Origin of the sequence: Salinivibrio costicola subsp. alcaliphilus (genome assembly GCF_001996185.1) — a bacterium.
Classification (GTDB): Bacteria; Pseudomonadota; Gammaproteobacteria; order Enterobacterales; family Vibrionaceae; genus Salinivibrio; species Salinivibrio costicola.
In genome coordinates, this window is record NZ_MUFR01000021.1 from 1 (window position 1) to 57,671 (window position 57,671).

Below are 57,671 nucleotides of genomic sequence, written 5' to 3' on the forward strand. Positions count from 1 at the left end.
CGTTACCTGGAGAAGTATGTCGAAGACGGCGGCTACCCGATAGACAACAATCAGGTCGAACGGGAAATCCGTCCGGTGGCGACCGGGCGGAAGGCTTGGCTGTTCGCGGACACCCAAAGCGGGGCGAATGCCAGCGCCGTATGGTTCAGTATCATGCTGACCTGTCGTGCCAACGGTGTGGAGCCCTATGCCTACCTGCGTCATGTACTGACAGAGCTACCTCAGCGAGAAGAGGGCTGTGATGTCAGCGATCTATTGCCCTATAACAAAGCGCCCATTCAATCACCAGGCGGGTAGAAATACCCGCTTACTTTAAATATACAGTTGCAGCTTAGCTGCCACTGTATCGGCTCCAGATGTGGTGGGTTACATGCCCATCTTCTTTGTTTTTGTCGAAGATGTACGAACGATGAGTTCACCTTCAACTTTGCGCTTGCGTGATAGCAAAGGTTGACTTTCAATCAGTGCTATCAATGATTCAACAGCGAGCTTACCCATGAGAGAGTAGGGCAGTTCAACCGAAGTCAGTGCTGGGAAGCTCTCCGACGCGATTTGTTGGTTATCGTAACCGACTACGGCAACGTCTTGAGGAATCTTCAAACCCAATTCAGCTAACGCTTGGTAGCAGCCCATTGCCATATAGTCGCTGCTACAGAAAATAGCTTCCGGCGGTTGCACCATTTTCAGCAGTTCCAGTGTCTGGTGGTACGCCTCTTTTAGCGACCAGTCTGCGTTGACTAGATAATCTGAGTTAGGAATGATGTCAGCATCGATGAGCGCCTGACGATAACCATCGGCACGTTGCTGACTGGCTAGCATCCAACTTTCACCAGACAGCATAGCAATGCGACGATAGCCTTGTGTCGTGAGGTGTGAAACCGCCTTGTACGCCCCGATCATATCGGCCGGTAAAATGGTTGGTAGATCTGTATGTTCTTCGTTAATACAGTTAAGTAATACGGTAGGTAAGGTCGTGATTACACGTTGTTGTTCTAACTGTCTTGTCATACTGGATGCGTAAATCAAACCGGTATAATTACCACTGTTTATCTCAGACTCAATCTTATTTGCCAGTACTTCATCGTGACTGTAATTAAACGTCACCAAAATGTAGTCGTTAGACCACGCTTCTTCTCTTGCGGCGTTGATTGCATCGATAAAGGGGTCGTAACTGGTTAAGCCGTTGATCACCAGCGCAATCTTTTTCGCCTGTCCTAAAGCATGAGCAACTTTTTTGTTTTTGTAGCCTAGAGACTCAGCAGTTTCGAGAACCTTAAGTTTTGTTTTTTCTGCGATTTTAATGGTTGTTGAGTTATTCAGTACTAGCGATACAGTAGACTGAGACACGCTCGCTGCCGCAGCAATGTCACTCATAGTGATTTTCTTAGCCATTCTGATCCTTTACCTAAATGTCGTTAGCTAAAGATATTAGCGAAATAATAACGTTAGATCACTACCAACAGATTTAGATCACAAAACCAAGTAAGAATATCTTAAAAGCTGTGATGACAGCCACGTTTGTTATGACACCATCTATCTATTAATGTATTAGCTAATATATTAGCTAATACATTAATATGTACTGCAATGTATAGGTAAAGATGATGAAAAGATGGACAGAAGATAAAGCATGGCAATGGCAAAAAGATCATGGCTGGTTGCGTGGCTTTAACTATTTGCCGCGAACTGCCGTCAACTGGAATGAGATGTGGCAAGCTGAATCTTTTGCACCTAAGGTGATTGAGCAAGAGTTAGCATGGGCACATAGCGTGGGTTACAACACCTTGCGTACCAACCTCGCATTTATTGTTTGGCAAGCGGATCGCGACGGTTTACATGCGCGAATTGAGCGTTTTCTGGATATTTGCGAACGCAATCAAATCAAAGTGATGCTCACGCCGATGGACGACTGTGGTTTCTCGGGCGACCATCCTTACCTTGGTGAACAAAAAGCGCCGGTACCGGATTTGCACAACAGTCAAGCGGCCGCAAGTCCTGGTCGCAATGTGGTGATGGATAAATCCATGTGGAGTGATGTCGAAGTGTATATTCGCGACATCATTTCTACCTACAAAAATGACTCTCGAATCGTTATTTGGGATCTTTATAACGAGCCAACCAACCGCATGATTTTCACCACCACGGGTGAGATCGCTTATGACGAAGAAATGGAAACCTTTAGCCATGAGCTGATGGAAAAAGCGTTTGAGTGGGCGCGTGAAGAAAATCCGGTTCAGCCACTCACCGTCGGTGCTTGGCATGCACCAAGTATTCTTGACCGAAGCCTACCAATTTATGAACACCCAACCGATCGCAAAGCGATGGAGCTATCGGACATCATTACTTTTCACGCTTACTTACCACTCGATCTGCTCCATAAAGCCGTTGAAATTGTAGAAAGCTACAATCGACCAATGATGTGTACTGAGTGGCTTGCTCGCCATGCGCAATCGTTTATGCACGAACAGCTTCCCGTCTTTAAACAGAAAAACATTGGCTGCTATCAGTGGGGATTGGTGAAAGGAAAAACGCAAACGCATCTACCTTGGCCAGAGATCAAACGCAACGACTCAAATTATGCGAGTCAATGGTTCCACGACCTACTTGATGAGCAAGGAAACCCATACGATCCAAGCGAAGTACAATTGATAAAAATGGTAGCAGGAATAGATTAATTACTGGTATGTCAATTCATATATGAATCGGCTGCTCATTTATAATAAAACCAATTGAGACGTGAACAATGACTACTCTACAAAAAAAACTCAACAACAAGGAGCTGATGTCTTACTTCGGCTATGGACTAGGCCAGTGCTTTAGTTTTGGTCTAGTCGGCTCCTTTATTCTATATTTCTATACAGATATTCTGGGTATTTCGCCTATTGCGGCGAGTACGATTTTCTTGGTCGCTCGTGTTTGGGATGCGGTAAACGATCCTCTCATTGCTGGATACATGGACACGTTAGACTCTCGCTTCGGAAAATTTCGCCCTTATATGTTGTTTACTCCGATTCTAATTGTTTTGGTCACAATTGCAGCGTTTTATAACATCGATGCAGATACTTCAACAAAAGTGATGTACGCCGGTATAACGTATATTCTTTGGGGAACGCTTTACACCATTTCTGATGTGCCATTTTGGTCTATGTCTTCTGTTATGACAGATGAGCCGCAAGAGCGAGCAAAAGCAGCAACCTGTGCCATGTTAGGAGTAAATGCGGGTATTGGTGCCACTTTGGTTATATTCCCGAAACTGAGCGCTTACTTTGCTGATGGCCGCGCAGATCAGGGTTACTTGCCAGCTGTAATTGTGCTGATGATCGTGGGTTTATTTTTCATGTTTAACGGTTTTTACAACACGAAAGAACGTATATCGACGAAAAGCTGCGAAAAAGTCACTCTAACACAAACCTTCCAGGCTGTTCGTAAAAACAAGCCGCTATTCTTTATTCTGGCTGCATTTTTTATGAATGTATTTTTTAACCTAGTCAACGGTCTATACATTTTCTTTTTCACATACAACATGGGCGATGCTGGCTTAGTATCTCTGATTGGTACCATCACTTTGGTGAGTGCGATTGCGTGTTTGGCAACACCTATATTAACGAAGCGTTTCAAAAAACGTGATATTTTTATTGCGCTGTGTATTTTAGAGATCATCGCGCGCATTGGATTCTACTTTACTGGCTATGATAATCCAACGGTTGTGATGGTGTGGTTAGCAGTAATTACGGGCATATTTATGATGACCAATCCTCTAATCTCGGCCATGATTGCAGATACAGTAGAATACTCGTACTATCACAGTGGAAAACGTACCGCCGCGATCACGTTCTCGGGGCAAACCTTTACAGGCAAGCTCTCTGTCGCGGTAGCGGGTGGCTTAACTGGTATTATCTTGACTATGATTGGGTATGTACCAAATGCGGTGCAAACCGATACCGCGCTTAGTGGGATGTTCTTTTGCATTGCGGTGTTACCAGGACTTGGGGCGTTGGTACGTATTTTTATTATGTCTCGTTATACGTTTACCGAAGATCAACACGCCATCTTGAGGGAAAAATTACGGCGTGGCGAGTTTGCTGAAGGTGTCGATGTTGAGTCTGTACAAACACATCAAGCATTGAGCTAGGCTAGATTTTATCTTGACAAATTCATAATAAAGCTCGCTCCATAATATGATCGAGCTTTTAGTTTTCGACTCATTGATAATCAACAACGCTCAACAGAGTTTCTTTGTACCAGTGTTGGACTGAACATAAGAGTTTTATCTTCAATCTTTTCATCACGTGATAGTGCCAATGCCAAACGAGCAGCGTGCTCTGCCATCATCTCGATAGGGTAATGAATAGTGGTGAGACTAGGATGCACAAAGCGAGCGATTAAGCCATCATCGAACCCCACCATAGAAAGCTTACTTGGTACGTCAATGCCGTTCTGATCCAAAGTTGCCAGTGCGCCTGCAGCCATGTAGTCGTTGTAAGCTACCACGCCAGTAATCTCCAAAGATTTGGTTAACAGGTTGGTCATAGCGACTTCGCCACCATCGCTGTTAGGCTCATCATATTCGATATAGCTTTTGGGAAGTTCAATACCATGCTCTTTCAGCGCGGCTTGATAACCTTGTAGTCGTTCATCGGTATCTTCGATATCGTGAGACGAGGCAATACAAGCGATTTTACGATGCCCCTGACGAATTAAATATTCCGTCGCGAGGAATGATCCTTGGCGGTTATTAAGCGAAATACAGCGCTCGGCTAGCTCTGGTATATGTCGATTGATGAACACCACACCTTTTGTTTCGTTAGCATAATCAATGAGTTCTTCATTTGATAACGCCTTTGAGTGGATAACCATAGCCTCACAACGACTATTGATAAGTAGTTCTAGTGCTTGACGCTCTTCATTACAATTATGATATCCATTACTTATCAAAATATTTTTGTCATTTTGGCGTGCAACTCGATCAATAGATTTTGCCATTGTACCAAAAAAGGGATCAGAAACATCTCCGACCAAGACTCCCATTGTCGTCGTCTTTTGGCTAACCAGTGCTCTTGCTGCAGCATTAGGGCGATAGCCAAGTTTTTCCATTGCTTTAGTAACGGATCGAATGGAAGTTCGACTTGCCTTTGGTGACTTATTAATCACTCTCGAAACAGTTGCAATAGACACGCCAGCTTCTATTGCGACATCTTTTATCGTTATCATTAGGCCTTTTCACTTCGATGTTGTTGTTTAACTAAGCATTAAACAACCATTATCTCATCAATACAAATTAATAGATGAAAGTAATCGTTTGGATTCACGAAAATTGTGAATTTCCCGAGTGGGATTCACACGAGTTTCGGTCCTAGGACTGCGCAATAAAAAGTGAGGCAGAAACGCCTCACTTGCTGCTCGGTGTATCTAAACTTCCTCAGATGCTATTTAGGTTGCCACTGCCCGCTGGTGACCAGTTTATCCATTACCTTATCGACCGCCACTTTGGCTTTTGCGACGATATCGTCCACTTCATTGGGCGTCACCACCAGTGGGGGCGCAAAGCCGAGAATATCGCCATGTGGCATCGCACGCGCAATTAGCCCTTGCTCTAAACACGCAGCCGCCACTTGTGGCCCCACTTTTAGGCTGGGATCAAAGTGACTGCGATGGGCGCGGTCAGGCGAGAACTCCAGCGCATGCAGTAACCCCACTCCGCGGCTATCGCCAATTAATGGGTGATCGGCAAAGGCGGCTTTCATTTTCATTTGCAGATATTCGCCCGTGGTTGCGGCGTTCTGAGTCAGATTCTCGCGCTCAATGATATCAAGATTACACAGTGCTGCCGCGGCGCCCAATGGATGCCCAGAGTAGGTATAGCCATGACCAATGGCGCCCCACGTATCGGTACCATCTTCAAGCACCTCCCAGACGCGATGCCCAACCATTACCCCAGACAGTGGCTGATACGCAGACGTTAACCCTTTGGCGACTGTGATAAGATCGGGTTTCATGTCGTAATAAATCGAGCCAAAATCACTGCCAATTCGGCCAAAGCCACACACTACTTCATCGGCGATCAGCAGTACGTCATATTTATCCAGCACTTTACGAATGGCCGCCCAGTAGCCCTCGGGGGGCGGTACGATACCACCGGTGCCGAGTACAGGTTCGGCAATCATGGCGGCGACGGTATCGGGGCCTTCAGCCAAGATCATTTTTTCCAGTTCATCCGCGCAGTGTTGTGCGAACTCTGGCTCTGTCATACCACTGTCTTCACGGCGATAGTAGTAGGGCGCCATCGTGTGTTTGATGCGTTCAATCGGTAAATCAAAGTGCGCATGGAACAAAGGCAGGCCGGTTAGTGAGCCGGACGCCACACTAGAGCCATGGTAGCCCCGGTCGCGTGAGATAATTTTCTTTTTCTCGGGTTTACCGCGGGCGTTATTGTAATACCAAACAATTTTAAGCTGGGTTTCATTGGCATCACTCCCCGACATACCGTAGTACACCTTACTCATGCCAGGCGCCATGTTGATTAAGCGGTCTGATAAGGTCACCAAAGCCTCATTGGTGTGGCCAACATAGGTATGATAGTAGGCGAGCTTTTTCGCTTGCTCGTAGATGGCTTCTGCCATTTCTTCACGGCCATAGCCGATATTCACGCAATACAAGCCCGCGAAGCCGTCAATCAGCTCAATGCCTTCAGAATCGGTGATCCGGATCCCTTTACCTGACGCGATCACTCGGCCAGGCATTTCGCCATGCGCATACTGCTTGAGGTGCGTAGAGGGATGGAACACGGTATTTCTGTCTTTTTCTAGCAACGCTTTTGTTTCTGGACGCATGATCAGTCTCCTTATCCGTCAGCAAACCTGAATTAACTGCCGCTTACCGTGGGCAGGCCACCTAAACAGTAGTATTTGATTTCACTAAATTCGTCGATGCCGTAACGGCTTCCTTCTCGGCCTAAGCCCGACTGCTTGACGCCACCAAATGGAATCGGGTGGCCGGTCATTTTCACTGAATTGACACTGACCATCCCGACTTCTAAGCCGCGCAGACAGCGCCAAATATCTCGAATATCATGGCCATACACATACGCTGATAAGCCATATTCGGTATCGTTGCCCATGGCGATGGCTTCGTCTAAGTCATCGTAGGCAATCACAGCAGCGACGGGACAGAAAGTTTCTTCTTGATAGACCAACATCTCCGACGTCACCTTGGTGATAAGCGTAGGCGCAAAGAAGTTCTCACCCAGGTTGGGATTTAATTTTCCGCCCATCACAGTTGCCCCTTTGGCAATGGCATCATCGACGAGCGATTGCGCTTTCTCGACCGCACGGCGTGAAATTAATGGGCCAATGTCTGTGCTTGGCAATAGACCATTGCCTACTTCAAGTTCATCCATCAGTGCGGCAAAGGCATCGACGAACGCTTGATGTTTGTCACGTGGCACTAAAATTTTATTCGCCGCCAGGCAATCTTGGCCTGACGTTTGGAATTTTGCATCGATAGCGGCGCGCGCGGCTTGTTGAATATCCATATCAGGCAGCACAATAAAGGGCGCATTTCCCCCAAGCTCCATGGCGCATTTTTTTACGGTTTGGGCGCTTTGTTCTAGCAGTAGCCGGCCAACACGGGTAGAGCCGGTAAAGCTGAGCGCTTTGACTTTTTCACTTTGACACAATTGTGCTGAGACCATGGGAGGATCGCCTAAAATGACATTAAACACGCCGGCAGGGATCCCCGCACGCTCTGCAAGCTCGGCCAATGCGAGTGCAGAGAAGGGCGTTTCTTCTGCGGGTTTAACTATCACGCTGCAGCCAATGGCGAGTGCGGCAGCGGCTTTGCGCGTGATCATGGCATTGGGAAAGTTCCATGGCGTGATCAACGCCGCAACACCGATGGGCTCACGCAATGTGGCTAGATGTGCGTTGGGGATATGGCTAGGCATGGTGTCGCCATATACCCGCTTAGCCTCTTCAGCAAACCAGTGAATGAATGAGGCCCCGTACTCCACCTCGCCCTCGGCATCGCGCAAGGTTTTGCCTTGTTCGAGCACCATGAGGTGAGCAAGATCGTGTTGATTTTCCATGATCAAATCGTGCCACCGCATTAGCCGTTTTGCCCGCGTTTCAGCTGACTCGGCGCGCCACAGGTGAAACGCCGCTTCGGCATCATCAATGGTTTGGTTCACTTGTGCGGCACTCAAGGCAGCGGTATAGCCCAACACTTCGCCGGTTGCGGGGTTTAAAACTGGCGTATCGGACTCGCCATTGACCCATTTGCCATTGCAATACGCCAGTTGCCGAAATAGGCGCTGATCGTCAAGATACGCGAGCACATCGGCGCTTGCTTTACCGGTCGCATCGTGACGTAGTGTATTGGCCGCTGATCCTGTGTAGTGAAGATCACGTGATTGGAATACGGTCATACTCCCTCCTCTGACAAAATCGCCACGCTGCCTATCAGCGTTTGCTTACTCTTACTGTATGCAACTTATCGAAAAGAGGTTTTTTGTTAGATGACGATAAAACGGTGTTTTTTTCTGAACCCTACCTTTTACCGAATAAAATTTTCTGCAGGCTTATCCATTCGCGGCGGTGTCAGGAGCCTCGAGCGGGAGCGTGAGGGCGGGACGTTTCACTTGTTTGGTGACGATATAGGTGTAGTACTGTTTGATACCAAGATCATCAGTAAGCCACCGGTCAATCAAGCGTTGATAGTAGTCGATATCGGTGACGCCAAGGCGGACGATATAGTCAATCCCGCCGCCTGTGGCCCAGCATTCTTTGACATCGTCACAAGCTTGCATGGCGCGTTCAAAGCGTTGGAAGCTCTGCACATCATGTTGGCCGAGGGTGATTTCAACTAATACGGTATTGAGCTTGATCACGGCATCAGGGTTAATACGCGCGCCGTAGCCTTCAATGACGCCCGCTTGCTCGAGCCGTTTTACTCTTTCCCAACAAGGGCTTACGGATAGGTTGATGGCGTGCGCGAGGTTCGACTTGGTGATGCGCCCATCTTGCTGCAAAATGTGTAGGATTTTGATATCAAATTTATCGAGCTTCATCTCACCTCCGTCATACAGGTTCGGCAATGACTGCAAAGGTATCACCGATATAAATCCGCCCGAGATGGCGTTTGGCCAGTAAAATGCCATCGCGTTCGGCATAGTAGGGAACGGGTTCGGTGCCAGTACGCTCGATATTATGCACTTTACCAATCAAATCCCCTTGCTTGATGGTATCGCCCAAGTGTACACAGAACTCAATAATGCCGGCATGCTCACTTTGTACATAGCAGTGTTTATCGGGTAGTTCGAGCTTGACGGGCGTAGCCGGTGGATGGCGATAGTCGTCTTGTAAAATACCTGAAAACACTAAAAAATTATGAATGCCGCGTTGGGTAATCGCGATCGATTCAGGGGTACTGGTGCCGCCGCCACCCAGCTCGGTGGTAACAAACACTTTGCCTTGTTGCTCGACGGCAGTGTCGTACATGCTGGTGGCGTCCATTTCGGTGGTTTGCACTTGATACGGCGCTCCAAACAGGCGAGCCCCCTCGGCACAGGCATCGGCTTGTTGCAGGTTTTCTAACCGATGTGAGGCAGCATAGGGAATAAGATCTAAGGTTTTACCGCCTGAGTGAATATCTAAGGCGGTATCACATTGCGGGATCAAATAACGGGTAAAATAGTCCGCAATTTGCTCGGTGACACTGCCGGTCGGGGAGCCTGGGAAGGCACGGTTCATGTTGCCTTGGTTCCAAGGTGAGGTGCGTGTGCCTGCTGTTACCGCAGGGGCATTCATCATGGGTAAAATAATCACCCGACCTTTAATGTTGCTTGGTATAAGCTGATGGCATGTATTGAGTAATGCTGTAATACCTTCATACTCATCCCCGTGGTTGCCGCCAGTGAGCAACGCGGTTTTACCTTCACCATTTTTAATCACGGTAATGGGAATCGTCACACAGCCCCAAGCGGATTGATCGTGGGAATGGGGCAGTTTGAGAAATCCATGTTGTACACCGTCTGCGTGAAAATCGACTGTGGCTTCAATGGCTGTTGGCTCCATAACTGCTCCTTGCTATAACCGTTCTCACTCTCGCTGTAGTCTTGGACGTGGCGACCGCTTTTGGTATGTATTGACGTTTTTCACCGTTGGCGGCCTAGGTGCCAAGTCTATAAGAGTGATTTAAATCATGATGTTATGAGTGTAGCACCTATCCACGAAACGCCAGTGTTTTACAACTAATGTTTTACAAATAGCTGCCGTGGCAAGTCACACAAGGTTTGTGCCCCTTCTTGAGTGATAATGATGCTCTCGGTCGTTTCTATCCCCCAATCTTTCATCCAAAGCCCAGGCATGAAGTGGAAGGTCATGCCTTCGCGCAGGATCGTTTGATCGCTCGGGCGCAAGCTCATGGTGCGCTCGCCCCAGTCGGGGGGATAACTTAGCCCGATAGGGTAGCCACAGCGCGCCCCTTCACGATCGAACCCGTACCGCAATAGCGCGTCGTTAAGGGCATTGGCAATGTCGCCACAGGTATTACCCGGTTTGGCAACCGCGAGACCAGCTTCAAGTCCTGCTTGTAGCGCTTCATCGGCGCGTTTGAACTCATCGCCAGGTTCACCCAAAAAGATGGTGCGTGACAACGGGCAGTGATAGCGACGATGCACGCCAGCGATTTCAAAAAATGTTCCCTCACCACGCTTAAATGGGCGGTCATCCCAGGTTAAGTGAGGCGCTGCCGCATCGCCGCCAGATGGCAACATAGGCACAATGGCAGCGTAATCGCCAAAGTGACCATCATGACCGACGACCGCGTGTTTATTTATTTCGGCTACCAATAAATGTTTGGGCAGACCGGGTTCTATCATCTCAAAGGCCACGCGGTGCATATTCTCCACAATACGTGCAGCGGTGTGCATATACGTGAGTTCTTGATTAGATTTGACCGCGCGACACCAGTTAACTAGCCCAGTGGTGTCCACCAGGGTTGCCATTGGCAGATTTTCTTTGAGGGATTCGAACGCGGTGGCACTGAAGTAATAATTATCTTTTTCTACCCCAATCCGGCCGCGATCCCAGTAGTTTTCTGCCAGAACATAATTGCAAAGGTACTCCATAGGATGGAGCGGTGGATTCATGACATAGTGGTCAGGGTAATAGGTGATGCATTCAGCGCTCATGTAAACAGTCCGCAGCGCACCATTGGCGTCTTGGATACGACCAAACCATAACGGATCGCCGGTCGAACCAATCACGACACACTGGGGCACATAAAAAGACCAGCCATCATAGCCTGTCAGCCACGCCATATTCGATGGATCGTGTACCAGCAAGGTATCGATATCGTTCTCTTCCATGGCATAGCGGACCTTGGCTAAACGGGCGCTGTATTCTTCGTATGAAAACTTCAATACAACGTCGCTCATACGCTGACTCCTGTTCAATCCCACGACGGTGGTGCTTATAAAACGTACTACTGACCGGTAATCGAACTTGGATCAAGCACGATTACCGGTGCAGAAAGGTGCCGTTTTTCGGTCACGTTATCGAACAAACGGAGAAGGCTTTCGTTTGGTGCGCAGTCCTAATCTAGGTAGTGTCAGGTTGCCGCGTCCAGCTCTCTTATATGAGCTTTTACCACCAACCGGATAAGATTTTGTTTCGCCTCTAGTTAAGTGTTAAACCATAGAGTGAAATATCGTCAAGTTTTATTGGCAACAAATTTGTCACTTAACGTGACAAATTGTGCGAACAGTGGGGGAGAAAAGAGAGTGAATCGCGGCATTAAGATAGAAAAAACAGCGAGAGCGCGTCATTCTAGGGCTAAAGGAGAAAAAATACGCCCTACCGCTTGTTGTGAGCGATAAGGCGCTCGATGCATTACTGCTTTTTCAATTTGTACATGTCAGCGAGATCGCCGTTGATGGTCTCGCCATTCATGTCTTGCATGATCACCTGGTTTTCCGCCACAAAGAAGTGGTTAGGGCTGTCAGTCAGGCCTTCAAGGATCACGACACTGCCTGTTTGATCCCAGGAAAAAGATCCTTCTTCCTTGAATGCTTCTCCCTGTTTACCCAAGTAAGTTTTGCTAAGAATGTAGGTATTGTCTTGGTTAAGCGTCAGTGTGGTATCAATACCTTCACAGTCGGCGCAAGGGATCACGCCTTGATACGTACCGTTCCAGTCTAGTGAGGTTTTAGCGTTGTGGTGATCGGTCATTTCATAAACCGTATCCTCAGCGTTGTCGATAGCCGTTTCCGCACTGTCTAATGCTTGTTCGGTGCCTTCTTTTACTGCAGTTTGGGCGTTTTCTACGCTAGATTCGATTTGCGACTTTCCCTCTTGAGGGTCGTTTGTTTGTTGTTCACAGCCAACTAAAACGGCGACGAGTGCGAGAGGGGCGAGTAGGTATGTTTTTTTCATAGTGACCTCATTGTATCGATGTTAAGTCTGAAACGATGCGGGCGATGGCCTGCAATGGATGAGACTATTGTAGGCAATGCGCAGGTTAGGCTGTCATTCCTGAGCTAGTATTAGGTCAGCGTTAGACGAGGAAAGTAAATAAACCGTCAATTGATTGTATTGATCTAAGCGGGCACCCATTACGTTTACCTCTTTGGCCTGTTAGTCTAGCTAATGACAATACAGAGTAAATGAATGAAATATCATCCAAACGCGTGACAAGAAGGAGCGATGATGCAACAACATAAAATTTTGATGGTGCTAACATCCCACGATGCCATGGGCGATACGGGTCACCAGACAGGCTTTTGGCTTGAAGAGTTCACGACCCCTTATTACGCGTTTAAAGATGCCGGCGCAAGCATTGTTGTCGCCAGTCCCAAAGGCGGCAAGGCACCGATTGATCCGAATAGCGAGGCGGAAGATGCGCAGGCTGATTCAACACGTCGTTTTGACGAAGACGCTGAGCTACAAGACATGGTTAATAATACCGTCAAGCTAAGTGATATTAATGCTTACGAATATGACGCCATTTTCTATCCCGGCGGTCATGGTCCATTGTGGGACTTGGCGGAAGATCCAACCTCGCGTCAATTGATCGAAACCTTCTATTACCAGGGCAAACCTGTCGGTGCGGTGTGTCATGGCCCGGCTGTGTTCCGCCATACTCGTTCAGATCGCGACGAGCCGTTAGTAAAGGGCAAGCGAGTCACCGGCTTTACCAACGGTGAAGAGGCCGCGGTTGGCTTAACCGAGGTCGTTCCTTTCTTAGTGGAAGATATGCTCAAAGAAAACGGTGGTATGTACGAAAAAGCGGATGATTTTACCTCATTTGTGGTCACCGATGGCAACCTAGTCACTGGGCAAAACCCAGTATCGTCTGAAGCGTGCGTCAATGCGGTATTGGCGTTGTTAAAGTAAGTCATATGATAGTCTTTCGATGAAAGCGCCTGCGGGCGCTTTTTTTTGTATCGGGAGACATTAAGAGGGGTGTTTTTTATCCAATGGATTCGTGTAGATTAAAAACGACACGGAGAGAAGAGCACGCCGCATGAAAATACTCATCATTGAAGATGACCACGATCTTAGCCTCGCGATTTCAGAATATTTAGAGCTGCATCATATCGACTGTGATTTTGCCTATAACGGCGAAACCGGTGTTCAGCTTGCCAGCCAGCAGACGTTTGATTGTGTGATACTCGATAATATGCTGCCCAAAACACAGGGTATGGCGGTTTGTCGTGAGCTGCGCGAACAGGGCATTGATACCCCGGTGTTAATGCTGACTGCGTGTGATGCGGAAACCGACCAGCTTGAGGGCTTTCGTGCCGGCGTGGATGATTATGTAGTTAAACCTTGCACCATGCCTTTGTTGCTCGCACGTTTACAGGCCTTGCATCGGCGTCATCACCCGGTGCGAGAATGTATTACCATTGCCGATCTGACGATTTATCCCAAAGAGCATATCGCGTCGCGCGGTGACACGCCGCTTAAACTGACCCCTATCGGTTGGAACATTCTGTTGCTACTCGCGCGCCGCTCACCCACTGTGGTGTCCAGAAGCGATATTGAAGAGGCGATTTGGGCCAGCGAGGATGTGCGGCAAGGGACCATTAACGTGCATCTTCACCATTTGCGCAAAGTAGTTGATAAGCCCTTTACAAAAACGCTGATCCACACCCATGTCGGCATTGGTTTGTCCCTTTCCGAGGCTCCGCCTGTATGAGCCAACGTCCTGTTCGAAGCCTCGCGGCACAATCGCGCCGCCAGCTTGTGTTGATGGCGGTGGCGATCTTTATCGGGTTATTGGCGCTTGTCACCGTGTTTAGTTTTTATCAAATCAGTCAGGCAGGCAAAAACTACATGCGGCTCGATGCTATCAAACTAGAGCAAAAGCTGACCGCCGATCCTAACTATCTATTACCCCAAAGCGACACTGTCAGTGCGTATCGAGATTGGCAGTCTATCCCAAAATCGGTGCGTGATTTGTTTTCCTCAGAGCCGATACAACCCGATGATCCGATTGAAATTCAGCGCATTAATTCTAGTGGAGCGCGTGAGTATGGTTATTTGTTGTACTCCGACCAGCATCTATCGCAAGGATTATACCTAGTCGAATTTGAAGCGGCAGAAAAAATCGAAGCATTAGCCGCCATGATTGTCGAGCGCTCTTTGGCCGATGCCAGCGTGTTAATTGCCGCTTTTATGCTGGTGCTTGTCACCGTGATTGGGCTGTTGTTCAACAACGCATTAAAGCCACTGAAAGAGTTGGTGGCATGGTCAGCGCGGGTAAAAACACACCCGGATCAAGATATCGATGTGCGCTTTTCGGTACGTGAAGTTAACCAAATCGCCGACCACTTGATGGCCTCGTTGCAACAGGTGCGTGAGTATAACCAACGGGAGCAGCAGTTTTTAAAGCATGCCAGCCATGAACTGCGCACGCCCTTGGCGATCATGCAGGCATCCTTGGATACTTTGTCGCTGCGTATCGATAACAAGGATGCCAGTTATCCGGCATTGCAGCGTGCCTCGCGTGCCAACGTTAATATGATGGCGCTGTCTGAATCACTGCTTTGGCTGGCAAGGCAACATCCAGACAAAATTCGCCAATCAAAGGTCGACCTTGGCTCGCTGTGCGCAACCTTGGTAGATGAGCTAGCGTATCTTGCGGCACATAAGCAGGTGACCGTTCATATCGATAATCAAAGCGACTACATCTCTATCGAGAGGGAGTTATGGCGTATTGCGAGCGCCAACCTGATTCGCAATGCGCTCACCTACAGCGCATCCGGCGTGATTGAGATTAAGATCACCAATGGGCAGTTTTCGATTGCCAACCCTATTGATTCAGGCGTGGACGAGAATCAGATCGGATTTGGCCTAGGTCTACAGCTTGTTGAACGCATTGCCAGTCAGCTTAACTGGCATTTTGAATTTCAGTGCGACGCTCAGGTGGCGAGGGCGCTGATCAATTGGGAAGCGGCGCACAAAATGACGGGAGTGTCTTAAGGTTTTCTTAATACCGGTTGTTTCAAGATAAGGGCGAACTCTCAGTTACTATTTCGCCATTATGGAGAACAGCCGGTGAACCCATTTGTCACGCTTATCTGTTTACTTTTAACCTTGATCCCTTGGGTTGGACACGCGCAAACCGACAGCGTGTCTGGGGATAATTATCTGACCGTCGGTCTGGTCGGCTATACCGAGCCGTCGATTTATAAAGATGGTGAAGATGACCAAGACATTGAGTTGGTAGTTGAGGCGCAATGGGAGGGAATTTTTTATCGCAGCGACACCCTAGGTGTGTATCTCGCCGAGGGCGACAGCTGGTATGTGTCGGCGGGTGTGGGCGACGATGTGTTTGGCGACCATACCCGCGGTGACAGTAAAACCCTCAAGGATATGAAAAGCCTCGATAAGGTGTATACCGCTAATCTAACCACGGGATGGGTAACATCGGTGGGCTATTTTGAGCTGGGCTACCATCATGATATCTCAAACAACCATAATAGCGGCGCAGTAGTGGCCCGCTATGGCGCTCCCATAGAGCAAGGCCAGTGGGTGGTGGACCCACAATTGTCACTGACTTGTGTGGGTCGCGCGGTGAGTCGTTATTATGTCGGCGTGTCAGCGCAAGATACCAAAGCTGGCCGACCTACTTACCAACCTGCTCAAACCTGCAAATTCCAATCCGACCTCAATCTCTATTACACGCTTGGCCGTGCGCATCATCTGTTGTTGGGGGTGAGCTATCGCCACTATGGCGATGAAGTATCAGACAGCCCGATTGTTGATAGAGATGATCTTTGGTCGTTCAATACCGGCTATTTATACACCTTTTAGCGGCAATTGGGTGGAGGGAGAAAGGGGATGAAGTGGCTAAAGCGAGGTTTAATAGCATTGATGCTGATAGGCGTTTTTGTGGTGATAGCCATGGATGATCCAAACGCGGGGCTGTATCGTCAAGCCATTCAGTTTAACGCAGGCGATAATCAGCTCACGGGTGAGTTAATTTTACCTGAAAGTACTGAAACACCGCATCAGTGTGTGGTGTTTGTGCATGGCTCAGGTGATGTGCCGACCGATGCGTTTGGTTATTACCTCCCACTTTGGCGAGTGTTAGCGGCGAATGGGTGGTGTGCAATGTCTTGGGATAAACCGGGCGTGGGGGATTCCAGCAGGGATTGGCGGTCGCAATCGATGCAAGATCGCGCCGATGAAGTCGCCGTGGCGATTCGCTATTTGCGCCAAGCTTTGGGGCTAAAGGATGGCAAGCTGGGGTTGATGGGCTTTAGCCAAGCCGGTTGGGTGATCCCTAAGGTGGCGCACCAAGTGGAAGATATCGACTTTTTAATCAGTGTAGGCGGTGCAGTCAACTGGATGGCCCAATCCCAGTATTCTGGACGTCAACGACGATTAGCCACCGGATACAGTGAGTCAGAGAGTGCGACAGAGCAAGCTGCCGAGGCGAAAGTGGATGCTTTGATCCAATCCGGCGCGTCGTATCAACAGTACCTAGACCACGTAAATCAGAATGAGAAAGCGCCCATGAGCGAGGCCTTTTGGCAATTTGTACAACGTAATTGGGCCTCGGATGTGACCAATGATTTAATCGATCTCGACGTGCCCATGTTAGCGTTATTTGGTGCGCGGGATGCTTATGTCGACTCGGATAAGACCGCTTCAACCTATCATCAACGGCTTGCTAACGCGCCGCTGCCTTTTTATCACGTGCGTGTGTTTGAACATGCCGATCACAGCCTACTGCGCACCGACAATATCGCCAACGCGCACAGTGAGCATCACCGCTGGTTAACACTGGCCCGTATTTGGTGGCAAGGCGATGCAGCGTTTGCAGATGGCGTGATGCCATGCTTAACGTCTTGGTTAGCGCAGTTTGAGAGCGGACGGCCAAGGCAGACTAATATCTGCGCGCCTGAGTAGTCAAGCGATGTAAAGCCCGTATTAAACGCCGTCACGACGCAGGGCTAACGTTTCATTTTGTAGCGAATTGGGGTTTAATGCAGGCATTGACGCAAAAGCTAAGAGAGCCAGCATGCAAATATGGGTAGATGCGGACGCTTGTCCGGTCGCGATGCGCGAGATGATTGTTCGTGCGGCACACCGAACACAGATTCAAGCCACCTTTGTAGCCAACCAATTTATTCGTTTGCCGCCGTCGCCCTATGCCAGCGCACGTCAGGTAGAAAAGGGCTTTGATGTGGCGGATAACCAAATTGTTGCCGATGCCGTCGCCGGGGATTTGGTGATCACCCAAGATATTCCCTTAGCGGATGAAGTGATTGAAAAAGGCGTCACGGTAATTAACACCCGCGGTGAATTGCTCACCAAAGAAAACATCCGTGCCCGACTCAATATCCGTGATTTTATGGAAACCATGCGTAGTAGCGGCGTGCACACAGGCGGGCCCGCACCGCTTGGCCCGCAGCAAAAACAAGCCTTTGCCAATCAACTTGATAAATGGCTGGTTAAAGCTCAGCGTTATCATGCTGCGCAAGCAAAATCGTCTGATTAAGCCGGCGCGCTTATCCTAGCATCACTCAATTTTTTCTGCTGACTAAATAGCAACCGGTGCCCACTCGCGATTGGCGAAGTGGGCAATCAGCGCATCCAGCAGCGCACGCACCGCTGGTGGCTGGTTGCGACGTGACGGATACAAGGCGTAGATATCCATTGCCTTGGGTTGCCAATCGGGGAGCACGACCTCCAACTGACCTCGCGCAATGGCACTATGAGCCAGATACACCGGCTGCATGCTTACGCCCATGCCCTGAATGGCAGCACTGAGCAAGGTGGTCGCCTCGTTAGCTGAGAGCTTACCTTGCACTTCAACCGCGGCGTGTTCCTCGCCTTTGTCTAAATGCCAAATCGGTCGATCAAACTGCTTGTAACTGAGACAGCTATGCGCGGTGAGATCGTCCGGTGAGCGGATCGGTGCATGGGCCGCCAAATAATCCGGTGCCGCTACCAAAACGGAATCACACGCGGCGATCGGACGACCAATTAGGGAAGGATCCGGGTTGGATGCAATGCGGATGGCTATATCAATCCGTTCCGCAATCAAATCGACGGCCTTGTCTTGCACTTCAATATCTACATCGACCCCGGGGTGAGCGGCCATAAAGGGCTTTACCGCGGGGATCAGTTGCGCAAAACCAAACGACATACTGGTGGCCACCCGCACTTTTCCGGTCAAGCCCGCGTCTTGTTGCCATTGCTGTGTCAGGGCATTGGCTTGCTCAACCCATTGCTCCAGTTGCGGCAAGCTTTGCTCGCCGGCGGAAGTTAATGAAACCTTACGCGTGGTGCGTTGTAATAAGCGCACGCCCAACCAGTCTTCCAGCGCTTCGACATGGCGAGTCACCATCGGGCGCGACATCTCGAGACGCTCGGCAGTGGCGGTAAAACTTTGCGTTAGGGCGACATCCACCATGACTCTTGCCGCAGTAAGTTTATCCATGAGTGTGCTCCGAGGTTGGCTATAAACAATATCGATCGTGTAATGCATGGCGACGACGCATCAATATGATCGAAATATGAAACAATGATGCAAATTATTAGCTATATATCCGAACAAGTCGAGCCCGTAAACTGCACAGCATCTCAACACCGAATGCAAACAACGGAGCACGACGATGAAATTGATAAAAACCCTAGCCGCCTCTTTATTACTGACTGGCAGCGCAATGGCAGCAAATAATGCTGAACCCTTGAACTTGGACGTATATAACGCGGATGGTAATAGCTTCCACGTAAACTCAACCTTGGTGTATGGCGAAACCGAAGCCATGGTGGTTGATACGGGCTTTACTAAAGCAGACGCGCTACGTATTGCTGCTAAAGTGCTGGACTCTGGGAAAGAGCTAACCACTATCTTTATTAGCCAAGCAGACCCAGATTACTATTTTGGTGCGGAAGTGCTGCACGGTATGTTCCCTGACGCAAAAGTGATCACCACCCCGGCAGTGCGCGCCACCATTGTAGAAAAACTGGATGGAAAAATGGCATTTTGGGCTCCAAAAATGGGTGATAATGCCCCGCAAAATCCTGTGGTGCCTGCGGCTTATACCCGTTCATCATTGACACTGGACGGTCGTAAAATTGAAATTCGCGGCGCGAAAGGCGAGTTGGCACATCGTCCGTATCTTTGGATCCCAGCCAACAAGGCGATCCTCGGTAACGTCGCTGTGTATGGCAATGTTCACCTTTGGATGGCAGACGCGCAATCTGACCAAGCGCGTGAAGGTTGGGCCGCACAACTAGAAGAAATGGCAGCACTGAAGCCTAACGTCGTGATCCCAGGACACATGACCGCGGGCACGGCACTAAACGCTGACACCATTACTTTTGCCCAGCAGTATTTGCAAGACTTTGCCGAGGCGAAAGCAAACAGCAAAGACAGTGCTGAGCTGATTAAAACCATGCAAGCGAAATATCCGAAAGCGGGTTTGCCGATGGCTTTGGAAATTGGTGCCAAAGTACATATGGGAGAGATGGAATGGTAAACGTCCACTATATTTTTGACCCAATGTGTGGCTGGTGCTTTGGCGCCGCCACCTTGATTGAAAGCCTGAGCAACACCCCTGAGATTAACTTGCAGCTTCATCCAGGTGGCATGCGTGAGCGTGCGCCGATTGAAGACAGCTTTCGTCAACACATCTTGGCGGCAGATCAGACCATTGCCGATCAAACCGGACAGGCATTTGGTCAAGCCTATCTTGACCGCGTGGCAAGCGACCAGCCGGTAATTTTGGACTCCTTTATTACCGCGCAAGCCATCCTCGCTGCCCAGCAGCTTGATGGTCAGGGTGCAGAGATGCTGAAACGCATCCAGCGTGGCCATTATCAGCAAGGTCGCTCCGTCTATGAAGCTGACACGCTCTCAGAGCTTGCCAGTGAGGTGGGGATAGAGGCAGGGGCTTGGCAACAGGCGATGAATCGCGCCGAAAATGATGTGATGCCTGCGGTGAATCAAACCCGTCAATTGATGGCAGCGCATGGCTTACGCGGTTTTCCATCCATGCTGGTGGAGCAAAACGGTCAATGGCAAGCCATCACAGTGAGCCAATACTATCGCCGCCCAGACGCATGGCAGGCGCTGTGGCAAACACTGACTCAGGCATAAAGCAAACAAAAACGGCGAGCACCAGGCTCGCCGTTTTTTGTCGCGATCATTGTTTGTACATTATCACTTGGGTGCAGTCAGCGGCACCGGCTTTTTAGGCTCAAAGCCTTCGATGATGCGACGCTCAAGTGGGTGCCCGAGACGTGCTTCAATCATGCGCAAGTTTTTGGTGTTATCTTTTGAGACCAATGAAATCGCTTCGCCTTGAGCACTGGCGCGACCGGTACGGCCAATTCGGTGGACGTACTCGTCGGCCGGGAAGGGCAAATCGTAATTGACCACGCGCTCAAGCGACTCAATATCAATGCCACGCGCGGCGACACCGGTGGCAATTAAAAATTGGATGTCACCGTTTTTAAAGTTTTCCAGCAGTTGGGTCCGCACGGCTTGGCTGCGTCCACTGTGAAACGCTTCGGCGGCAATGCCCCGTTTTTCCAACTGAGTGGCGAGCTTGGCGGCACCGTGCTTGGTTTCGATAAAAATTAATGCCTGCGTCCAGCCATTTTCTTTAATCAAATGGCTAAGCAGTGCGGATTTTTTATCTTTATCGACTGGAATACACCACTGAGTAATGTTGTCTTTCGAGGCATCTCGTGCGGCAATGCTGATTTCTTTGCCTTCATCGCCAATGGTCGCTTTGGCTAGATCGCGCACTTTATTAGACAAGGTGGCAGAAAACAGCAGGCATTGCGTGCTTGCCGGTAAGCGGTCGAGAATGTTTTGAATTGCATCAATAAAGCCCATATCGAGCATACGATCGGCTTCATCCAGCACCAGCACTTCTACTTCATCTAGATAGACGGCTCGTTGGCTGAGTAAATCGCGTAGGCGCCCTGGCGTGGCGACCAAAATGTCGACGCCCTCGATCAAGGCTTGCTTTTGTGCCTGCTCGTCCATGCCGCCAACCATCGCTAAGGTTTTAAGCGCGGTAAACTGCGTATCTTGGCGGGCGCTTTCGGCGACTTGCAAGGCCAACTCTCTTGTTGGAGCAATCACCAATGCGCGAGCGCGCTTTTTGCGTCCCGCTTCACCGGCACACAACTTATCGATAATGGGCCAGATAAAACTTGAGGTTTTCCCGGTACCTGTTTGCGCAGCGGCAATCAGATCATGGCCTTGTTGGATGATCGGAATGGCTTTGGCTTGAATTGGCGTGGGGATGGTATAGCCGCGTTGGGCTATGGCTTGGCAAAGCGGGGCGCTTAACCCCAGTTTTTTAAATGGCATGGCAAACTCAACAAACAATGAACGCGCGCCCACCCACCCATAAAAAGGGTGGAGACACTGAATGGCGTGGAGTCTAGCACGAACCCCACATCCACACGACGTAAAATCTGCTGGTGTCCTGAGTGCAGTCTGTTTTAAGCCGCGTACTTTCTCAGCTCATGCGGGTAAATACGCATGCCGTTTAATGTATTCTCATACACAGCTTGCTCTCGGAGATAAGACCAAGCATGGGCTTCTGTCCCTGTTTGCGCCGCTAACCGGTCGATAACAGCATCAATGTGTCGACCTGCATAGTCTTTGTGAGGGGTAAACAGTTCCTTAATGGCTGATAACATAACACGCTCCTTGTGTGTAACTAAATTACATATCAGTATGTAAAAAGCATAGTTTGTGTTTGAACTGTGATCAAGTTTAAACTTTATATCTGTACTAAATAACATTTTTGTAATTAGTTTTCATCTATGCGCTCTGCTTCGGCTGTTTTGGTCTTTTCTTCTATTTCTATCCCGCGATAGGGCTCGCCCTCATCATCATGCAGTTGGTGGTCATACGCCGCTTGTAGACCGGTGTCCTCGATCACTTCTTCATCCCATTCCTGTTCGAGCTGGCGAGGATAGAGTGGGGAGATAATGGCAACCACAATACTGATTGACGCAAATAATGAAAAAGCATTCGCGTAACCTGTTTGCTCTATTAATAAGCCTAAAACGGGTGATCCAACCGCCTGGCCCAGTGATACGGCTAAAAACGGCAATACTGGCCCCAGAGACAGACGACCAGGAAGAAGGCGGATCCCTGTCATCAAGTACAATCCGGTTAGACTCATGTAGGCTAGGCCAAAGACTAATGCCGAAAATACGGTTAACAATAGGTTATTAGGGCTCGCTGCAATCAGTGCCATACTCGCGGCCAGCATCATTAACATTAACGAGTGGGTAATAGGTGGATTGTTGCGATCGGCTAGATCAGCGGCTATCGCGCCGCCGAGACCGGCAAGACCTACGGCAAACCATAACCACCCGGTCGCATCGGCAGGAAGCTCTCCCAGTGTGATGACCAAATCCGGTGCGAAAATCCAATACGCAGCAGAGACAAATCCCATTGCAAATGCAAAGAGTGATAAGCGAAGAAGTCGGGCCCATTGCAATCGGCTGATCGGGGGCGCAGGGGCAGCATCGGTTGGCGTCACAGGTGAGACAGAAGGGAGCATTCGCCACGCCGCTAAAACGCCGATTCCCGCAATGACTGCAAAAGATAAATAGGCCATACGCCAGGCCGACTCAAACATCAAAACCACAGGTACAGCAACGACGACACCAATACTGGTACCCGCATTCATGACTGAGCTTACGCGACCATGAAGAGCACGGTTTACAATTGCCTGCATGGCTGCGGTGAGGGCTGGCATCATTAAGCCCGTACAAATACCGCAAAAAACGACCCCAATACCGAGTGAAAACGCGCCCGACGCTTGACTAATTACTCCTAACCCGACGGTGCCAAAAAGGCCGGAGATAATCGCCGTAATTCTTGCACCCATCCTATCGGCGATGAGAGAGGCAATGACAGTGGCAAAAATAAAGCTGATAAGCGGTAAGGCACTAATCATACCTATCTGCGCTGGGCGAAGCCCTAAGTCATCGCGAATGGGTGGCACGAAGAGGCCAAACGCAAAACGAGCTAGGCCATAGCTTATGGCGATAAGCGCGGCACCGAGAACCGCAAACTTTGTGCTAGATGGGTTGGTCATGGGCCTCCTTAAGCTGTATCTGTACCGCTTAAATATTGCGCGGGTAGGTGATGAGCAAATTGTTGTGGTTATCACCGGTGACGTCCAGCCCTTTGGTTTACTTATGTGTAGCTTGGTCGATAAACCATCAAAATAACCCTACTTTTTGTAGCACATTAAATTGTTTTAGACTTGTTTGACATCAATTGAGAAGCATTCTTTTGTGCTAGGGTGAGAAACTGATTGACTCACGGAGTGCTTGGTTATGTTGTTAAACGTTACGGATAAACAAAAAGAGGATCGGATCCCACCCCTATTTCGACTTGGTTTTCGGCCGTTTTTTCTCTTTGGAGCGCTCTATTCGTGCATTGTCATTACCGTTTGGGCAGGGCTTTATACTGATCCTAACCTTTTTTCGCTGAGCGTACCCTCCCTGTGGTGGCACGCTCATGAGATGCTGTTTGGCTTTTCGATGGCAATTGTCGGTGGGTTCTTAATGACGGCGGTGCAAAACTGGACGGGTGTGCCCGGAACCCGAGGACTGAAGCTTTTCGCCATTTTTTCATTATGGCTGTTGGCGCGGTTGAGCTTCTGGGTGGATGTCCCGATTTGGGCGAGCCTTGTACTTGATACCCTGTTTATGGCCTGCGTGGCATGGTCGTTGGGTTATCGCGTGGTAGTGACTAAACGTCAGCGCAATTACCTATTTATTCCTATTTTAGCGGTGGCGGCCTTACTTAACGCATTGTCTTACGGCGTACAGCTAGGGGAAGTCTCACTACCTATTAATCAAGTTTGGCACAGTACCTTGTTGTGGTTCATGCTGCTTATTAGCGTAATGGGTGGCCGTGTGATCCCGTTTTTTACGGAGAAGAAGTTGGGTATACAGGTGTCCAGCACACCTGTGTGGCTAGAGCGAGCGATTATCGCTCTGTTTGTGCTATTGATTGGCGTCACTTTGGTGTCCGGCACTGATAACATAGTCGCGCGTGGGTTGCTGCTCACAGCGGGTATTGCTCAATGTGTTCGGCTCTATCGCTGGCAAGGCTGGAAAGCATACAAGGTGCCGATGCTGTTTTCGCTTCATCTATTTTATGTCTTTTTACCACTTGGATTGATATTAAAAGCGTTGGTGATGAACCCTTGGGCATCAAACCTCATTTGGCATCTTTTTGCGATAGGCACTTTAGGTGGGGTGATCCTGGCCATGATTGCACGAGTCACGCTTGGGCATACTGGGCGTAATGTTTATCAGGGCCCCGCTGTTTCTTGGTTGTTTTATGCTCTGTTGATTTCAGCATTAGTGCGTGTGTTTGGCATGTGGTTTTGGCCAGTTTATACCCTAGAGCTGGTCGCTGCATCAGCACTGCTTTGGACGATAAGCTATGGCTGGTTTGCGGTACGATTTGGCCCCATGCTGAGTCAAGCACGCACAGATGGCGCGGCGGGGTAGTCTTATCACATTATTATTAATAAAAGGTAAGCTTGGAGTAGGGTTTAATGCAGGCTATTACTGTTACCATCCTTCTTATGCCTTACCGCTATTATTGCTACTATTTTATAGGTGTAAGGTATGGATTCAAAGTGGTTAACCGGTGAGCTTATAACAGAATTTAAAACCGTTTCATGCATGATACAAATCTATTGTCGTGATCATCATCAGGGCAAGTCGCTCTGTTCAGCGTGCCAACATTTGAGAGACTATGCAGAAGTGAAGTTGGATCGTTGCCCTTATGGTCAAGACAAACCGACTTGCAATCGTTGTCCTATCCACTGCTATAAGAAGGCAGAAAAGCAAGAGATGAAGACGGTCATGCGGTACGCTGGTCCAAGAATGTTACTGTCTCACCCGATCCTTGCGCTTAGACACTTATACCATGAGCGCAAAGCGGTTCCACCGTATCTAATCCCTAAGAATTCTAACCGTCACAAACGACTGGAAAAGCAAAAATCGGGCAACTAAAAATACATCAAGTAAACTCAGTAGAGCGTTGACTTATGGACTTGTGATGGATACCGGGATTAAGTGGTGTATCCGATGTTTTACGAACACCTGTACAAGCTTCGTTCTCTCCGTACTTCCTGGTTGGCAAGAAAGGTTGAGGCGGGTGCCTCAAAGCAGCTGCTGCTTCACATCCCTAAAGGGGTTCACGAAAGGCTGATGAAAAATTCGATTCAGCCAGGTCGTGCGAATCCTTGAATGCCTTGGTGACGAATATCATGCCGATGACCTTGCAGCCTGATCGGCCTTTAGCTCTCAATCAGCGACTAGATGGGCGCAGTGCAGGTCTCTGACGGATCGCGCGAAATGTATTAGGTATCGAATACGCCCTCAATCAGAATCTGGTTGCGTCGTAGACTAGGTTGCCATAAGATAGTAATTAATTACTATCTTATATGACTTGTTATGACTCACAAACGAAATTTGACAGCCGAAGAGCGCCGGGAGCTCACTGTCGACGCGGTCATTGACCTGAGCGCGCAGGATGACCCAGCCAATATCACCACCGGCAGCATCGCCAAGCACATGAGGGTCACCCAAGGTGCGTTGTTCCGGCATTTTCCAAGCAAGGATGCGATCTGGGAGGCCGTCATCGGCAGGGTGACCGAACGTGTGATGAAACTGTTAGATAAGGCCGCTGCCTCGGCGAATAGCCCGCTGGCCGCGCTCGAGGCGATATTCCATGGCCATATCACGTTTATCGTCGAGCATCCTGGCGTGCCTCGGCTGATGATGGGGCAGCTGCAGCATGCCCGGCCGACGCCGGCGAGACGTATGGTTCGCTCGCTGCTGTTTCTCTACCGTGAGCGGATCGAGAGATTGTTGAACGAGGCGCAGGAGGCTGACGAACTGCGTCAAGAGCTGAATATCGAAATGGCCGCCACGCAGTTCATCGGCACCATCCAAGGCCTGGTCATGCAGTCGCTGATTTTCGACAATATGAACCATATGGTCGAGCAGGCCGAGGGGGCGTTCCACCTCTACTGTCATGGTATCCAGAAAGCACAAGGGGCGTACCGATGACAGGCCTGAATCAACGCTTGGGGCGTTTTTTGGCGGTAGTCATTGGCCTCGCCATCGGTGCGGCGCTTCTGGTCTTCTTCGTGGTTAATCGGCAGGTTCCCGAGCACAGTGACTCACCACCTGCCCCCAAGGTGGTGGCAGTGATCGAGGCGCAGCCACTGGCGTTTCGCCTTGAGGCACGTGGTCACGGCGTGGCGCGCCCTGCCGAAACCTGGCAATCCGTTGCCAACGTCTCGGGCCGGGTGGTGGAGCGCCACCCGCATCTGGAGAGCGGCACCCTGCTGCACGAAGGTACCTTGCTGCTGGCATTGGACCCTAGTCGCTACGAGCTGGCTATCGCCGAGGCCGAGGCGGAGTTGAATCAGCTCAAGGCAGAAGAGGCCAATACCCGGCGTTTGCTGGATTTGGAACGCCAGGCACTCGATTTTACCGAGCAGGAGCTTTCACGAATAGAGCGGCTGGCGGCCACAGGTGCTGTCTCCATTTCTCAGCGTGATGCTCAACGTCGCAGCGCTGTGGGGCAGCGCCAGGCGGTGGCCACTCTTGAGAATACCTTGGCCTTGCTACCAGCCCAGCGCGAGCGGGTATCGGTGCGGCTTGCCCAAGCTCGCCATGACTTGGAGGATACCCGCTTCGAGGCGCCCTATGACCTGCGTCTCGGTGAGGTGGACGTAGAGCTTCATCAGTTCGTGGGTGTGGGTCAGCGGTTGTTTGAGGCGGATAGCCTGGCGGCTGCCGAGGTGGAGGCACGGCTTCCCTTCAGCATGGTACGACGCCTCCTGGGCAGTGTGGCACTGGTCGAGCTCGATCCCGGCATCCTAGATCTGAGTGAGCGCATCGATCTTGACTCGATCGATGCAGAGCTGGAGCTGGTCGGAGCACCCGGGGTTAGCTGGGAAGGTCGGGTTGTGCGCGTGGCCAGCGGCCTCGACCCGGCCACCCGCGCCGTGCGAGTAGTCGTAAGGGTTGAGGAGCCTTGGCGCGATGCCCGGCCACCTAACCATCCGCCACTACAGCGCGACATGTACACACGAGTGCGCCTGTCGGCACGCAGTCCCGTAGCACAACTCGTGGTCCCCGCATCGGCCCTCCATCAAGGTGAGGTCTACCTTGCTGACGAGCACGCTCGCCTGGTCAGGCGCTCGGTGTCCGTCGCCTTCAAGCAGGGAGACCTGGCAGTGATCGAATCGGGCCTCGCCCCGGGCGAGCGGGTCATCGTCGACGACCTCCAACCAGCCATCGAGGGTATGGCGCTGGCGCCTCGCCGCGACGTGGCCCTAGAGGCACGTCTGACCGCCCAGGCTCTGGGTGAAGTAACGTCAGGAGAACGGCAATGATTCGCTGGTTTGCCGCTCATCCCACCGCCGCTAATCTGCTGCTAATGCTGCTGCTGGCTGCCGGGCTGTTCGCCGCACCCAACCTCAAGCGTGAGACCTTCCCAGATTATCGCCCAGTGGAAGTGTCTGTGGAGGTGGTCTATCGCGGGGCGAGCGCCGCCGACGTCGAGGACGCCGTGTGTCGGCGTCTGCACGATGCCGTTAAAGGTGTGGAATTTCTCGACGAGTTCAGCTGTGTGGCTCAGGACAACCTGGCCAGTGCCACGGCAACCATGTCAGCCGGGGGGGATGCCATTCGCTTCCTCAATGAGATCGACACCGAGGTGAGCGCCATCACCGAGCTGCCGGCCCGCGCCGACTCCCCTGTTGTGCGGGAGCTTCATCGCAGTGACATGGTGGCGGCTGTGGCGGTGTCTGGGGATATGCCGATGCACCAGCTCGAGGATTACGCTCTGCGCTTGGAAGAGCGCATTATGACGCTGCCTGGCGTGGCTGAAGTAGCGATCCACGGGAGGTCCCAGCGCCAGTGGCAGGTCGCAGTGCCACGCGAGGCACTGGGCCAGCACGGCCTCTCGGCGCGGGAGCTGGCACGTCGAGTGGCCAGTCAGAACCTTGACCTACCACTGGGCACCCTGGAAACCGCCGACCGCGATATCCTTATGCGCTTCACCGACCAGCGCCGCTCTCTGGCTGAGCTGGCCGATCTGGTAGTGGTCTCCGATGCCGGGGGCGGCGAGCTGACCCTGGGCGAGCTGGCCACCATCACCGAGACCGGTGAGCAGGCTGAAGAGCGAATCCGCTTCAACGGTGAGCCGGCGCTGGTGCTGGAGGTGAGCAAGGCGCTGCGAGACGACGCCCTGACGGTCAAGGAGTCTTTGGACACGTTGCTTGAGGCGGAATGGCGGCGATTCGACGGGGGTATCTCTCTGACGCTGACCCAAGATGCGACCAGTATCGTTCGCGACCGCCTGCAGATGCTGGTGGATAACGGCTTAATGGGGCTGGTGTTGGTGGTGCTGGTGATGAGCCTCTTCTTCCGTCCGCGCCTAGCTCTGTGGGCCGTTCTGGGCCTGCCTGCGGCCTTCATGGGGGCCTTCATCGTCATGGCCCTGACCGGGCTGTCAATGAATATGATCACCTTGGTGGCACTGCTGATGGCTATCGGCATCGTCATGGATGATGCCATCGTGATCACAGACAGCATTGCCGTCCACGCCCTGAAAGGGACCTCACCGGTGGAGGCGGTGGTAGCGGGTACCCGCCAGGTGTTACCCGGCGTACTTTCGTCGTTTCTTACCACGGTCGCGGTATTCGCCCCGCTCTCCTTCCTGGCCGGCGAGCTGGGCGCGGTGCTTGAAGTGCTGCCGGTGGTGCTGATCGCCGCTCTGGCAGCGAGCCTCATCGAAGCATTCTGGATCTTGCCCCATCATCTTAAGGGCAGCGTGGGGCGACTTGCCAGTGGGCACAACTCGCGCTTCCGTGTCGCATTCGAACGACATTTTGACAGGTTCCGCGAGTCGGTCGGTCGGCTGGCCGACCGGGCGATACGATTTCGCCATGCGGTGTTGGGAATCATTTTCGCCATTATGCTGGGCTCTTTCGGCTTTATGGCTGGAGGGCATGTGGGCAGTGAGGCGATGCCGGATATTGATGGCGATGTCCTGGAGGCCCGTATCCTGATGCCCCAGGGTACCCCCCTAGCACGTACCGAGGCGGTGGCCGAGCGAGTCGAGGCGGCAATCCGTGAGCTTGATTTACGCTACTATCTGGACCAGCCGGGGGGAGCATCCCTGGTCGAGGCGATTCAGGTGCGCTTTAACCACAACCCCAGCGCCAGGGAGGCAGGTCCTCATGTGGCCACCGTCATCGTCGACCTGCTGACTGCGGAGCGTCGCCGGGTGACCCTGGACGAGCTGACCGCCGCCTGGCGTGAGACCATCGGTGAGATCGAGGGGCTTCAGCGATTAATTATCCAGGAGCCCGGCTTCGGCCCCGCCGGGGTGCCCGTGGAAGTGCGCCTGGCCGGAGAGAACTTGGAGGCCATGAAGGCGGCGGCGCTAGAGTTGGGCGACCATCTAGAGAATTATGCAGCCGTCTATAATGTCTTCGACGACCTGCGCTTGGGCAAGCCTCAATTGACCTTCTCGATGGCCGAGGGCGCCCATGGCTTGGGCCTCTCCGCCGAGGAGGTGTCCGGGCAGTTGCGTGCGGCGCTGCTGGGGGAGGTTGCCGATACCCTGCGCATCGGCAATCAGGAAATCGAGGTGCTGATTCGCCTAGCCGAAGCGGACAGGACCTCTCTCGACAACTTGGTTGATTTGACCATTGCCCTGCCGGAAGGAGGCCGGGTGCCGCTGGAGGTGGTGGCCAACGCCGAGGAGCGGCGCGAGTGGGCGCGCATTACCCGCATCGACGGACGGCGTACCGTAACCGTGGAGGCCAACGTGGATGCGCGGCATGCCACCGGCCAGGCAATCGTCGATGATCTCGTCGGCAGCGGCTGGCTCAGCGAGTTCCGCGAGCGTCATCCCGAGGTGGCGCTCACCTTCGAGGGGCAAGTGGCGCGCTCCGCTGAGACCGGCAGCTCCATAGGCCGCGGTCTACTCATCGGGCTGGTGGGAATCTTCGTGATCCTCTCCTTCCAGTTCCGCAGTTACATCGAACCGCTGATCGTCATGCTGTCTATTCCGCTGGCCTTCATCGGCGCCATTTTGGGGCATGTACTCATGGGTTACTACCTCTCTACGCCCTCGCTGATCGGCGCGGCCTCCCTGGCCGGCATCGTGGTCAACAATGCCATCCTGCTGATCCACTTTATCAAGACCCATCGCGAGAGCGGACTGGATGCCGTGGCGGCAGCCGGCCAGGCCAGCCGCGACCGGCTGCGTGCCATCCTGATCTCGTCGACTACAACCATCGCCGGTTTGCTCCCGCTGCTGGCCGAAACCAGTACCCAGGCGGCGGCCATCAAGCCGCTGGTGATTTCGGTGGTGTTCGGACTGCTTAGCGCCACCGTGCTGGTGCTACTGGTGATCCCCGCAGTCTACGTGCTGTTTGACGAGTGGGGCTGGGTTCAGGCGCCCAAGCCATCAAAAGAGTAAGCGGCCCAGAAGAGCATTTATTGATTGTTCATCAAGAGAGAAAAAACATGACGTTAAAAAACTGTAGTGTTAGGACCATCCTACTCATTACCCTGACTGTCCTGCCAACTTGGCTAATAGCGGGAGACAATGACTATCAACACTCAGCGAGAGAACAGGAAAGCACCAGTGAAGAACTAGTGCTCCGCTCCATTATGCGCGATCTTGATGAAAATATGCGCGAAGTTGCTGGGGCCATATCTCGGGAAAACTAGGAAAAGGTAGCTGAACTGAAATCGCACCCCTAATTGCCGATCATGTCGAGCCACCGTTCTTGGAAAAGACACGCATATTGCGCTTTTTCGGAACCGGCGGCGGACGCTTCCGGGGATATGACAGGTGGGTGCATGAAGCCGCCAGGGATATGGGCGACGAGGCGCGTCAAGCGGATGACCAAGCAGTAATCGAAGCGTTTTCGCGGGTGCAGAACCACTGTCTGGCCAGCCATCAGGAGTTTAAGGAAGGGTTCAGAGCCCATTTCTACAGCGAATGAATAGAGTGCTGGAATGAATAGCAGGATGCAAAGAAACACATACAGATGCAGTCTTTGCGCGACTCGATTTTTTCTAGAGCTGGAACAGCTGACCGACATGCCTTGGCTAATTGAAAGTTCGTTAACTACTGAATACACCATTCTGATACAGGAAGGTTTGCCCCGAAATGTCACACTTGCCTGACAACGTATTGCGTCTCCCTGAGTACCAGGTACTAAATGCCATGGAAATGGAAGACGGGTTGCGCTTTCATATAGTTGCTCCCGACCCCATAGCTTGCGAAGGGTGCGGCGCAGACAATGAGTTTGTCAGGTTCGGCAAGCGTGATGTCGCTTACCGCGACCTCCCGGTCTACGGAAAGCGGGTCATCCCCTGGGTGATCCGCCGACGTTACTCTTGTCGAGCTTGCGGCACGACATTCCGCCCTTCGCTCCCGGACATGGTGGACGACCATCGCATGACTCGGCGGCTGTACAGTCGCGTCGAGAAGGAGTCCTTTAATCATCCCTATGTCTACGTAGCCGACACTACGGGCCTCAACGAGAAGACTATCCGTGAGATATTCAGGAAGAAGACCGAGTTCTTGGCGGCCTGGCACCGCTTCGAGACACCTCTCTCATAAACGATTTGAAAAATAAAAAGCGAATAATAAATACGTCAAAAAATTTCTAATAGGGCGTTAGCTCACGGGGTTGTAACTTGCGTTTGTCGCTCTTATTTCAGGCTCAACCGTTTTGCTAGGCGATGTAAATTGCCACCATCGATATCAAGTTGTCTTGCAGTGGCGGCCCAATTACCGTGATTTTGTGATAATGCGTCCGAGATCATTCTTTTCTGAAGATTCTCTGTTTCTGCGCGTAGCCCTAATGTTGGAACTTCAATAGACTCTTTTTTTTGCTGTTTATGGGTAGCACTAACCGCCTTTTCGTCAGAGGTAAAGAGATCAAAATCTTGCAGAGTAAGCTCGAGATCCCTCGACTGCGTTCGAGATTTGGCTAGGACACTGGCTCGTTTGATAGCATGCTCTAGTTCGCGTACGTTACCAGGCCATGCATACTGTGTGAGCTTTTGAAGTAGCGATGCAGACAGGCGAATGCTGCTAAGATGAAATTTAGCCTTCATCTGTTCGGCAAAAAATCCGGCTAATAATACGACATCATCGTCTCTTTCTCGAAGAGGTGGAACATGGAGAGGGAATACACTGAGACGATGGTATAGATCGGCTCTAAAACGACCGGCTGTTACTTCCTCATATAAAACGCGATTGGTCGCGGCAATGATGCGCGTATTCACTTGAATATGACGGTCATCGCCGACCCGCTGGATATCACCGAATTGGAGTGCACGCAGTAGCTTGGCTTGCAACTCTAACGATAATTCGCCAACTTCATCTAAAAATAATGTGCCGTTATCGGCTTGCTCGAACTTACCCTTTCGATCACTAATTGCACCGGTAAAGGCCCCTTTAATGTGACCAAATAGTTCACTTTCCGCGACGGATTCCGGTAGCGCGGCGCAGTTAAGATAGACTAATGGCTTAGACGCTCTTGCAGAACGCTGGTGGAGTGCATTAGCGACTAACTCTTTACCAACCCCGGTTTCCCCGGTTATTAATACTGATAACTCCGTATTCGCGACCGCGTCTATTTGTTGTTGTAGCGTCTGCATTGCCGCCGATCGGGAAATAATCTTATCACTAAACGTCCGCCGCTCTGTCAATGCCTCATGTGTGACATTGGCCTGTGTTTCTAATTGCTCTAATAACAAGGCTGTTTGTAGTCCACCAGCTGCCAGTGCGCTGATAAGTCGTAAGTCGTGATTGAGAAGGCCATCAAACTGGTTTTCGTCAAACGCATCAATAGTTATTGCGCCAATTAGCTGATCGTCCACTAATAGCGGAAGTCCGATACAAGAGTGAACCTGAAGCTTGCTATCACGGTTAGGAATTAATCCATCATAAGGGTCTGGTAAATCGCTGTTAGCCGGAAAACGTACGATATCACCTGCTCGTGCAATGGCTTCCAAACGCGGGTGCTGAGCGAGAGCAAAACGACGACCTAAAACGTCATGCGATAAGCCATTAATGGCGAGAGGAATAAAGGTCTGATTCTCATACAAAAGCAGTGCGGATGCATCACAGCACAGCACTTCTCTTATCGTCGTTAATAATGTATCAAACCGGTCTTTTCGAATCAGTGCAGAATTTAAATCTTGTGTGATGTGCAGCCAATGGGCGAATAATTCAGTCATAATCTAGTATTAGTGTCTTTATGACAATCATATATGTCTAAATGACAATAATCAATGCTGTCATTAAGACAATGTTTTAGGTGGGTTGCTATATAAGTGCTTGATTTTAAATGATTAGTTATCTTGGCACGACTAATGCATATAGAGTGCATTAGGTTCTCAATGTCATTTAAGGTAGTAATCATGACAATACAGGTAAAAAACAACATTCGCTGGGTGGGTCAACGAGATTGGGAAGTGCAGAACTTTCATGGCACAGAATACAAAATCACCAAAGGAACAAGTTACAACAGCTACTTAATCCAAGAAGAGAAAACAGTACTGATCGATACGGTTGATCACCGTTTTAGCCAACAATTTTTGCAAAACCTTGAAAGGGAAATCGATCTAGAAAGTATCGATTTTATTGTTGTAAATCACGCAGAGGAAGATCATTCCGGCGCAATGTCCGCCTTGATGGAGAGGATCCCTGACACGCCGATATATTGCACTGAAGCGGCGATAGACTCGATAGTGGGCCACCATCACCACCCGGAGTGGAATTTTAATACGGTAAAAACCGGCGATAGTATCGATATTGGGAATGGTAAGCAGCTTATATTTGTTGAAGCGCCCATGCTGCACTGGCCCGATAGCATGATGACTTACTTAACCGAGGACGCCGTCTTATTCAGCAATGACGCCTTTGGTCAGCATTACTGTGATGAACGCTTGTTTAATGATGAAGTTGACCAAAATGAGCTGATGGAACAGTGCTTACGGTATTATTCTAATATTCTTACCCCTTTCAGCCGTTTAGTAACGGCGAAAATAAAGGAAGTTTTAAGTTTTAATTTACCTGTCGATATGATCGCAACCTCTCATGGTGTCGTTTGGCGCGATAACCCTATTCAAATAATCGAGCAGTACCTTGCGTGGGCGGATGACTATCAAGAAGACAGAATCACTATTTTTTATGACTCTATGTCGAATAATACACGAATGATGGCTGATGCTATCGCACAGGGGATCCATGACGTCGATCCGGACGTCGCAGTAAAAGTGTTTAATGTTTCGAAACACGACAAAAATGAAATTCTATCAAATGTATTCCGTTCTAAAGGTGTGTTAGTTGGTTCTTCAACGATGAATAATGTCATGATGCCTAAGATCGCAGGGATGCTGGAGGAAATCACCGGGATGCGTTTTAAAGCGAAAAAGGCGGGCGCTTTTGGTAGTTTTGGTTGGACCGGTGGTGCCGTTGACCGCATCCACACGCGCCTTATGGACGCTGGTTTTGAAACGTCGATGAGCTTGAAAACAAAATGGCGTCCTGATCGCGATGGTATGGAGAAGTGTCGAGAGGATGGTCAGTATATTGCAAAGTTGTGGGCCAACAAACGCCCCTCTCGAATGTTACCGACGGCTGAGTCTTGCGAGAAAAACGACAAGCCACGACCATCGACACTAAGCCCTGAAAAGCCAAAAGCACACCCTATCCAAGATGCAGAGCCGCCTCATTCTGCAGACTGTCAGTGCATGATTTGTACTGTTTGTAATTGGGTTTATGATCCTGCTGTGGGAGAGCCTAACCAAGGTATTGAACCTGGGACAGTATGGAGTGATGTTCCGGGATACTTCTTATGTCCTGAGTGCCATCTAGGCAAAGATGTTTTTACAACATACCAAGGTTAGGGAGCGAAAATGACTGAACCAATTATTATTATTGGCAGTGGCTTCGCTGCTTACCAACTGGTAAAAACAATTCGGCGTATGGATCGGGAGATCCCGGTGACCGTATTGACGGCTGATGATGGCCATGAGTACCACAAGCCGGATTTGAGCCACGTATTTAGTAAACAACAAACAGCGGACGATTTAGTGTTAAAATACGCTGATGTGTTCGCAGATGAATACAATATTACTTTATTGACTCAGACTGTCGTTGAGCATGTCGATACACAGGCCCATTGTGTACGCGCAAATGGTCAAAAGTATTTTTATTCAAAGCTGGTTTTTGCAACCGGTGCAACTACTTTTATACCTCCGGTTCAGGGGGATGCGGCGCATCAAGTAATGACAGCGAATTCTTTGACAGAGTTGCGCGCATTAGAGCCTAATGTGCGTCAAGCTCAGCGTGTTGCCATTATAGGGGGTGGATTAATAGGTGTTGAAATTGCGATGGATCTAGCGCGAAGCGGGAAATCCGTTGTGGTTGTTGAGCCTAATACCCACCTTCTTGGGACACTGGTTCCAGAGTTTGTTGCTAGACCGCTTGAGAGCCAGATGCTGCAACTCGGCACGACACTGTGCCTTGGTGAGAGTGTGGTGGAAGTCAATCAACAGGAGCAGTCGCTTTCACTGACGTTGCAGAGTGGCAAGAAGATTGCTGTGGATCTTGTTATATCAGCGGCTGGCCTGACGCCAAATACCAACCTTGCGGCACAAGCAGGCATTCAAGTGAACCAGGGTATTTGCGTTGATACATCGCTGCGGACATCCGCTAGCGACGTATTTGCGCTAGGAGATTGTGCCGAGGTTGAAGGCCAAATTAGACCTTATCTACAAGCCATTTCTTTAAGTGCTAGTACGCTTGGTAAGCAGCTTCTTGGCGTTGATGGCGGTTTAACGTTACCCGCTATTATGGTTAAAGTTAAAACCCCCAATTATCCCATCTACATGGCAGGTGATATCCATTCGGCAATATGCTGGGATATCAATATGGTCAGTTCGGGGATAGTGGTGCGAGCCTCTGATGACGATCAGCAGCTAACTGGGTTTGTTGTCACAGGGGAGCAAGTGACTCAGGCGTATACGTTGTTTAGACAGTTGTCTAGGGCTATCTAGCCGATATAACTGGGGGAGCGGTTAGTTAATAATCAAAACTAACCGCTTTAACCAGGGCATAGAGCATTTGTCCTGGCTGCAGTTTGAGTCGAGACAACGACCGGCGACTGATCCTCGATAATATCGGTTGACCACTTACGTCCAACCGTAACAAGACGTTGGCGGGGTGCGTGTCGTCGCTCACCTCCATGAGCTGTGCCAATAAGCAATTATTGATACTTGATTGTTGTGGTGCTTCTAAAGCGATTGATACATCTTTTGCGTGTACCCTCGCTTTGATGATGCTGTGTGTTTCGACGTGCTGCAAAGGGACATGCAATTGTTGGTCATTGGATAAGTCTAGCACTGTCATATAGTCGTCTGTATGCTTTTTGACGGTGCAATGAACCACCGCAGCCGCGTTATCATCTCGCGCTAAAGACAAATCTGTCCTTGTGAGCATATCTTGTGTTGCGCCATGCGCTAATACTTTTCCGTTATCTAACAGCACAATGTGATCGGCAAGTCTTGAGACCTCTTCAATGGCATGGCTGACATAGATGATAGGTATCTTCAGGGTCGATTGTAGTGATTCGATGTAAGGTAAGATCTCGGCTTTACTGGAAAGGTCGAGAGAAGCCATCGGTTCGTCCATAAGCAATAGGCTCGGGCTTGTGAGCAGGGCTCTAGCAATTGCGACTCTTTGTTTTTGTCCACCAGATAACTGGTGAGGGTAGCAGCGACTAATGTCGGTTAGTCCGAGGCTTTCTACCGTTGCTTCAAAACTGACATAGCGTTTTTCCTTGTCTACACGGTTGTAGCTAAATAACAAATTATCTTTGACGTCTAAATGAGGAAATAGGTTCGGTTCTTGGAACACATAACCGATAGAGCGTTGATGGGTGGGTAAACATGCATCTTGGCGCTGCCATGTTTCCCCATTGACAATAACCGTCGCACTATCCAACGTTTCAAGCCCTGCAATACTGCGTAATATGGTCGTTTTCCCAGAGCCTGACCGACCAAAGAGCGCGGTCACCCCCTTTCCCGGCAAATGCAGATTAATATCCAATAGGAACTGGTCTCTGGCCAATTTCAATGCGACTTGAATGGTCATATAAAGCTCACTGGTTTGAATTTTTTATTCATTGTGTAGGTTGCCAATAGTAAAACAAATGACAAAGAGACAAGTATGGCTGCCAGTGTATGCGCGGCGTCGTAATTCATTGATTCGACGTGATTGTAGATAGCAATAGATGCGACTTGGGTTTGCCCTGGAATGTTTCCTCCAATCATTATTATGATCCCGAACTCGCCTAATGAATGTGCAAATGAAAGGACACCCGCGGTTAAAAAACCCCTTCGTGATAAAGGAAGCACAATATTGAAAAAACGATCCATCGGAGAGGCTCTTAATGTTGCAGCAACGTCCAATATGCCACCAGTTGCTGATTGAAAGGATGATAGAAGTGGTTGCATTACGAATGGTAATGAATAAATCATGGAACCAACCACTAACCCAGAAAATGAAAATGCTAAATGATTGAAGCCCAGCGCCTCTAAACTTCCCCCTATCCACCCATTAGGCCCCAATAGTAGGAGGAGGTAGAAGCCCAGCACGGTGGGTGGTAAGACTAAAGGCAGCATCACTAACGCTTCAACGAAGATTTTTACGCGTGACTGTGTGTTGACCAGCCACCACGACAGCGGTGTGCAAATTATGAGCAGTATACTGGTGCTCACGAAAGCGAGCTTTAGAGTGATAACCAGTGCAGTGATATCGTTTGGGGAGATCATTGCTCAATAATGCCTTTCTTGGATCGTATCAAGGTCGCTTGGTTTGCGACTGATGGTTGGTTTATTTTGTACCCTGAGTTTTTGATAATGGCTGTAGCTGTTTCACTGGTTCTGACCCAGCTTAGAAATTGAACTGCTGAATCAAAGATATGGGGCGTTTTTTTTGCGTAGTTTAAAATGACAGCTTGTTGCACGATGGGATCGTAAAGAGATTGCGGTGGTATCCAGTACGAGCCGCCAATGGCCCCATCACGGCCTTTTACTTGTGATAAAGATAAAAAACCCAGTTCCGCCGCTTCTGATGCGATCTGTCCATAAGCTTGGCCGATGGACTGCGCCTTCACGACTTGTGTATTGCTATTTAAATCCTTCCAGAGCTCAAGGTGTTGCATGATTTGTTTGGCTGCAAGGCCGTATGGAGCGACACGAGGATCTGCCATGGCGAGATGTTTGAAGGAATATGTTTTAAGGACTTTATCTCCGGCGTTAGTGAGCAGATCAGTGTCTTTTGACCACAAAACGGGTATGCCAATCGCGTAGGTAAAACGAGAGTTCTCAACCACTAATCCATCTTGCTCCAACAAGATGGGACGTATTTTATCTGCGGAAAAAAATAGATGATAGGGTGCTCCGTGTTTGATTTTTGCGAATAGAGAGCCCGAAGAGCCAGAACTAATCAGAAAAGGTTGGTTAAACTCTCGTTGATAGGCGCGGGCGAGCTCATTGAAAGTACCATTAAAATTTGCGGACACAGCTACGCGAAGGGGCGAGGTGTCAGCCATCGTCGTAGCAGAAAGAAAACAAAGTAGAGTTAACGTAACTGTACGTAAAGTCTTATTCATACGCATACTTTGGGTTCCATCATCAACACTCCTATGCCTAAAGTGGCAAGCTTTGCTAAACCTTAACTACCCACAGATTTTGCATGCGGGAGCGGGCTTTACTTTGTATGGTATCCATTCCATTGATAGTCCATCGAAATAGTAAAAAGCGTTGGTGACCACTGAGTTCGGGGCGATAATACTGTTGATGGCGATAAGTGCTTGCATTGATCCTATGATGCCCACAACAGGCGGGAGGATCCCAGACATGACACAGCTAGAGGGAGCGTCGCTAAACTGTGAGCTTATACATTGATAACAGGCCTCATTCTTATTGGCAGTAAAAACACCTACCTGTCCCTCGGTACGAATGGCAGATCCTGAAATTAGTAAGGTTTTTTGCTGCCAACAGATTTCATTGATGAGCTCTCGCGTAGGCTTGTTGTCGGTACAGTCAAGGACGAGATCATGCTCGATAATCGCTTCAGTTAATAGTTGCGAGGACTGCTTCGACGTTATTGGTACACAAGAAATATGACTATTATTAGTAAGCAGACGATCGCACATCGCTTCAGATTTATAGCGGCCGATATCATTTTCAGTAAAGCAGGTTTGTCGGTGTAGGTTAGACAGTTCCACTTTATCAAAATCAGATATTGTAATGTGGCCCACTCCAGAGGAGGCGAGATATGGAGCCGCGGCGGATCCCAAGCCGCCAGCGCCTATCACCAAAATGCGAGTCGCTTTGAGCCGCTCTTGGCCTTCGATATCCACACATTTGAGAGCAATTTGGCGATCATAGCGTTGATACTCATGTTCATCTAGCATTATAGTTTTTACCTTGTTAAGCAGGGTTGAGTGAAATTAAATCTCCGTTTCTATTTGCCGTAATAAACATGCCGATTTTTCCTTCATTTATTTGATTCAGCATCATTCTTAGTGGCTGTTGCGCCTGATCGCTATTGGGTGGGTAGCCACCTCGTCCATCGAGCGCAGAAATGAATACCACGTCCCAAACTATTCCGGTTTGATTAGACTCTAAAACAAGTTGTGAAAAATCCACAACCTCTTGAGGTAACTTATCAACGCACAATACCGGCATTAACGTACCTCCTGAACCCGCACTAAATGTCGTTTTTTGTTGAATAGTATGACCTTCTGGTAACTCCGCTTTTGCGAAGACAAATAGTAATCTTTGAGGTTCAGGTTGTAGTTGAGTTGCTTCGATAAGTTCTTGATAGTTAGTTATATTCATCTCTATTCCTTTAATGAAAGGCAGTCTAAAACTGCCTAGATATATTTTTAATGGTACATTATGGATTGTAATATTCTACGTCTTTACGGAAGTAAAAGAACCAGTTAACTAACATACACACAATATAAAAAATAGCAAAACCTATCAAAGCGTGATCAGGTGTAGACATTTCAATTTGTTCACCAAACACCATTGGAATGTAGAACGCACCGTATGCGGCAACGGCTGATGTCCATCCTAAAACAGGACCCGCTTCTGACTTGGGGAAAATGATCGCAATACTGCGGAATACCGAACCGTTCGCTACTCCGGATGCGGTAAACAAGAATAAGAACAGTACGAAGAAAGGCAGAAAATACTCTTGCGGTGTTTCTGATTCATATGCCTGTGCCATATAGTAGGCTGCACCAAGTGCAGATAGTGCCATGACAGCAGCACACACTTGGGTCACTTTTGAGCCGCCAAACTTATCACCTAACCAGCCGCCAACAGGTCGCACGAGTGCGCCAATAAAAGGAGCCATCCACGCATAAGTAAGTGCACTCGGCCCGGCGGGATTAGGGGTTGAGTGAGTCATCACTCCATCCACGATGATATGCTTATAGCCAAAGATCAGTTGAATTGCCAATGGAAACGCAGCGGAAAAGCCAATAAATGAACCAAATGTCATGGTATAAATGACACTCATGATCCATGTATGCTTGTTTTTGAAGATACGATACTGGTGTGTTAAGCTTTTACTAATAGCACCAGGTAATGACTTCAATAGAAATAATGTAGATAATAATACCAATATAAGTGCAACATCTTTAGGTACTTGCCAGCCGCTACCATTCGCACTTTCAGGTAATATTAACCAAAGACCGATCGCTGATGTAAATAAACCAATGATTATCATTATACTAATCATTACGGCTGCTTTTGTAAAAGATGGTAAAGTCGGAGTAACTTCTTTCGTGGCAATATTATTCATGCCAAACCAACTAAAAACAGCTAATGGGAGAAGAAGTGTTAACCAAACATATCCTCCATTCTGAACCCAAGTGGTCGTGCCCGCATTTATTTTTCCAATGATAGTTCCAGAATCAGTTAAGAGTGTTGTGGGATCTCCACTTAGCGATCCAAATGCTGCAAATGTCATTATCCAAGGTATCAGAATTTGCATGGTAGTCACACCAAAGTTACCCAGTCCAGCATTTAAACCTAGTGCTAAGCCTTGCTTTTTCTTAGGAAAAAAGAAGCTTATGTTCGACATTGAGGATGCAAAATTTCCTCCGCCAATACCAGACAGAAGAGCCAACAATTGATACTGCCAAAGCGGCGTAGTTGGGTCTTTTAGTGCCGCACCGGTAAAAAAAGCTGGTATAATCAGTAACGTAGTAGTGAAGAAAATGGTATTTCTCCCACCACAAAAACGAATAAAAAAGCTACTTGGTATTCGTAATGTCGCGCCTGAGAGACCGGCAATCGCTGTCAGTGTAAACAATTCTTCTGGCTTGAAATCATAACCAGCATTAATCATTTGTACGGTTAATATACCCCAGTATAACCAAACCGCAAATCCGGAAAGAAGACTAGGGATAGAGATCCATAGATTTCGGTAGGCTATTCGCTTACCGGACTGCTCCCAGAATTCATTGTCTTCTGGCTCCCAACGATAAATATTTCCCATTTACTCCCCCATGATTCAAACAGAAAAGGATTTCTTACTTTCCTTTAATAAAGCACTCAATGAAAAAGAAAACAATGACTAGCAGGAGGTACTCGGACACCATTTTTTGGTGCAGAGTGAGTATCTAATAGTAGGTAATTAAATTATTTTCCTTATAATTTCAGTTGGTTATGCATGGCGGTGCCATATTGTTCTAGTCTAGTTCATTTTAAATTCAGTTTAGTTCCTATTAATGTCTTTCTATATGTAGAATTACATAATGTTTAATACTATTGCATACTACCAATGGAGTACTTTTTGAGTAAATCATGATACTTTAAGTGTATGGAGGTTTCCTTCTTTATCTTATAAGTTTTATCTAGCTATGAGTCGGAGGAAAGCCATATGGCACAGGCAGTCGATAGTTCAAAGGCGCAACAGAGATTTGCGTTGGGAATGTCAACATTTTCGTTTACGCTTTGTTTTGCCATGTGGACGGTATTTTCCATATTGGGTGTAAAAATAGCGGAAGAGTTTCAGCTTTCTAGCACGGAACTGGGGCTGTTAATGGCGACACCGATTCTCACAGGTTCAGTCAGTCGATTGTTTTTGGGAATCGCGTCTGACTACTTTGGGGGCCGTACTGTTTTTGCGGTTGTCATGCTCCTGTCGTCCGGTTCTGCATGGTTGCTGAGTCTATCTCACAGTTACTACTTGCTGTTGCTTTGCGCACTGGGCATTGGCTTGGCAGGTGGTAGCTTCGTTGTTGGTGTGGCATATATATCGGCGTGGTTTAAGAAAAACCAACAAGGTACAGCTTTAGGGATATTTGGCGCGGGAAATGTCGGCTCTTTTGTGACCTCACTCTGTATGCCAATGCTCTTACTGGTCATGGACTGGCGCAGTGCAGTACAAGTTTATGCAATTATTTTGGCTACAGCAGGAGTTGGATTTTTTTTTCTCGCAAAAAACGAACGACGAGAAACACCGCGAGAGCAAGTATCTATATATAGCCAGCTCCAGCCTTTGAAAGAGGTGAGGGTCTGGCGATTCTCCTTGTACTACTTTTTTGTTTTCGGCGCCTTTGTGGCATTAGCACTATGGTTACCCCAATATACAATCGGTGTATTCGATGTATCCTTGGCTCAAGCAGGCTTGATAGTAGGGCTTTACACGGTTCCAGGTTCACTGTTTAGAATACTTGGTGGAATATTATCGGACAGGTATGGTGCTCGTAAAGTGATGTACTGGACGTTTATCGCATCAGTAGTCTGCACCTTTATTCTTAGTTATCCCAATACACATTACAGTGTTGAGGGAATACGAGGTGTTATTAATTTCTCATTAGAAACTAACGTCTATCAATTTGCTGTAATCTGTATCGTGCTAGGTTTTTTCATGTCTTTAGGAAAAGCGGCAGTTTTTAAACATATCCCTGTTTATTATCCCAATAATGTGGGTGTTGTAAGTGGTGCTGTTGGTATGGTTGGCGGGCTTGGTGGCTTCTTTCTTCCTCTGACATTTGGCATGTTAAATGATCTAGTTGGAGTCTGGCAAACATGCTTTATGTTGCTCTTTGTATTATGCAGTTTGGCGTTAACCTGGATGCATTTTGCGATTAGAAAATCTGAAAGCAAAGAATGGCGATCAGGAAGAACTGAAAATGACCTTCCAGAACTAACCGAATAAAAAAGGAATGAAAAGGAGATAGAGATGGTAACCATTATGCATTTATTTATCTCCTTCCTTGTATGGGGAGCCTGGCCCGTTGTTGTCTTTAATCTTCCAGACTATGGGTATAACCTAACATTCATTTCGAAGCTTATCCTGATCTTGTTTTGTTTTTTGGGAAGTAGTTTGTCTCGAATTCTTTGGGATTTTCTAGCGACAATTTTCGGTGTGATTAATTGGTTGCTAATTTCTACACTTCTCCTCATTTTACCATGTTTATGGATGGCTGCTATTATACTCTTTCCTAGCGAAAATTATATTATGTTGTTGGCAGTTTCTAGCTTGACAGGCTTAGCATCTGGTAGTTCAGTCACAGTAATGCGATTTATGATGTTGCGATTTAGTCAGCGTGATGCAGTATCTAGAATTACTTACGCTGATAGTATTGGTGGCATTGGTTTTTCATTCTCATTCTTTATAGGACTTTTGTTTTCTCAAAGTGGTATAAGTCAGGGTTGTTTTTATTTATATCCGCTTTTGTATATACCGCTAGTTTTTGTTTTATTTTTTGTTCTTTGGTTTTCAGTTAAAAGAGATAGAGACTTTCCCAAGATAGATAAAGTATTTACTTGTGATCTAAATAATAAAGAATTTTTTTCAGCTATTATATATGGCAGTTCGCTCGCTTTTTTATTGGGAGCAACGTTTGTATTCCCATTTATTACTCGGCTTTACTTTAAAAGTGTAAATCCACTAGATTATGCTTTTTTTGTCCCGATCATGGGCGTTGTTGGGAAAGCTTTCGGTAATTTTATTACTGAGAGAGGATCCGATATTAAGCGGCTGTTTATTATAAATGCAGTTGTCGTCGTAGTATGCCTTTTAATATTTATGACAGGTTTTAGTGTAGAAGGATCTTTTGTTTTATACATTTCATTTTATTTATTATTTATGTTTGTCTTGGGGGTTGAGTCAGGAATAGCTATGTCTGTTTCCTCTTCCTTATATGAAGAAGAGGTGAGTCGTATGCATAAGAATGTGTTTTCGTTTTTTGGTGTGAGTGGGGCACTGAGCGCATTATTCTCAATGTTTATTCCTACGTCGATTATTATGTTTTATCCAGACATGTCTTTATTCATTTCATTTTTACTTATTTTGAAACTAACTCTAGTGCTACTTTTAGCCAAGAAGCAAACAAATCAATGACTTGTCCGATACTCCTTTGTGGGTATACATAAAGGACTATATAGTTTTGGTACATCAGAGACTATAGTAAGACTTTAATCAACCCGAAGCACATTGTCGTCTACGTACAAGGTACACCCGTATTTGTATATGAGCAATGAACCGTAGTATTTAGTGGATGCTACCGGGTTGGCTTGGGAAACCAGCCAGCCTCCCGGATTTGGAAAGGTGTTGACATGCTATATGACGCATTTGGTCGTAGGTTCGAGTATCTACGCCTATCGGTAACAGATTTATGTAATTTCCGTTGCAACTACTGCCTACCCAATGGTAATGATTGCAATGCTGGCAAAAACGAACTGTCACTATTTGAGATAGAAACTTTACTGCATGCCTTTTCTCTTTTGGGAACCTCTAAAATTAGAATAACAGGTGGTGAGCCAACATTAAGAAAAGATCTTTGTGATATCATCGCTATTGCTGCATCCACAAGTGGCATAAAGAAAGTGGCGATGACGTCTAACGCCTTTAATCTTCCCAAAACTCTACCTAAATATATCAAGTCAGGACTTTCAGCGTTAAACATTAGTGCTGACTCATTAAATCCATATCAGTTTCGAGCCATAACGGGGAAGCAAAAGCTGCACTCGGTCCTTGATACCATTGATCTCGCTCTAGATAGTGGTTTGGATAACGTGAAAATTAACACTGTATTGATGAAACAATACAACTTAGACCAGTGGGAACAGTTTTTAGCCTTTACAAAAGATAAGGAAGTTACTTGGCGTTTTATTGAGCTGATGCGTACCGGCGACAATAGCGATTTTCACCGAAGTCAACACGTAAGTGGACAGGTGCTGCAAAATCGTCTTATTGAGCAAGGTTGGAAAAAGACACAAAAAGAAGCGAATGCAGGTCCAGCAGATGAATACTCTCACCCTGACTATACAGGAAAAATTGGCTTGATCATGCCCTATAGTGAAGAGTTTTGTAAGTCTTGTAATCGACTTCGGGTTTCTTCTACCGGAAATTTACACCTATGTCTTTTTGCTAGTAGCGCATCAAGTCTTCGAGACAATTTGTGTCGAGGAGATATTGTTGGTACGAAAGAACAGATCGAAGCATTGCTCCAGTATAAGCGTGAGAGCCATTTATTACATCATGATAATAGTGGAATGACAAAAAACCTGGCGATGTTAGGCGGTTAGTATCATGAGCAATGATAAAGAGAGAAAGGTTGTCGGTGTGGTACTGGCGGGTGGCCTGTCTAAAAGGATGGGGGAAGATAAAGCACTTCTTGCTTATGGTGCCCAGCCCCTTGTTGAAAGACAAGCTACCATACTGAGACAGTCAATATGCGATGAGGTTATTATTTGCGCAGGTGAAAAAGAGTATAGCGATATACGCGATATATATTCAAATCGAGGTCCTTTGGGGGGTATTTATTCTGCAATGATTTATTTCCCTCAATCTATTCTCGTTTTTATACCTATAGACATGCCACTTATAACTTCATTGACAATAACCTCTTTGATTCGTGAAGTTAAGAAAAAAAATGAATCAAAAAAAGTATCTAAAAGTAATGTTTTTCCTTTAGTTCTCATGAACAGTAAAAGAGAAAAAGAAATCATCAATCACGTTCTTAAGGAAAATAGAGAGCTTTCTGTTAATCGTGCGTGTGACAAACTCGCAGTCAGTTCAGGTGAGTTATGTGTCAATCATGATGAACTACACAATTGTAATACACCCGAAGAATGGCACTATGCGAAACACCTATTGGAGAGTATAAATGGCTGATCATACATCAAACTTTGTTCCTTTAAATGTAGCGGTGTTAACTGTTTCAGATACCCGAAAAAGCTGTAATGACACCTCAGGTAATTTTCTATCTTTATCGGTAAAAGAGGCCGGTCACCGTGTTAATGAACACCTAATCGTGCGTGATAGTATCTATGATATTAGAGCGGCTGTGTCTAGATGGATAGCTGACGATTCTATCTCTGCCATAATAATTACTGGTGGGACAGGGTTTAGTGATCGAGATTCGACACCAGAAGCAATTAAGCCTCTTTTCGACAAGGAAGTTGAAGGGTTTGGTGAAATATTTAGGTTGGTGTCTTATCAAGAAATTGGCACCTCGACCATTCAATCTCGTTGTGTAGCAGGTATCGCGAATAGAACGATCATATTCGCTCTACCTGGATCGACAGGTGCATGTAAAACAGGTTGGAAAACGCTAATCAAGGAACAGTTGGATGCCGAACATGGCCCATGTAATTTTGTTCCTCACATTGCTGATGCGAATGAATGTGTGTCGAGAGGCTAATTATGTGTGAGTTTAGTCATATCAATGCCACAGGCCAAGCAAATATGGTCGATGTCAGCAACAAAGGGATAACGAGGCGAGAGGCAGTTGCGATCGGAACTTTAAAAATGTCTCCATCGACTGTAAATAGCATCAAAGAGAATCAGATTAAAAAAGGGGATGTCCTTTCAACTGCCAGGATAGCAGGGATCCAAGCAGCAAAAAAATGCTCTGACCTTATCCCACTGTGTCATCAACTGAATCTATCAAAAATATGGATAGACTTTGAGCTCCTTCCTAACGGTATTCAAATTACTTGTGGTTGTATTTTAGATGGCAAAACAGGGGTTGAGATGGAAGCATTAACCGGTGTTTCGGTAGCGGCGCTTACCTTGTTTGATATGTGCAAAGCTGCCGATAAAAACATGATTATCGAAGGGGTTCACGTACGACATAAATCTGGTGGACAGTCTGGTAGTATAGACAGAGGAATGGGTTATGATTGAAATCAGGTTTTTCGGTTTGCTAAGAGAAAGGATAGGTGAAAGTGTCATTAGCCTTGAGGTACCAACTCCTCTACCTGTTTCTGAATTGATAAAACATCTAATCGAACAGAACACAGCTTTTTTATGGCTTAATGATCTTGATGTAATATCCGCGGTCAATCATACGATTGTAGAGAGCGACTTTTCGATCAATAAAAATGATGAAGTCGCGTTTTTCCCGCCAGTTACTGGGGGCTAATTATGTATAGGATTCAAGAAGATCACCTAGATATAAATCAGCTTACTCAAGCACTGACTGAGAGCAGCAGCGAATGCGGTGCCATTGTTACCTTTGTTGGCCGAGTGCGTGGGAGTTCTGAGAAAAACCGAAGTGTCAAAGAGATATATTTAGAAAGCTATCTATCAATGACAAACAAAGCAATGATGGAAATTACCGAGGAGGTCCAGCTTAGATGGAGTGCAGTAGAAAAGATTTCTATTGTGCATCGCATAGGTGTGATTGGGCTTTGTGAGCCAATTGTATTTGTTGGTGTGTCCAGCAAACATAGAAAAGATAGCTTCGAGGCAGCCAGCTTTATTATGGACCAGCTAAAAATATCAGTACCTTTATGGAAAAAAGAAAACATTGAGGAACAAGGTTGGGTGTGGGTAAGCGCTAAACCTTCAGACAAACAAGCGGCTTTGCGCTGGCGTCTATAATGGAAATTAGGGTGACGTCATCTAGTCACCCCTTAGTCTTATAAACCGGGAATGAAGGCAAAGGGAAGCACCTCAACACTGACCCCCTCCGCGACATCCTCACTATCTTTCGGTAAGCGAATGAGGCAGTTAGCTTTGCATACAGACATAAGTAATGCCGAGCCTTGTGCCCCTGAGCTTGCGACGCTTAATTGTCCTTGCTCGTTTATTGAATAAACACCACGTTGGTAATCTGTGCGCCCAGGACGTTTTTTTAGCGATGTGGTTAATGTGGCGGTGAGCCATTGTGGGTAAATGGTGGAACTACCGCTCAGCTTTAATAAACCTGGAATAGCTAGGATCTGACAGGTGAGCAATGCCGATACTGGATTACCTGGTAAACCGAAAAATGGGGTAGCTCCCACATGTCCAAAAGCAAACGGTTTACCTGGCTTGATAGCTAATTTCCAAAAATCAATGTCACCTTGTTCTTTGAGTACTTCTGTTGTGAAGTCTGCATCTCCAACCGATACACCTCCCGATGTTATTATCGCGTCAGCATCCTCTGCTTTTTTGATTGCTGTTTCTATCGCTTTTTTATCATCAGGAATGATGCCAAGATCTAAAATGTTAAACCCAGAGGCTTTGAGTAAGTGAATAAGCATTGGTTTGTTTGAGTCATAAATAAGTCCAGGGGCTTTGGTCTTATTGACTGAGATTATTTCATCACCGGTTGAGAAGATAGCGATGGTGACAGGTTGGTATACATTGACTTCTCTCATACCAAACGTTGCCATAATAGCTATATCGGCAGCATTGATCTTTTTATTTTTTTTGAGTACAACTTGCCCTTCTTTTATATCTTCTCCTTTTAATCTGATATTTTGCCCGGCTTGAGGGGTGGAATGTACCTGGATCCTTTTTCCTTGAACTGTGACTTTTTCTCTCATTACAACAGTGTCTATTCCTTCTGGAACCGTAGCCCCCGTCATAATTCTTATGCATTCACCGCTTTTGATGGAGCCCCTAAAGGGATGCCCAGCTAATGACTCCCCAACTTCTTTAAATTCACTATGACGCTTGAAATCGTCATGAATAAATCCAAATCCGTCCATTGCTGAATTATCACAAAAAGGCGTATCAAAGGGTGCAAAAATATCCTCAGCGAGGTACCGACCACCCGCAATGTCTAACTGAACGATTTCAGTTTTGTTTTTAAACTCAATAGCATCTACGATTTTTTCTTGCGCATCTTCGACTGTTAATACCGATGCTTCGTTACAGCATTCCATTTCAAACCTCTTTATCTTCGTTAACCATCCAAACCGCGGCTTCTACTCGGGAGCGTAGGTTTAACTTTTTTAGTAGGTGCTTTACATGCACTTTGACTGTCCCATCAGATATATCTAGCTCTCTGGCAATAAGCTTGTTACTCAGTCCTTTTGCGATCAATTTGATGATTTCTTTTTCTCTGGCGGTGAGGCTTGACAATGTTCGCTGGTCACTGTGGGGAGCAGGCTGGCGTAGTGCGCCCGCAAGTGTTTGTGTGAGTTTAGGACTGATTGCCATTTTTCCCACAGCCGCTTGCTTAATGGACTCAACGATATCGTCAGGATCCATATCTTTTAGTAAATATCCGTCAACACCTAACCTTATCGCTTCGACAACATCATCATCTTGGTCAGAGACAGTTAACATGATAATGCGTCCTGTATAACCAGAATCTCTGAGTGCTCGTATCGTTTCTAATCCATTCATGCCGTCCATATTAAGATCTAACGTTACTAAGTCTGGGTCGAGCTCTGTTACCAATCCGACCGCATCATAGCCAGAGTCAGCTTCTCCAACCACTTTTAAGTCATTATCCAATGAAAAGAGTTGCGACAAACCTCTGCGAAAAACAGGGTGATCATCGACCATTAAGATCGTCCCAATTGATGAATTTTCAGTCATAAGTTTTCTCTACATCTAAAGGAATGTTAAATTCAGGTTGGAAGTCAAATCTAACCTCTGTACCCCCTTTTGCGTGATTACCAATTGTAAGCGTGCCTTTTAAGCTTCTACTCCTTTCCTTCATAATAGCAAGACCATAGTGGTTTTCTTTTTTGGCTAATGTATCAATTCCGATCCCGTCATCATGAATTAACAAAGTGACGTAACCATTTTTTTTGCGACTTGTAAGAAGAATAACGATTTTACTTCCTTCGGAATGATGAATGGCATTCTGTACTGCTTCTCTAGCGATTTGTAGTAGGTGAACTTGCTCAGTAGCCGAAAAAGGCATATTTTTAATTTCATTATTAAATTTAATTTCTTTATCACTGAAACGATCTGATAATTGTTTAAAGCTTTCCTGGAGTGCCTCGTGTAAGTTACTACCCTCAAGTTTTAATCTGAAAGTGGTCAACAGTTCTCTGAGTTCCTTGTATGCACCATTTAACGCAGTTTTTATATCTGAAATCGTATTCTCGATACTGATATCAACCGACGGATCAGTGAGTCCTTTTTGTAATACAGCAACCTGTATTTTTAAGTAGGACAGTGCTTGTGCGAGAGAGTCATGTAACTCACGCGCGATAACGGTACGTTCACGAGCGAGTGCTAATCGTCGTCCCTCGTCTTGGCGATGTTTTAAACTTAATGTAATCGCGAACTGCTCTGCAACAGACTGAATAAGCTGTGATTGCCAAGGATGGAGTGGTTCATGGTTACGAGGTACACAGTTCAATACACCGAAATGATTATGATCATAGACGAGAGGAAATGTGTAGGCTTCCTCGGATTCCAGCGGACTATCGAAGCTTACACAATCACTGCAATCTCGATTGCGGCAGCTCAATGGCAAGATACTCTTTTTAGTATTTAAATGATGGTAGGGTTTGGTGCCATTTTCTGTCATCAGACATAGCTCTAACCCTTCAATACCTGTTACTTCTGACAGTTTCGAAAGATGTGGTTGAAAATCAATATTGCTTCCATGGGAGTGATTGGATTTATTGGAAATAGAGTAAAGTAGTTGAATAGACTCATTGGTTCTTTCTAGCTGCTTTGTTTTTTTTCGCACTTTCTCTTCCATGCGAATATGTGAGTCATTAATAGCTCTAACCATTCTGTTAATGGTTTTGGCAAGAATTGATAGTTCGTCATGACCATGCTCATCAGCTTGAACTGTGTAGTCACCTTGACCTATTTTAGTCGCTATTATCGTTAAATCTGAGAGTGGGCGTCTAATGAGATGGTTGACCATATAAATCGCTAAGAATATAAATGAGATTGTAATTAAAAGAGATGCGGCTTGTATTTGTCTGATCAAACGGTTGTTGTCTTCAGCATGTACTTGATAAGTTTTTACTAGATGGTCGATGTTAGCAACGAGATCGTTTAATTTTTTTTCTAGCTTATTCAGTTTTTGGTTTGTTAGATGTGAATCTAAAATTAGCGGCTTAATTTCATTGTTCCAATCGTACCAGATAGCGTCATGTAATTTTTTCTTTTCCGTTTTTTTAGTAGCTTGCATTAGTACAGGATTAGACAATTTTTTCTCAAAATCACTTATTAAACGGTCTATTTCTTCAGATTTATTATTGGTTATTTTCTTATTCAAAATAAGATAGGATTGCATACGCATTGAACCAGATAAATTTATTGCATGAGCATCAGTCTGTGCATTATCTGAAATATACACGGCTGAGACCATACTGACCAAGGCGATAATGCTAATCATTATCAATAAAGATCCGATTTTGAATACGAGAGAGTCGAAAATACCAATAGAACGGTTTATACCCTGCTCATCAGGGGTTACCTCTAAGTAATTGGTCATAATAATACAGTCCGTCTATTTGCTTTCTAAGTTGTCTATTGTATTGAAAATCAAGTTTTTTACTAGATACTCACTCATACCCCTTTATGGGTAGTTGTCTGTTTTTTGCTGTTTTTACCGTATTGCATAATACCTGCACTTGACGTCTACTTATATACACAGAGTACATTCGAAAACGAGTTTAGGATTAGTCGCAGTTTAACGTATCACGTTAACCGTTTACTAGTTAAGCCATCGAAAAGGAGTCAGGCATGAGCCACTTTCTAAATCGGCTACGTTATTTTACCCAGAAAAGAGAAAACTTTTCTGAAGGTCATGGCGTGACAACGCAAGAGCCCCGCCAGTGGGAAGACAGTTATAGGCAACGTTGGCAGCATGATAAGGTTGTACGTTCAACTCACGGCGTCAACTGTACCGGTTCATGCAGTTGGAAAATCTATGTCAAGAATGGACTTGTAACGTGGGAAACGCAACAAACCGATTATCCTAGAACTCGTCCTGACCTTCCTAATCATGAGCCTCGAGGTTGCCCACGCGGTGCGAGTTATTCATGGTACATATATAGTGCGAATAGACTTAAATACCCCAAAATTCGTAAGCGCTTAATTAAACTATGGCGTGAAGCAAAAAAGCAGCATGCCAACCCTGTAGACGCTTGGGAGTCAATTGTTACTAATCCCACAAAAACACGAGAATATAAAGAAAAACGTGGTATGGGTGGGTTCGTTCGCGCGCACTGGGATGAAGTCTACGAAATCATTGGTGCGTCTAATGTCTACACGGCCAAAGAGTATGGGCCCGATCGTATCTTTGGATTCTCGCCTATCCCAGCGATGTCGATGATTTCATATGCGGCAGGTGCACGTTATCTGTCATTAATCGGTGGTAATTGCTTAAGTTTCTATGACTGGTATTGCGACCTTCCTCCTGCATCACCGCAAGTTTGGGGAGAGCAAACTGATGTCCCCGAGTCAGCGGATTGGTACAACTCAAATTATATTATGTGTTGGGGGTCGAATGTTCCACAAACACGCACACCCGACGCTCACTTCTTAACTGAAGTGCGATATAAGGGGACGAAAGTAATTGGCATTACCCCTGATTATTCTGAGGTGGCTAAACTTACCGATCAATGGTTAGCACCCAAGCAAGGAACCGACGCCGCACTAAGCATGGCATTCGGACATGTCATTCTTAAAGAGTTTTATGTCAACAAAACAACACAGTATTTCGATGATTATGTACGACGTTATTCGGATATGCCAATGCTCGTCATGTTGGAACCGTCCGAAAAAGGAGGTCTGCAGCAAGGGAGGTTCCTTCGTGCGAGTGACTTGGATGACAAAGCTGGACAAGACAATAACCCCGAGTGGAAAACCATTGCAATTGATGAGTCATCAAATATGCTCACGTCGCCGAAAGGCTCGATTGGCTATCGATGGGGGGAACGCGATGCTAAATGGAATCTTGAGCAACGTGATGGTGCAACGAATCGTGATGTGAAACTCCGCCTGAGCTTAAAAGATGATCACGATGAGATTATTACCGTAAATTTCCCATATTTTGGGGGCAATGAACATGAACTTGGCTACTTCCAACATACAGTTCATGATGAAGTAACAACGCATCGTATCCCGGCTAAAAAGATCAAGCTTGCCGATAAGTCGGAAGCTTGGGTCACTACTGTATTTGACTTAACGCTTGCTAACTATGGTGTTGACAATGGATATGATGATCCGAATTGCGCACAATCCTATAGCGATAATCTTGCCTATACGCCAGCTTGGCAGGAACAAATAACAGGCGTCCCCCAAAATGATGTGATTAAAATTGCAAATGAATTTGCTGACACTGCAGCAAAAACACGTGGTCGTTCCATGATCATTGTCGGTGCTGGTTTGAATCACTGGTACAACATGGACATGAACTATCGTGGTTTAATCAATATGCTAATCATGTGCGGTTGTATTGGACAAAGCGGTGGTGGTTGGGCTCACTATGTAGGTCAAGAAAAACTTCGTCCACAAACAGGCTGGCAGCCTTTAGCATTTGGTTTGGATTGGAGTCGCCCACCTCGTCATATGAATGGCACATCCTTCTTTTATGCACATTCTGATCAGTGGCGTTATGAAAAGCTACATATGAGTGAAATTGTCTCTCCTTTATCTAATAAAAAAGATTGGGAGGGCTCGATCATAGACTTTAATTCACGTGCAGAACGCATGGGTTGGCTGCCGTCAGCGCCACAGTTGAGTAAAAATCCCTTGAAGGTGTGCCGAGATGCACATGAGCAAGGGCAAGATCCGGTAGATTATACGGTGGATCAATTAAAAGCAGGAAGCTTAAAATTTGCCTGTTTAGATCCTGACAATCCAAAAAACTATCCTCGAAACATGTTTATCTGGCGGTCTAATTTACTTGGATCTTCAGGGAAAGGTCATGAATATATGCTTCGTCACCTTCTGGGCACCAAGCACGGCTTGCTTGGTAAAGACTTAGGCGAGGAAGGGGAAGAGAAGCCTGAAGATATAAAATGGCGTGATAGTGCACCTGAAGGAAAGATTGATCTTTTAGTTACACTAGACTTCAGAATGTCTACAACTTGTTTGTATTCAGATATTGTTCTACCTACCGCAACTTGGTATGAAAAGGACGATTTGAATACGTCCGATATGCATCCATTTATTCATCCTTTATCTAAAGCTGTGGATCCTGTTTGGCAATCAAAAAGTGATTGGGAAATTTTCAAAGGGATTGCAAAATCTTTCTCCCAACAGTGCGAAGGACACTTAGGTGTAGAACAAGATATTGTCACCGTGCCTATGCAACATGATACTCCTGGTGAACTAGCCCAGCCATTCGACATTAAGGCGTGGTGGAAAGGAGAGTGTGATCTCATTCCTGGCAAGACAGCGCCAAATATGATGGTGGTGGAGCGAGATTATCCGAATACCTATGCAAAGTTCACGTCATTAGGGCCACTCCTGGATACACTAGGAAACGGTGGTAAGGGGATTAATTGGAATACACAAGACGAAGTTAAATTCTTAGGTGAGTTGAATAAAAAGCACATTAAACCAGGTGTTAACCAAGGCAGACCAAAAATTGAATCAGCCATTGACGCAGCAGAAGTCGTTTTATCATTAGCGCCGGAGACAAATGGACAAGTAGCTGTCAAGGCTTGGGAGTCAATTAGTAAAGTTACCGGTCTTGATCACACTCACTTAGCCAAGCCTAAAGAAGAAGAGAAACTTCGATTTAGAGATATTGTTGCGCAACCACGTAAAATTATTAGCTCACCGACTTGGTCCGGGTTAGAAGACGAGCATGTTTCTTACAATGCTGGATATACCAATGTTCACGAGCTAATTCCTTGGCGTACGATTACAGGTCGACAACAATTTTATCAAGATCATCAATGGATGCGTGATTTTGGTGAAATGCACTGTCTTTATAAGCCGCCGGTCAACCTGAAAACCACGCAAAATGTGCAGGGTATGAAGCCTAATGGTAACAATGAAGTCGTTTTGAATTGGATTACTCCACATCAAAAGTGGGGAATTCATAGTACGTATTCAGATAATTTACTTATGCTGACACTATCACGTGGTGGACCAATTATTTGGATGTCAGAAACAGACGCGACTGCGGCTGGCATTGAAGATAATGATTGGATCGAAGCATTTAACGCAAATGGTGCGATTGCTGCTAGAGCCGTTGTTTCTCAACGTGTCCCCGAAGGAATGGGAATGATGTATCACGCGCAAGAGCGGATTGTGAACATACCGGGTTCCGAGCTAACTGGTACTAGAGGTGGTATTCATAACTCTGTAACTCGAGCAATTATGAAGCCAACCCATATGATTGGGGGTTATGCACAACAATCTTACGGATTTAACTATTACGGCACTGTAGGTTGTAATCGTGATGAGTTTGTAGTAGTTCGAAAAATGGATCGCGTGGATTGGCTGGATGATGATAGTGAAGATGTATTAGATGAAAACCTTCACGAGGTGGAGAAATAATATGAAAGTTAGAGCTCAAATCGGCATGGTTTTGAATCTCGACAAGTGTATAGGCTGTCACACTTGCTCGGTTACCTGTAAAAATGTATGGACATCGCGTGAAGGAATGGAGTATGCGTGGTTTAATAATGTTGAAACTAAACCTGGCATCGGCTATCCCAAAGAATGGGAAAATCAAGAAAAATGGAACGGTGGTTGGATTCGAACTAAGCAAGGAAAATTAGAGCCGAAACAAGGTGGGAAACGTCGGATTTTAGCTAATATATTCGCAAACCCCGACTTACCTGAAATTGACGATTACTACGAACCATTTGACTTTGATTATCAGCACCTTCATCGTGCGGGAGAAAGTAAGCATCAGCCCGTTGCGCGACCCCGTTCGCTGATTTCCGGAAAACGGATGGAAAAAATTGAATGGGGGCCTAACTGGGAGGAGATCTTAGGTACCGAATTCAAAAAACGTCGCAAAGATAAGAACTTTGATCAAATCCAAGCAGACATTTATGGTCAGTTCGAAAATACGTTTATGATGTATTTACCGCGTTTATGCGAGCACTGTCTTAATCCTGCATGTGTTGCGTCTTGTCCAAGTGGTGCCATCTATAAACGTGAAGAGGACGGTATTGTACTTATTGACCAAGATAAGTGCCGTGGATGGCGGATGTGTGTCTCTGGGTGTCCTTACAAAAAAATATATTACAATTGGAAAACGGGTAAGTCAGAAAAATGTATTTTTTGTTATCCACGTATTGAAGCAGGGCAACCAACAATTTGTTCTGAAACATGTGTAGGCCGCATTCGTTACTTAGGTGTTATGTTGTACGATGCTGATAAAATTGAGCAAGCGGCATCGGTACCGAATGATAAAGATCTTTATCAAGCGCAAAGAGATATATTTCTAGATCCCTTTGATCCGGCCGTGATCGCTGAAGCTGAGAAAGAAGGCATAGCTGCTAATTGGATTGAAGCAGCGCAACAGTCTCCAGTTTATAAAATGGCTATGGAATGGGAAGTCGCGTTACCGCTTCATCCAGAGTATCGTACTTTGCCGATGGTTTGGTATGTGCCACCTTTATCGCCAATTCAATCCGCAGTTGAAGCCGGAGAAATTGAGAAAAGTAGTGTACTTCCTGACCTAAAGTCATTACGTATTCCGATAAAATATCTTGCTAATTTGCTAACTGCAGGTGAAGAACAACCTGTTATACGGTCACTTGAGCGATTGATGGCAATGCGTGAGTATAAGCGTAGTCAACAAGTTGAGTGTGAGGAAAATTTTGAAGTTCTCGACGCAGTTAAACTAACCCAGGCACAAATTGAAGAAATGT

50 protein-coding genes, 1 pseudogene and 1 riboswitch (1 of these 52 running past the window's edge) are annotated in these 57,671 nt (G+C 47.3%); of the genes and pseudogenes, 29 read left to right on the plus strand and 22 right to left on the minus strand.

Annotation, left to right across the window (positions count from 1 at the left end; translation table 11 throughout):
• On the plus strand, positions 1-297 hold a 297-nt coding region (locus BZJ21_RS08685; protein WP_131826337.1), incomplete at its 5' end, for an IS66 family transposase.
• Positions 298-366: 69 nt separating this feature from the next.
• Here the strand turns inward: BZJ21_RS08685 and BZJ21_RS08690 are convergent.
• A complete protein-coding gene (locus BZJ21_RS08690) occupies positions 367-1,392 on the minus strand; it encodes a LacI family DNA-binding transcriptional regulator (protein ID WP_077669572.1) in 1,026 nt (341 codons plus the stop codon).
• Between the two features lie 212 nt (positions 1,393-1,604).
• On the opposite strand from BZJ21_RS08690, the gene BZJ21_RS08695 reads away from it, so the two are divergent.
• Positions 1,605-2,675 carry a cellulase family glycosylhydrolase gene (locus BZJ21_RS08695; protein ID WP_077457966.1) on the plus strand — a complete coding sequence of 357 codons (1,071 nt, stop codon included), beginning with the start codon at positions 1,605-1,607 and terminating at the stop codon, positions 2,673-2,675.
• A gap of 68 nt (positions 2,676-2,743) precedes the next feature.
• Positions 2,744-4,132, plus strand: a complete 1,389-nt coding sequence (locus BZJ21_RS08700; protein WP_101494570.1) for an MFS transporter — start codon at positions 2,744-2,746, stop codon at positions 4,130-4,132.
• Positions 4,133-4,212: 80 nt separating this feature from the next.
• Here BZJ21_RS08700 and BZJ21_RS08705 read toward each other — a convergent pair whose 3' ends face one another.
• The 7 genes from BZJ21_RS08705 to BZJ21_RS08735 form a co-directional block, all read right to left on the minus strand.
• On the minus strand, positions 4,213-5,211 hold the full coding sequence (locus BZJ21_RS08705) for a substrate-binding domain-containing protein (protein WP_077669574.1): 999 nt from the start codon (positions 5,209-5,211) through the stop codon (positions 4,213-4,215).
• 215 nt (positions 5,212-5,426) lie between these two features.
• Positions 5,427-6,830: an aspartate aminotransferase family protein gene (locus BZJ21_RS08710; RefSeq protein WP_077460674.1), complete on the minus strand. Its 1,404-nt coding sequence runs from the start codon at positions 6,828-6,830 to the stop codon at positions 5,427-5,429.
• Between the two features lie 32 nt (positions 6,831-6,862).
• A complete protein-coding gene (locus BZJ21_RS08715; protein ID WP_077669575.1) occupies positions 6,863-8,422 on the minus strand; it encodes an NAD-dependent succinate-semialdehyde dehydrogenase in 1,560 nt (519 codons plus the stop codon).
• Positions 8,423-8,575: 153 nt separating this feature from the next.
• On the minus strand, positions 8,576-9,064 hold the full coding sequence (locus BZJ21_RS08720; protein ID WP_021023429.1) for an Lrp/AsnC family transcriptional regulator: 489 nt from the start codon (positions 9,062-9,064) through the stop codon (positions 8,576-8,578).
• A gap of 10 nt (positions 9,065-9,074) precedes the next feature.
• The gene (gene doeB, locus BZJ21_RS08725; protein WP_077669576.1) at positions 9,075-10,070 is read right to left on the minus strand and encodes a N(2)-acetyl-L-2,4-diaminobutanoate deacetylase DoeB; all 996 of its coding nucleotides are present in this window, start codon (positions 10,068-10,070) and stop codon (positions 9,075-9,077) included.
• A 176-nt stretch (positions 10,071-10,246) separates the two neighbouring features.
• Complete coding sequence (locus BZJ21_RS08730) at positions 10,247-11,434, minus strand: M24 family metallopeptidase (protein WP_021023431.1); 1,188 nt, start codon at positions 11,432-11,434, stop codon at positions 10,247-10,249.
• A gap of 454 nt (positions 11,435-11,888) precedes the next feature.
• Positions 11,889-12,431, minus strand: a complete 543-nt coding sequence (locus tag BZJ21_RS08735) for a copper resistance protein NlpE (RefSeq protein WP_077669577.1) — start codon at positions 12,429-12,431, stop codon at positions 11,889-11,891.
• A 273-nt stretch (positions 12,432-12,704) separates the two neighbouring features.
• Between BZJ21_RS08735 and BZJ21_RS08740 the strand changes: the two genes are divergently transcribed.
• From BZJ21_RS08740 to BZJ21_RS08765, 6 genes are all read left to right on the plus strand, one after another.
• Positions 12,705-13,391 (plus strand): type 1 glutamine amidotransferase domain-containing protein, encoded by a 687-nt coding sequence (locus tag BZJ21_RS08740; RefSeq protein ID WP_077669578.1) that lies wholly within the window; start codon positions 12,705-12,707, stop codon positions 13,389-13,391.
• A gap of 130 nt (positions 13,392-13,521) precedes the next feature.
• Positions 13,522-14,196, plus strand: a complete 675-nt coding sequence (locus BZJ21_RS08745; RefSeq protein ID WP_077460679.1) for a response regulator transcription factor — start codon at positions 13,522-13,524, stop codon at positions 14,194-14,196.
• Positions 14,193-15,482: a sensor histidine kinase gene (locus BZJ21_RS08750; RefSeq protein WP_077576746.1), complete on the plus strand. Its 1,290-nt coding sequence runs from the start codon at positions 14,193-14,195 to the stop codon at positions 15,480-15,482. Before BZJ21_RS08745 ends, BZJ21_RS08750 begins: the two co-directional genes overlap by 4 nt.
• Before the next feature lie 75 nt (positions 15,483-15,557).
• The gene (locus BZJ21_RS08755) at positions 15,558-16,316 is read left to right on the plus strand and encodes a MipA/OmpV family protein (RefSeq protein WP_158075514.1); all 759 of its coding nucleotides are present in this window, start codon (positions 15,558-15,560) and stop codon (positions 16,314-16,316) included.
• 27 nt (positions 16,317-16,343) lie between these two features.
• The gene (locus tag BZJ21_RS08760) at positions 16,344-17,417 is read left to right on the plus strand and encodes an alpha/beta hydrolase family protein (protein WP_077669580.1); all 1,074 of its coding nucleotides are present in this window, start codon (positions 16,344-16,346) and stop codon (positions 17,415-17,417) included.
• Between the two features lie 112 nt (positions 17,418-17,529).
• The gene (locus BZJ21_RS08765; RefSeq protein ID WP_021023434.1) at positions 17,530-18,009 is read left to right on the plus strand and encodes a YaiI/YqxD family protein; all 480 of its coding nucleotides are present in this window, start codon (positions 17,530-17,532) and stop codon (positions 18,007-18,009) included.
• A 42-nt stretch (positions 18,010-18,051) separates the two neighbouring features.
• Here BZJ21_RS08765 and BZJ21_RS08770 read toward each other — a convergent pair whose 3' ends face one another.
• The gene (locus BZJ21_RS08770; RefSeq protein ID WP_077669581.1) at positions 18,052-18,954 is read right to left on the minus strand and encodes a LysR family transcriptional regulator; all 903 of its coding nucleotides are present in this window, start codon (positions 18,952-18,954) and stop codon (positions 18,052-18,054) included.
• Positions 18,955-19,129: 175 nt separating this feature from the next.
• On the opposite strand from BZJ21_RS08770, the gene BZJ21_RS08775 reads away from it, so the two are divergent.
• The gene (locus BZJ21_RS08775) at positions 19,130-19,999 is read left to right on the plus strand and encodes an MBL fold metallo-hydrolase (protein ID WP_077669582.1); all 870 of its coding nucleotides are present in this window, start codon (positions 19,130-19,132) and stop codon (positions 19,997-19,999) included.
• Positions 19,993-20,619, plus strand: a complete 627-nt coding sequence (locus BZJ21_RS08780) for a DsbA family protein (protein WP_077669583.1) — start codon at positions 19,993-19,995, stop codon at positions 20,617-20,619. The genes BZJ21_RS08775 and BZJ21_RS08780 overlap by 7 nt, the downstream gene beginning before the upstream one ends.
• 63 nt (positions 20,620-20,682) lie before the next feature.
• Here the strand turns inward: BZJ21_RS08780 and BZJ21_RS08785 are convergent, their stop codons facing one another.
• The 3 genes from BZJ21_RS08785 to BZJ21_RS08795 all read right to left on the minus strand — a co-directional run bounded on the left by BZJ21_RS08785 (position 20,683) and on the right by BZJ21_RS08795 (position 23,596).
• Entirely contained in the window at positions 20,683-21,846 is a 1,164-nt protein-coding gene (locus tag BZJ21_RS08785) for a DEAD/DEAH box helicase (protein WP_025744424.1), read from the minus strand.
• A gap of 134 nt (positions 21,847-21,980) precedes the next feature.
• The gene (locus BZJ21_RS08790) at positions 21,981-22,181 is read right to left on the minus strand and encodes a hypothetical protein (RefSeq protein WP_021023438.1); all 201 of its coding nucleotides are present in this window, start codon (positions 22,179-22,181) and stop codon (positions 21,981-21,983) included.
• A gap of 113 nt (positions 22,182-22,294) precedes the next feature.
• Positions 22,295-23,596: an MFS transporter gene (locus BZJ21_RS08795; RefSeq protein WP_077669584.1), complete on the minus strand. Its 1,302-nt coding sequence runs from the start codon at positions 23,594-23,596 to the stop codon at positions 22,295-22,297.
• A 244-nt stretch (positions 23,597-23,840) separates the two neighbouring features.
• On the opposite strand from BZJ21_RS08795, the gene BZJ21_RS08800 reads away from it, so the two are divergent.
• From BZJ21_RS08800 to BZJ21_RS08830, 6 genes and pseudogenes are all read left to right on the plus strand, one after another.
• Positions 23,841-25,028 carry an NnrS family protein gene (locus BZJ21_RS08800; protein WP_021023441.1) on the plus strand — a complete coding sequence of 396 codons (1,188 nt, stop codon included), beginning with the start codon at positions 23,841-23,843 and terminating at the stop codon, positions 25,026-25,028.
• Positions 25,029-25,148: 120 nt separating this feature from the next.
• Complete coding sequence (locus BZJ21_RS08805; RefSeq protein ID WP_077669585.1) at positions 25,149-25,538, plus strand: nitrous oxide-stimulated promoter family protein; 390 nt, start codon at positions 25,149-25,151, stop codon at positions 25,536-25,538.
• A 444-nt stretch (positions 25,539-25,982) separates the two neighbouring features.
• Complete coding sequence (locus BZJ21_RS08810; RefSeq protein ID WP_077660827.1) at positions 25,983-26,600, plus strand: TetR/AcrR family transcriptional regulator; 618 nt, start codon at positions 25,983-25,985, stop codon at positions 26,598-26,600.
• Positions 26,597-27,937 (plus strand): efflux RND transporter periplasmic adaptor subunit, encoded by a 1,341-nt coding sequence (locus BZJ21_RS08815; protein ID WP_077669586.1) that lies wholly within the window; start codon positions 26,597-26,599, stop codon positions 27,935-27,937. The genes BZJ21_RS08810 and BZJ21_RS08815 overlap by 4 nt, the downstream gene beginning before the upstream one ends.
• Positions 27,934-31,038: an efflux RND transporter permease subunit gene (locus BZJ21_RS08820; RefSeq protein ID WP_077669587.1), complete on the plus strand. Its 3,105-nt coding sequence runs from the start codon at positions 27,934-27,936 to the stop codon at positions 31,036-31,038. The genes BZJ21_RS08815 and BZJ21_RS08820 overlap by 4 nt, the downstream gene beginning before the upstream one ends.
• A 699-nt stretch (positions 31,039-31,737) precedes the next feature.
• A pseudogene (locus BZJ21_RS08830) lies at positions 31,738-32,184 on the plus strand (transposase family protein); the annotation flags it as partial.
• Between the two features lie 101 nt (positions 32,185-32,285).
• Here the strand turns inward: BZJ21_RS08830 and norR are convergent.
• Positions 32,286-33,821 carry a nitric oxide reductase transcriptional regulator NorR gene (gene norR / locus BZJ21_RS08835; RefSeq protein ID WP_077669588.1) on the minus strand — a complete coding sequence of 512 codons (1,536 nt, stop codon included), beginning with the start codon at positions 33,819-33,821 and terminating at the stop codon, positions 32,286-32,288.
• Between the two features lie 183 nt (positions 33,822-34,004).
• Here norR and norV point away from each other — a divergent pair, with 183 nt between their 5' ends.
• Positions 34,005-35,495, plus strand: coding sequence for an anaerobic nitric oxide reductase flavorubredoxin (gene norV, locus BZJ21_RS08840; protein ID WP_077669589.1), 1,491 nt, complete (start codon positions 34,005-34,007; stop codon positions 35,493-35,495).
• Between the two features lie 9 nt (positions 35,496-35,504).
• On the plus strand, positions 35,505-36,647 hold the full coding sequence (gene norW / locus BZJ21_RS08845) for an NADH:flavorubredoxin reductase NorW (RefSeq protein WP_077669590.1): 1,143 nt from the start codon (positions 35,505-35,507) through the stop codon (positions 36,645-36,647).
• A gap of 25 nt (positions 36,648-36,672) precedes the next feature.
• On the opposite strand, the gene modC is transcribed toward norW, so the two are convergent.
• The 6 genes from modC to BZJ21_RS08875 form a co-directional block, all read right to left on the minus strand.
• A complete protein-coding gene (gene modC / locus BZJ21_RS08850) occupies positions 36,673-37,743 on the minus strand; it encodes a molybdenum ABC transporter ATP-binding protein (RefSeq protein ID WP_077669591.1) in 1,071 nt (356 codons plus the stop codon).
• Positions 37,740-38,423, minus strand: a complete 684-nt coding sequence (modB, locus tag BZJ21_RS08855; protein ID WP_021023452.1) for a molybdate ABC transporter permease subunit — start codon at positions 38,421-38,423, stop codon at positions 37,740-37,742. Before modB ends, modC begins: the two co-directional genes overlap by 4 nt.
• A complete protein-coding gene (gene modA / locus BZJ21_RS08860) occupies positions 38,420-39,265 on the minus strand; it encodes a molybdate ABC transporter substrate-binding protein (RefSeq protein WP_158075515.1) in 846 nt (281 codons plus the stop codon). Before modA ends, modB begins: the two co-directional genes overlap by 4 nt.
• A 66-nt stretch (positions 39,266-39,331) precedes the next feature.
• Entirely contained in the window at positions 39,332-40,072 is a 741-nt protein-coding gene (locus BZJ21_RS08865; RefSeq protein WP_069363097.1) for a HesA/MoeB/ThiF family protein, read from the minus strand.
• A gap of 16 nt (positions 40,073-40,088) precedes the next feature.
• Positions 40,089-40,499 (minus strand): hypothetical protein, encoded by a 411-nt coding sequence (locus BZJ21_RS08870; protein ID WP_021022847.1) that lies wholly within the window; start codon positions 40,497-40,499, stop codon positions 40,089-40,091.
• A gap of 58 nt (positions 40,500-40,557) precedes the next feature.
• Positions 40,558-42,171: an MFS transporter gene (locus tag BZJ21_RS08875; protein ID WP_021022848.1), complete on the minus strand. Its 1,614-nt coding sequence runs from the start codon at positions 42,169-42,171 to the stop codon at positions 40,558-40,560.
• A 384-nt stretch (positions 42,172-42,555) separates the two neighbouring features.
• On the opposite strand from BZJ21_RS08875, the gene BZJ21_RS08880 reads away from it, so the two are divergent.
• From BZJ21_RS08880 to BZJ21_RS08915, 8 genes are all read left to right on the plus strand, one after another.
• Positions 42,556-43,839, plus strand: coding sequence for an MFS transporter (locus BZJ21_RS08880; RefSeq protein WP_069363095.1), 1,284 nt, complete (start codon positions 42,556-42,558; stop codon positions 43,837-43,839).
• Positions 43,840-43,863: 24 nt separating this feature from the next.
• Entirely contained in the window at positions 43,864-45,027 is a 1,164-nt protein-coding gene (locus tag BZJ21_RS08885) for an MFS transporter (protein WP_077669593.1), read from the plus strand.
• Positions 45,028-45,097: 70 nt separating this feature from the next.
• Positions 45,098-45,253, plus strand: a riboswitch (molybdenum cofactor riboswitch).
• Positions 45,243-46,214, plus strand: a complete 972-nt coding sequence (gene moaA, locus BZJ21_RS08890; protein ID WP_021022851.1) for a GTP 3',8-cyclase MoaA — start codon at positions 45,243-45,245, stop codon at positions 46,212-46,214. (Overlaps the previous riboswitch by 11 nt.)
• Before the next feature lie 4 nt (positions 46,215-46,218).
• Positions 46,219-46,803: a molybdenum cofactor guanylyltransferase gene (mobA, locus tag BZJ21_RS08895; RefSeq protein ID WP_021022852.1), complete on the plus strand. Its 585-nt coding sequence runs from the start codon at positions 46,219-46,221 to the stop codon at positions 46,801-46,803.
• Entirely contained in the window at positions 46,796-47,332 is a 537-nt protein-coding gene (gene moaB, locus BZJ21_RS08900; RefSeq protein WP_021022853.1) for a molybdenum cofactor biosynthesis protein B, read from the plus strand. Before mobA ends, moaB begins: the two co-directional genes overlap by 8 nt.
• A 2-nt stretch (positions 47,333-47,334) precedes the next feature.
• Complete coding sequence (moaC, locus tag BZJ21_RS08905; protein ID WP_021022854.1) at positions 47,335-47,817, plus strand: cyclic pyranopterin monophosphate synthase MoaC; 483 nt, start codon at positions 47,335-47,337, stop codon at positions 47,815-47,817.
• On the plus strand, positions 47,810-48,055 hold the full coding sequence (locus BZJ21_RS08910) for a MoaD/ThiS family protein (RefSeq protein WP_021022855.1): 246 nt from the start codon (positions 47,810-47,812) through the stop codon (positions 48,053-48,055). The genes moaC and BZJ21_RS08910 overlap by 8 nt, the downstream gene beginning before the upstream one ends.
• Before the next feature lie 2 nt (positions 48,056-48,057).
• A complete protein-coding gene (locus BZJ21_RS08915; RefSeq protein WP_021022856.1) occupies positions 48,058-48,516 on the plus strand; it encodes a molybdenum cofactor biosynthesis protein MoaE in 459 nt (152 codons plus the stop codon).
• Between the two features lie 38 nt (positions 48,517-48,554).
• On the opposite strand, the gene moeA is transcribed toward BZJ21_RS08915, so the two are convergent.
• From moeA to BZJ21_RS08930, 3 genes are read right to left on the minus strand one after another with little or no spacing between them, the layout of a single operon-like run.
• Positions 48,555-49,787 (minus strand): molybdopterin molybdotransferase MoeA, encoded by a 1,233-nt coding sequence (gene moeA / locus BZJ21_RS08920; protein WP_077669594.1) that lies wholly within the window; start codon positions 49,785-49,787, stop codon positions 48,555-48,557.
• A 1-nt stretch (position 49,788) separates the two neighbouring features.
• Positions 49,789-50,448 carry a two-component system response regulator NarL gene (gene narL / locus BZJ21_RS08925; RefSeq protein ID WP_021022858.1) on the minus strand — a complete coding sequence of 220 codons (660 nt, stop codon included), beginning with the start codon at positions 50,446-50,448 and terminating at the stop codon, positions 49,789-49,791.
• Positions 50,441-52,318, minus strand: coding sequence for a histidine kinase (locus BZJ21_RS08930; RefSeq protein WP_077669595.1), 1,878 nt, complete (start codon positions 52,316-52,318; stop codon positions 50,441-50,443). The genes narL and BZJ21_RS08930 overlap by 8 nt, the downstream gene beginning before the upstream one ends.
• A 251-nt stretch (positions 52,319-52,569) precedes the next feature.
• Between BZJ21_RS08930 and BZJ21_RS08935 the strand changes: the two genes are divergently transcribed.
• Both BZJ21_RS08935 and narH read left to right on the plus strand, forming a co-directional pair.
• Positions 52,570-56,343: a nitrate reductase subunit alpha gene (locus BZJ21_RS08935; RefSeq protein WP_077669596.1), complete on the plus strand. Its 3,774-nt coding sequence runs from the start codon at positions 52,570-52,572 to the stop codon at positions 56,341-56,343.
• A protein-coding gene (narH, locus tag BZJ21_RS08940; protein ID WP_236719539.1) for a nitrate reductase subunit beta crosses the window boundary here: on the plus strand, positions 56,315-57,671 show its 5' portion. Its footprint extends 200 nt past the window's final position; only the first 1,357 of its 1,557 coding nucleotides appear in the window; its start codon is at positions 56,315-56,317; its stop codon lies beyond the right edge, outside the window. The genes BZJ21_RS08935 and narH overlap by 29 nt, the downstream gene beginning before the upstream one ends.

Coding starts and splice junctions, on each gene's coding strand:
- BZJ21_RS08690 (WP_077669572.1), bottom strand. CDS start 1,392: ATGGCTAAGAAAATCACTATGAGTGACATTGCTGCGGCAGCGAGCGTG.
- BZJ21_RS08695 (WP_077457966.1), top strand. CDS start 1,605: ATGAAAAGATGGACAGAAGATAAAGCATGGCAATGGCAAAAAGATCAT.
- BZJ21_RS08700 (WP_101494570.1), top strand. CDS start 2,744: ATGACTACTCTACAAAAAAAACTCAACAACAAGGAGCTGATGTCTTAC.
- BZJ21_RS08705 (WP_077669574.1), bottom strand. CDS start 5,211: ATGATAACGATAAAAGATGTCGCAATAGAAGCTGGCGTGTCTATTGCA.
- BZJ21_RS08710 (WP_077460674.1), bottom strand. CDS start 6,830: ATGCGTCCAGAAACAAAAGCGTTGCTAGAAAAAGACAGAAATACCGTG.
- BZJ21_RS08715 (WP_077669575.1), bottom strand. CDS start 8,422: ATGACCGTATTCCAATCACGTGATCTTCACTACACAGGATCAGCGGCC.
- BZJ21_RS08720 (WP_021023429.1), bottom strand. CDS start 9,064: ATGAAGCTCGATAAATTTGATATCAAAATCCTACACATTTTGCAGCAA.
- doeB (WP_077669576.1), bottom strand. CDS start 10,070: ATGGAGCCAACAGCCATTGAAGCCACAGTCGATTTTCACGCAGACGGT.
- BZJ21_RS08730 (WP_021023431.1), bottom strand. CDS start 11,434: ATGAGCGACGTTGTATTGAAGTTTTCATACGAAGAATACAGCGCCCGT.
- BZJ21_RS08735 (WP_077669577.1), bottom strand. CDS start 12,431: ATGAAAAAAACATACCTACTCGCCCCTCTCGCACTCGTCGCCGTTTTA.
- BZJ21_RS08740 (WP_077669578.1), top strand. CDS start 12,705: ATGCAACAACATAAAATTTTGATGGTGCTAACATCCCACGATGCCATG.
- BZJ21_RS08745 (WP_077460679.1), top strand. CDS start 13,522: ATGAAAATACTCATCATTGAAGATGACCACGATCTTAGCCTCGCGATT.
- BZJ21_RS08750 (WP_077576746.1), top strand. CDS start 14,193: ATGAGCCAACGTCCTGTTCGAAGCCTCGCGGCACAATCGCGCCGCCAG.
- BZJ21_RS08760 (WP_077669580.1), top strand. CDS start 16,344: ATGAAGTGGCTAAAGCGAGGTTTAATAGCATTGATGCTGATAGGCGTT.
- BZJ21_RS08765 (WP_021023434.1), top strand. CDS start 17,530: ATGCAAATATGGGTAGATGCGGACGCTTGTCCGGTCGCGATGCGCGAG.
- BZJ21_RS08770 (WP_077669581.1), bottom strand. CDS start 18,954: ATGGATAAACTTACTGCGGCAAGAGTCATGGTGGATGTCGCCCTAACG.
- BZJ21_RS08775 (WP_077669582.1), top strand. CDS start 19,130: ATGAAATTGATAAAAACCCTAGCCGCCTCTTTATTACTGACTGGCAGC.
- BZJ21_RS08780 (WP_077669583.1), top strand. CDS start 19,993: ATGGTAAACGTCCACTATATTTTTGACCCAATGTGTGGCTGGTGCTTT.
- BZJ21_RS08785 (WP_025744424.1), bottom strand. CDS start 21,846: ATGCCATTTAAAAAACTGGGGTTAAGCGCCCCGCTTTGCCAAGCCATA.
- BZJ21_RS08790 (WP_021023438.1), bottom strand. CDS start 22,181: ATGTTATCAGCCATTAAGGAACTGTTTACCCCTCACAAAGACTATGCA.
- BZJ21_RS08795 (WP_077669584.1), bottom strand. CDS start 23,596: ATGACCAACCCATCTAGCACAAAGTTTGCGGTTCTCGGTGCCGCGCTT.
- BZJ21_RS08800 (WP_021023441.1), top strand. CDS start 23,841: ATGTTGTTAAACGTTACGGATAAACAAAAAGAGGATCGGATCCCACCC.
- BZJ21_RS08805 (WP_077669585.1), top strand. CDS start 25,149: ATGGATTCAAAGTGGTTAACCGGTGAGCTTATAACAGAATTTAAAACC.
- BZJ21_RS08810 (WP_077660827.1), top strand. CDS start 25,983: ATGACTCACAAACGAAATTTGACAGCCGAAGAGCGCCGGGAGCTCACT.
- BZJ21_RS08815 (WP_077669586.1), top strand. CDS start 26,597: ATGACAGGCCTGAATCAACGCTTGGGGCGTTTTTTGGCGGTAGTCATT.
- BZJ21_RS08820 (WP_077669587.1), top strand. CDS start 27,934: ATGATTCGCTGGTTTGCCGCTCATCCCACCGCCGCTAATCTGCTGCTA.
- norR (WP_077669588.1), bottom strand. CDS start 33,821: ATGACTGAATTATTCGCCCATTGGCTGCACATCACACAAGATTTAAAT.
- norV (WP_077669589.1), top strand. CDS start 34,005: ATGACAATACAGGTAAAAAACAACATTCGCTGGGTGGGTCAACGAGAT.
- norW (WP_077669590.1), top strand. CDS start 35,505: ATGACTGAACCAATTATTATTATTGGCAGTGGCTTCGCTGCTTACCAA.
- modC (WP_077669591.1), bottom strand. CDS start 37,743: ATGACCATTCAAGTCGCATTGAAATTGGCCAGAGACCAGTTCCTATTG.
- modB (WP_021023452.1), bottom strand. CDS start 38,423: ATGATCTCCCCAAACGATATCACTGCACTGGTTATCACTCTAAAGCTC.
- modA (WP_158075515.1), bottom strand. CDS start 39,265: ATGAATAAGACTTTACGTACAGTTACGTTAACTCTACTTTGTTTTCTT.
- BZJ21_RS08865 (WP_069363097.1), bottom strand. CDS start 40,072: ATGCTAGATGAACATGAGTATCAACGCTATGATCGCCAAATTGCTCTC.
- BZJ21_RS08870 (WP_021022847.1), bottom strand. CDS start 40,499: ATGAATATAACTAACTATCAAGAACTTATCGAAGCAACTCAACTACAA.
- BZJ21_RS08875 (WP_021022848.1), bottom strand. CDS start 42,171: ATGGGAAATATTTATCGTTGGGAGCCAGAAGACAATGAATTCTGGGAG.
- BZJ21_RS08880 (WP_069363095.1), top strand. CDS start 42,556: ATGGCACAGGCAGTCGATAGTTCAAAGGCGCAACAGAGATTTGCGTTG.
- BZJ21_RS08885 (WP_077669593.1), top strand. CDS start 43,864: ATGGTAACCATTATGCATTTATTTATCTCCTTCCTTGTATGGGGAGCC.
- moaA (WP_021022851.1), top strand. CDS start 45,243: ATGCTATATGACGCATTTGGTCGTAGGTTCGAGTATCTACGCCTATCG.
- mobA (WP_021022852.1), top strand. CDS start 46,219: ATGAGCAATGATAAAGAGAGAAAGGTTGTCGGTGTGGTACTGGCGGGT.
- moaB (WP_021022853.1), top strand. CDS start 46,796: ATGGCTGATCATACATCAAACTTTGTTCCTTTAAATGTAGCGGTGTTA.
- moaC (WP_021022854.1), top strand. CDS start 47,335: ATGTGTGAGTTTAGTCATATCAATGCCACAGGCCAAGCAAATATGGTC.
- BZJ21_RS08910 (WP_021022855.1), top strand. CDS start 47,810: ATGATTGAAATCAGGTTTTTCGGTTTGCTAAGAGAAAGGATAGGTGAA.
- BZJ21_RS08915 (WP_021022856.1), top strand. CDS start 48,058: ATGTATAGGATTCAAGAAGATCACCTAGATATAAATCAGCTTACTCAA.
- moeA (WP_077669594.1), bottom strand. CDS start 49,787: ATGGAATGCTGTAACGAAGCATCGGTATTAACAGTCGAAGATGCGCAA.
- narL (WP_021022858.1), bottom strand. CDS start 50,448: ATGACTGAAAATTCATCAATTGGGACGATCTTAATGGTCGATGATCAC.
- BZJ21_RS08930 (WP_077669595.1), bottom strand. CDS start 52,318: ATGACCAATTACTTAGAGGTAACCCCTGATGAGCAGGGTATAAACCGT.
- BZJ21_RS08935 (WP_077669596.1), top strand. CDS start 52,570: ATGAGCCACTTTCTAAATCGGCTACGTTATTTTACCCAGAAAAGAGAA.